We start from the raw sequence: 53,682 nt of genomic DNA, 5'->3' as shown, positions 1-53,682 counted from the left end.
CGGGCCGCAGGAACGACGGCCTCGGTCGTGATGATCGAGCCGTTGGTGACGACCGAACCGCCGGAGACCGTGATGTTCCCGGCGCCCAGGACGGTCAGGACCGACGCGCCCTTGATGGTCGCGTTGGTGAGGCCGGTCGCCGAGCTGGTCAGGCCGGCCGTATTGATGACCTGGGACGAGTTCTCGATGTGGGAGTTGTTCAGCGTGATCCGGCCGTTGACCGTCGAGCCGCCAGTGATGTCGGAGTTGGTCCAGCTCGCGAACGCGCCCGTGATGGCGTGCGTGCCGGTGCCCTCGACCTTGGTCCGCGTGATGGCGCCAGAGACCCAGCCCGTGAAGTCCATCGTCGTGTCGCGGAGCGTGTTGCCGACGAACTGGTTCGCCAGGACCACCGTGTCGGCGGCCGTGAGGGTGGTGTCCTCGATGTAGTTGTCCCGCCAGCCGCCGACGCCGAGCGCGGCGCCAAGGTGCCACGGCACCTGCGTGGCCACCGTGTCGAACGTCAGGTCAGTGTCGACCGCCACGTTGCCGGACGAGTCTGCCAGCTTGGTGAGCTTCTGCGCGGCGAAGTCGTACGTGCCCTGCCAGGCGCCCAGCTCGAAGGCGGTGTTGACGAGCGCCTCGTCGGCGAACTCCGTCGCCGACACCGGCTGGAGGGTAATGAAGGTCGCCGACGTGTTCCCGGCCGTCCCGATGACGGGGCCGGGAACGGTGACGACACAGTTCTCCTTGAGGGCCCCGCCCGCCCGTAGCGCCTCGGCCGAAGCCCAGGTCTGCGTGACGACGTACGGGCACTCTGGGACGGCGGCCGGCGTGTAGCCCGCGGAGGTTCCCATTACGGCTCCCAGAAGTCGATGCGGAATCGGTACGGCGTGAAGGCCGCGAGCGCTGCCGGGCCGATGCGGATGTTGGGCCCGCCATCCTGGCTCGGCGCGCCGGTCGCAGGGGCGCCCGCCGGGGCGAGGTAGGTGATCGTCGCGTACCCGCCACCGATGAGCGGGTTGGACCTGCGGACCTCGCCGGCGACCATCTTCACGCCGTTAGCCGGCCAGGTAACCGTCCCGATCGACGGAGCGGAGAACGCGACCAAGGCGGCGCCAGCCGAGGCGCTGCCGTTCGACTCATAGCTCATCGACACCGACGACAGCGGCCCGGCCCAGTTCAAGGTGTCGCCGTTGGCCGGTGATCCGTCGTAGCAAGTGCCGGGCTGGAGCGTGTAGCCGGTGAAGCTCGTCACCGCGGGTACGACGTTGCAGATCCGCTCGCCGAGGCCCGCGTCGTCTCCGAGGGCGCTCTCCGTCATGGTGACCAGCGGGACCATGAGTGGCACGGCCGGTGTGCAGCTGCCGACCTCGGCGGCGGGGACCAGGTTGCCAGCCTCGTTGTACCACTCCAGCGTGCCGCCCCTGCGCCGGCAGGGGAACACCGGCCCGGACACGAAGGCTTCGACCTGCCGCAGTAGAGGAGAGCCCGCGCCCATGACCGCCGTGTTCTGCTTGTGGAACCCGGAGAAGCGGACCCGCGCGACACCGTTGACGGCCGCGAAGTCCAGTTGCCGGGCCGGGCCGTTGTTCCCGAGGGGTGCGGTGACGTCCCAGGGCATCGTGGTGAGCGGGATCAGCCCGGCGTTCAGAAGCGTCACGGTCATGAGCCCGAACCCGTCCTGATCCGTCAGGACGCCGCCACCGCCGTTGGCCCAGCGCAGCCGGACCAGGTTGTCTACCGGGCTCGGGAACACGTAGTCGATGGCGGTCGTCGGGTTGGCGACGAGGACGGCCTCCGTGACCGGGGGGACGAAGCCGGACAGGTCCGCGCCCACGGTCCCGTCGATCGTGCTGGCGAGGTTGACGATGGTCAAGCCTGCGGGGTTCGCGGACACGACCGCCGAGGCGAACGGCACCTCCCCGATGGCGCACCGGGGAGGAGCCGCGACGGGACAGCAGTCACAGGGGACGCTCACGGGCGCCTCACCTCTGTGTCCAGTTCGCTACGACGCTCGCTCCGGCCTGAGGCGTGACCGACTGGGGGCCGGTCAGCGTGTTGTCGTCGGAGGCCGACCACGTCAGCGTCAGCCCGGCTGGGAGGCCGGTGAGGGCGGTGCCGTTGGAGTCGACCAGGTCCCACAGGCCGCCCACGCCCGTGACGGTCAGGCTCGTGAGGGTGCCGGCGACGTCGGCGCCCGGAGTCCACGGCGTCGCGTTCGTGAGGACGCGGCCCTGGGCGGTGAGCGTCCGGACGGTGTTGTCCGACGGGCACGGGATGATGTTCGCCGCAAGGACGGTCGCGCCGGTCACGGAGTCGATCAGGCTGATCGTGCCGTTCGTGGCACGGATCGCCGTGTAGAAGCCCGACCCGGTGTTGGTGCAGCCGTTGCCCATGACGACGGGGCAGCAGTTCGAGCACAGGGCTACCGCGCCGACCGGCACGAATGCCGCTCCGGTCAGGGTGGTGTTCGTCGTCGCGGTGACTGCACCCGAGGCCGAGTTGAACGTCAGCCGCTGGATGAACTGCGTCCCATTGCTGTCGCACAGGACCGTCGACAGGAAATCGAAGTCCGAAGCGATCGCTGTGGTGCACACGCCGACGGCACCGACCGGGACGAACGGCGTCGAGCCGTCGAGCGTGGTGTTGACGATCGAGACGAGCGCGCCGGTCGTGGAGTCGTAGTTGTACCGGCGCAGGAACCGCGTCGGGGTGGCGTCGCACAGGACCATCAGCTCTTCGTCGCGGCCAGCCGCGTCGGTGCCTCCGCACACCACGGCATTGCCGGACACCGTGTACGGCGAGCCGTCGAGGTCGGTGTCGACGGTGGAGGCGAGGACCCCGGCGTCGTCGAAGGTGAGGCGCCGCAGGAAGGGTGTAGCGGGGTCCGTGGCGTTGTCGCAGAGCGGTACGACCTCGGTGTCAGCGCCGGCGCTCGGATCCTGGACCACGGGCGTGCACTGCCCGACGTCGCCGGTGACGACGTACGGGGCACCGGCCAGGTCGGTGTCCGTGGTCGCCACGACGTCGCCGGTCTCGCAGTCCGTGACCAGCGTCCGAAGGAACTGCACCGCCGACGTCGCGTCGCAGCCGGCCAGCTCGACCGAGGCCGAGAACTGATCGGCCGTCCACGCCTTCGCGGTGCCGTGGAAGTTCTCCAGCACCACACCGACGCGAATGTCCCCGGCCGCGAGGTCCGCCGCGGTGACCGGCACGGACGCGGTGAGGGTCTGCACCCAGCCGGGAGGGGCGTAGGTGCGCACCGGGGAGTCCGCGATGAGCGTCGTGCCCCGGAAGACGCGCAGAGCGCCGTCCCAGGCCTGGCCCGTGCCGGGCCCGTTCTGCGTGACGCGCACGCTGACGTTCAGGGTGCCCGAGGCGTCGTCACATCCGAGGGGGCTGGCGGTGAGCCGGCCGACGGCCATGCGGTACTGCTGGCCGGGGCCCGCGGTGGCCGGGTAGGCGAGCGTCCCTCCCGTCCACAGCGTCGTGTACGCGCCGGGGAGGTTGGTGAACTGCGTCTGGTTGACGTCGGCGACGGTGCCGTCTGTGATCGCCGGGGTGACCGTCAGGGTGTCATCGGCGGGGGCGTCGCACAGCAGGACCGTGCTGGAGTCCCGGCAGGGGCCCGTGTCGCCGCAGACAGCGACCGGGCCGACGACGGCGTACGGGGTGGACCCGTCGAGCTCGAAATCCCACTGCTGGTCAGAGACGCCCAGGATCGGGCTGTCGATGTACCAGCGGAGGAACTGGTGCCCGGCGTTGCCCGAGTCGCACAGCACGTGGGACTGCTGAGTGAGCTGGGGGCAGACGACGATGGTGTACGCGCCGGCGGGGACGACCGCGCCGAGCGTGTCGTAGAGGACCGGGTCGCCGTTCTCGTCCAGCGTCATGAAGCCGCTCTGGCTGCTTCCGACGGGCGGGTTGGAGACCCAGCAGACGGGGCCGAGGGTCTGGCCTGCCTGCTGCGGGCACGGCCCGGGTGTCCAGCCGCCGTCGGGGGTGATCGGCAGCCCGTTGAAGCCGAGGAACGTGACCTCGATCCCGCCGTCCGGGGTGCGGACCTCGCGGCGGAACGCGGTCTGCGGGGTGCCGCCCACCGTGGCGCAAATGATCTGGTCTTCGAACGTGCTGGGGGTGTTGACGACCGTCGTGCCACCGCCGCCGCCTTCCCCGGTCCCGCCGCCCACGATCGTGACGGGGATCGGGCAGCGGGCGGAGATCTCCATCGTGCGCCGCGGGGTGGCCGGGCAGCCGGCGCCGGTGGCGTCGACGGTGAGGTTCTCCCACGTCGTGTCGTACTCGCCGACCTCGTCACGGGACTCGGCGCCGACGTACAGCCGTAGGTTCGGCACGTCCGCCGGGGGCACCGACGCGCTCACGGACAGCGTCTGTACCTGGCCGAGCTGGCTCGGGATGATGCTGTACTGGTCCCGGTCCAGGACGGTGTTCGTCGCCGTGTTGACCAGCCAGAAGTACAGCTCCGGGTTGCCGTTACCGGCGGTCTGGGAGCCGTCGTCGTTCGGGGTGACGTCGACCGACGCGTTGATGTTGACCAGGGTCACGCAGGCCGGGATCGGGTCCGTGGTGACCGGGAAGGCCCGCCAGTTGGACACGCCTGCCGGGCGGGCGACCGCGTCCCGCGCCTCCTTGATGGCCTGGTAGGCGCCGCCGCTGTTCATCGACAGGCCCATGCGCAGGGTCGGCGGGACCGTGATGCACGAGGTGATGTTGACGCGGTCGAAGTACTGGATCGGGCCGTTGCCGTCATTCCAGTCGACCGACGCCGACACGTAGGTCTGGCCGCCCTCGGAGATGACGGAGGTCAGCAGGCGCAACGGCTGGGAGCGCGTGGTCTGGTTGATCGCCTTCGGGGCGAGCGGGGCGGAGGCGATCGTGCAGCAGGAGCAGGAGGCGCCGACGCGGGACGCGCCCGCGCGCTGGATGCTGATCGTGTTGGGGCAGAATCCGCAGGGCCCGGCGTTCGGGTCGCTGGGGAGGGCCTGGCCGCAGGAGCAGGACTGGCCGTACTCGTCGAGGACGACGGCGAAGACGCCGCCGGTCCAGTTGTTCAGGCCGAGGTTGCCGAAGCCGCCGATCGGTGTGGCCTGGGTGCCGGCCGAGCCGTCGGTGAAAACGAAGTACTGGCCGTCGCCGCCGGGCGTGGTGCCGTCGTGGCTGGCGAGGGTGACGGCGGCGTTCATGCCCTGGCTGGTGCTGAAGGGCGCGGGCACCTGCCAGATGCCGTTTGAGGCGTAGGAGCCGTCCGAGAGGCGGATCCAGCCCGCTCCCGCGCCGTCGTTCGTCGGGGGGCCCGCGGTGAGGAACGGCGGGGCGGGCTGGCCCTGGATGACAGGGCCGGGCTGGTCGAAGGTCGTGTTCCGGAACGTCTCCGCGACGGGGAAGCCCGGCGGGAGTTCGTCCGCCGGGCGGTCCCAGGTGCCGCCGCACAGCGGGTCGGCGGTGTCGTCGTCGTTGAAGACGGCGTTCGACAGCGGCTTGCTGACGTCATCGAGCAGCACCTGTGTGACGACCGGCTCACCGGGGCCGCACTCGGCGTTCAGGTCCTGGTTCGACTCGGGGGTGCAGTTCGCCAGCGGGTCGCAGGTCTGGACCGAGTTCAGCGGCACGTACGGGGCGCCGTCCAGGCCGAAGTCCGAGACGGACAGGACGGTTCCGGCCGGGCCGATCGTCTTGACCCGCTCGAACTGCACGGAGGAGCCGTCGGCGTCGTTGACGTCGCAGAGGATCTCTACCGAGTGGCTGAGGGTGTCCCCGCACGGCTGGAGGACGCCCTGTGCGACGTACGGGAGTCCGGTGACCGGGTTGACGAAGACCGGGGCGCCGACCGGGGCGCCGCTGCTGTCGTACTCGTAGACAGCGAGCGCCGAGCCGACGACATCGCCGTTGGGCATCACATCGCAGAGCAGGGTCTGCTCGACGTCCACGGCGTCGGAGCCGGCTCCGGACCCGGCGCACGGCTGGGGCTCGATCGGCATGGGTCAGCTCTCCTCGGCGTGGGCGATGCGGAAGTGCGTGTCCCGGCCCCGGGCGGTGGTGAACGACCTGTCGCAGCCGGGGCACGGGTTGTCCGTGAACTCCTCGGCCGGGGCGGAGGCTTCGCCGGGCTCGGGCTCCGGGAGGACGCTCCCCCCTGCGGTAGTACCGGCATCCGAGTCGCTTGGGTCGCTGTCGGCGGGCGCGTCTTCGAGCGGGGCGAACTCCACGGTCAGCGGCACCGAGTCGGGGCCGTACGCGGACTCTGGGACCTCGGGGAGGGGCTGGCCGGGCTCGGCCCACTGCTCCCCCGTCACAGGCGCCACAGTGGGCTCCTGCTCGTCCGGGGAGACGTAGCGCTGGCCGTCGACCAGGGCGCCGATGAGGAGCGGCTCAGGGATCTCCGTGTACAGGCCGGCGGGCACGGCGAAGGTGTTCGGCGCCACGGTGTGGATCTTCGGGTGCTGGCTGGTCCCCCACAGGGCGAATTCCTGGCGCAGGCGCGCGGCGGGCTGGACGCGGATGGTCGTGCTCATGGGCGGGTCTCCTACTCGGCGCACAGCTTGACGCGGACCGCAGCGGCACGGCAGCAGGCGATCTCCACGACGAAAGTCCTCTCGACGAGGACACGGCGGTCGTTGGTGAGGGTGGCGACGCTCTCGCCGTCCTTGCCGGGGACGGTGGCCGGCGGCTCGCGGCGGATACGGACGGGGCTGGTGGCGTACAGCCAGGCCTCGCCCGGGTCTGCGGTGGTGCAGTCCGGGGGGCCGACGTTCGCGGCGTATCCGGCGCCCAGGACGACGCAGTTCCCGACGAGGGTGACGGGGTTCCCGCCGGTCAGGTGGACGATGTTGCAGCAGCCGAGGAGCGCGCCGACGCCGACGGGGACGTGCAGGACGCCGGTCCCGCCGTACTCGGTGCCGAGCCAGTCCTCCAGGATGCTGACGCCCTGCGACACGGACACCGCGCCGGCGACCGGCGTCTTGTCCTCGCCGATGGAGCACAGGACGTCCCGCTGGAGCCACTCCTCAAGGGCACGCTGCTCGCCCATGCGGAGCGTCTCCCGGGCATGCCGGGTGGCTTCCTCGTACGTGTAGCCGATGGTCGTGCACTCGGAGCCGGCGTAGATCGTGACGGGGGCCGCGGTACAGGTACCGGGCCGGTCGAACGTCTTCGGCGGGACGACCGCGTCAGGGTCGGGGCACCAGGTGGTGTCGTGTGCTTCGGAGCACGACAGGGGACGCCAGTCGGTGCCGAGAAGCTCGTGCGGGTCGGTGACGTCGATGATGTCCGCACAGCCGCCGAGGAGGCCGTGGGGCAGCGGGTCACCGGGGACGGCTTCGACGTACTTACGGAGTCCTGTCGAGGGCATCGCTGGCCTCCTGTCTGCTCATGGGTGGTGCCGGGCCTGTGTCAGGTCACAGGCCCGGCACGTCAGGGGTGGAGGTGGCTCACGCCGCCGGGCAGGTCAGGAGGGTCTGTGCGCCGGTCTCGCCGGACGGGCAGACGGGGACGGTGACCAGGCGGGTGTCGATCGACCGGTCGACGATCGTCACGCACTCCTCCGAGAAGGCCGCCGTGTAGTCGTTGGTGCTGAATTTGGCGCTGTCGTGGATCACGCCCAAGTTGACCTCGGCGCCGCGTCCGATCTGGATCTGGCCGGCCGGGTACATGAGGAACTGGATCTGGTCCGGCCACACCGTCGCGGGGGTCGCCCCGCCGATGCCCGCGTTCACGGGCGGGCTGCCCGCCGGGAGGTCGTAGGTCAGGCCGCGCGCCCACTGGACGCGCACCCCGAGCGGGGTGAACAGGGCCTGCACGTCGGCGACGGACACCTCGCTGAGGTCGACGCCGTTGCGGCGCGCCAGGTCGGCGAGGAACAGGTTCCGCGACCACCAGGGGAAGACCACTTCCAGGCTGATGGAGTCGCACAGGCTGTGCCGCTCGATGACGTCGGCGCTCTGGAGGGCGACGGCCGCGAAGACCGGAGCGATCGCGCCGAACGACGTTCCGATGGTGACCGGCGTCGCCGTGGCGGCGACCTCGTTCAGCAGCTCCTGCCGAATGCGGATCTCGTGCGCGACGAGGGCCTGCCGCAGGTAGAAGGAGACCAGCTCCGGGAAGTGGCGCTGCGTCAGGATGCCGGCCTCGATGCAGATGCCGATGGCGTCGCAGCGGGCCTCGATCGGCTCCTCACAGGGGATCTTGAAGCAGGGCTTGGCGTTCCCGGCGATGTCGTCCGCCTCGGTGTGGACCCACGTCATGGCGGCCACGTCCAGCGACGGCGTCCTGAAGTAGCGGATGCCGCCTCGGGCGAGCTGGATCTCGGGGGCGTCCCACAGCATGTCCGGGCACGCCGTCTGCAGGAACGTGTACTCGGTCTCCGACGGCGCGCACCAGCCGCCGGACGCGACCAGGTCGCCCTTCGGGAGGCGGGCCTGGCTGGAGGCGTACAGGGAGACGTTAGAGCCCTCCGGCGCGCTGCCCGGGTCGTTGACGATCAGGTCGTCCGGGAACGGGTGGTGGTAGCTCGCGACGAGGCCGACGCCACCGCCAGACGACTTGAGGGCGTTGGCCCGGTTGATGGTGCCCGGGGTGAGGTCGGCGAGGTCCATGCGCGCCCCGGACCGGAAGCCGGGGACGTCGACCGACGCCGTCAGGTACGGCTGGGCGGCCTGCGCGGCCGGAAGGACGCGCGGCTGCCGCTGGCGGACCTGGGCGAGGTTCATCGCCGGCCGGGCGGACGCCGTCGCCGACGGGGCGAGGTCAGCGGCGGGGTCGGTGGGCTCGTCGCCGGCCGGGTCGGCTGCCGCGACGGGCTCGGCGGCGGGCTCGGCCGGTGCGCCTTCCGGGGCCGGGTCCTGTCCCGGGGCGTCGAACTCGGCGGCGAGGGTGTCGATCTCGGCGGCGGCCTCGCGCGCGGAGTCCAGGCGGGTGGCCTGCTCGGCGTGGATGGCGCGGGCACCGGTGGCCAGGGCGCGCATGCGCTCCATATCGGTGCCGCTGACGGTGTCCTGTCCACGGAGAGCCTGGAACTCCGCGTTCGCCCGGGTGAGCAGGTCGGCCAGCTGCGTGTCGTCGAGAGCGCTGAAAGTCTCGGGAATTTCGATCGGGTCCATGGACGGGTCTCCAGTGTTGCGATGGAGGCCCGGCCCAGAACCAGCGGCTTCAGTGAGAGATGGTAGCCCGCCGCGTTGAGCTGCGGCGGGACGCTTCCAGGGGACAGGCTACTCGGCGACCTCGGACGGCTGCCCGCTGCTGGGCACCGAGGTGGAGACGGGAGCCACGTTCGTGTGGACGATCTTGTCGTCCTTGTCCATCACCACGCTGCCCTCGTACTTCTTGCTGATGGCGATGGTGGTCTCCTTCGACGAGTTCGAGAACACCGCGCGGCCGGCTCCGCCCCGGGTGACGACTCGGAACAGGTCCTTCTTCTTCTGGCAGCCACAAGCCATCAGTTGTCTCCCTCGGGGTGGCCGCCGACGGCTGCGGCGGCGAGTTCGGCGGTGGTCGGGTCCATCTGTGCGGCGAGCCGTTCGATCTCGGCGTCCATCTCGCCGCGTTCCGTGACCCGCGTCTCCAGGGCCGCGTTGAGGCGGTCGAGGAACTCCGGGCTGGTCAGCATCGTCGCGACGACGACCTCGGCGACTTCGGACGCGTCCGGGAACCATCCGGACTCATCGTCCGGACGCTGTCCGCCCAGGTCAGTAGCCTCCTCGTCCGAGCTCGCGGACGTCGTCTGGACATCGTCCGGATCCTGTCCGGACACGGTGTCCGCGGCGACGGCAGACGCCACCAGGGCGAGGTTCGCGCGCTCTACAGCGGCGGCCACGAGCGCCGACGAGTGGCCCGGCACCGGCACGGTCAGGACCGCCCTCAGCTCCCAGCCACGGCCGCGCGCCGCCTGCTTGAGGTGGTACGAGGGCTGGCAGGCGAGGAACACCCGCATGTCCCACTCGGACAGCCACGGGGCCGCCGCGCCGCTGAACCACATTCCGCCGTCGGACATGCCGCACGTCACCACGCCCGCGACGGTCCGCGAGTCGTCGAACTGGCAGGCCGCGTCCTCGCACTCGGCTCCGTCCCGCCGGTGCGGCACGTTCATCGTGAAGGTGCCGCACCGGACCGTGCTGCCGTCGTCGAGGACGAACTTCTGCCGCAGGAAGTGCGTCGTGTCCAGGCCGGCCTTCGCCAGCTTCTCGATCGTCAGGTCCTTCCCCGGGTAGCCCGCGTGCGGCACCCCGGCCTGCGCGACCCACCCGTACACCCGGCCGTCCTTGTAGTGGACTCCTCCGGAGCCCGGCGGGAGTTCCTCGGTGGTCGGCTCGGCGAACCAGGCTGCGGGCATCGGCGGCAGGTCGCGCATGGCCGTCCACGCCGACGCGGCGAGTTCCTCGAGGGCCTGGTCGACGGCGGCGGCCGTCTCCTCCCCTTCGGGCATGCTCGACGCGCCGGTGTACTGGCCGGGGGCGAGGCGTACCAGGGTGCCCGCCTTCGCCGCCCGGTTGAGGTGGCCGCGCGCCTGCTCCATGGTGATGCCGACGATGGAGGCGACCTCCCGTGCACCGACCGCGATCGGGCTGGAGCGGACGTACGCGATGACCGCCTCGTGGGTGTCGCTCGCCGCCGACAGATCCAGCGCCGGGGCCGCGGCGGCAGTCTCCTCGTCGACCGGGTCCAGGACGATACGGGCCCCCGCGAACGCCGGCATGGCGACGAGGGTCGCGCCACGCACCCGGGCGCGGGTGATCCGCATGAGGAGGTCGCCCGCGTTCTCCGTCCAGACGACCATGCCGCTGTCGTCGTCGGCGTCGCCGGCCGCCGCGGTGAGGACGCCCGTAGCGCCGAACGCGGCGCGCAGCGCCTCGGCGGGGACCACGCCGCCCGGGTTGGTGATGATCTGGACGTCATGGCGCTGCCGGGAGAGGCCTCCACCGTCGGCGGTCCACTCGGGGGCGGTCGCGGCCGACACGAAGTATGAGCCGTCCTCCATCCGCATCACGCTCATCGACGGGACGTGCGCCGACGCGAACAGCACATCCTCGCTGTCGTCCTCGGCGGTGATGGTGCGGTCGACGAACTCGACGTCGACCGAGTCCAGGTCGACCGAGACGCCGAGGGGCGAGCCCTCCTCGAGGAGCTGGACGGCGTCGGCCCCGGCGGGCCGGGTGATGTACAGGGGGCCCGCTCCGGTGAGGCGCTGCCCGTCGCGGCCCATCTCGCTGATGGCGCCGGCCAGCTCCGCGCCGTCGTGGCCCATGCCCATCTCGTCGGCGTACTGGAGCGGCCACGGCCCGTTCTCCCAGTAGAGGGCTCCGGAGGTGAACAGGCGGCCGTCGCCGGTCTCCTGGTCCTCGAAGGCGAGCGCCGTCTCGTCCGGGTTGGACCAGGTGCGGACTGTCGGTGCGGGGGCGGCCTCTGTGGCGGCCGCCGCATTGTTCTCGGCCATGTCGGTGTCCTCCTGGGGGGCGGCGAGAGGGATGTCCGTGTGGTCGCCGCCGAAGGCGACCCTGATGCGGTCGAAGGTGACGGGGCCGACCTTGGCGACCATCTCCTCCAGGGGCCAGGCCCGCTGGGTGTAGACCCCAGTCATGTGGGCGTGCCAGGGCGAGTGCTGCGCGGGCAGCTCGGGGCGTTCGTGGGTGTCCTCCAGGGCCACGGTGGCGGCCTTGCGGGCCAGGTCGAGGGTCGGGGCATGTTCGCCGCTGTCGGCGGCGTCGCCGACGGCCCACACCCAGCACGGGTCGTCGCCGCCGGGGTTCCAGTGGTTCACGCCGAACAGGTGGGCCTGGACCGGGCCGCCGAGGTCGGCGGCTGCCGTCTGGAGATTCCCGATCAGCTCGTTGCGCTGGTCGGCGGTCCAGGTGGACGCGTCGCCGCCGAGGAACCACAGCGTCAGGTGGAGCTCCTCGACGGCTTCCCCGTCGGGCAGGGCCAGGCGGGCGGCGTCGTCGTCGGTCGGTACCAGGGCGATCATCCCGCCCATGAGGTGGCTCCCATCATCAGCAGCGGCCAGACTGCCCGCTTCCGTGGATTCGAAGGCTGGCCCGCGCGCCTGCAGTTGCGGATCCAAGGCCGCCGCCCGTACTTCGGGATGGACTCGCAACACACAGCGGCAGTTGACTACCTGTCCGGCGGGGGCGGTCGGGTCGTGAGGGGCCGTCATCAGGACCCCGCCGACGGTGAAGCTCTCCGAGAGGAGGCGGAGCTGCCCGTCGGCCTGGTCGTGGTCGTGCCGTACCCGGCTGTCGCGGCGGGCGACCCACTGCTTCACCAGCGGCCGGTCAGGGCCCTCGACGGCCTGCGCCGCGCCGAGCACCGCGGTGTTCCAGGCCCGTCCGGCTTCGGTGCGGGCGATACGCTCCTCGCGGGCGTCGCCGAGCTGGGCGGCCTCGCGGGCGAACCTGGCGCGGAGGCGGGCGCGGAGCTGCTCCATGTCCTCGCCGGCGTCGACCCCGGCGGCCAGCTCCTCGCGGGCGGCCTCGGCGAGCCGGTCTCCCACGGCGTTCAGCAGGTGCTCGGTGACCGTCACGTAGGAGGCGACCGCGTCCGGCAGCTCCCGGCCCTCGTCGTGACGCTCTGGCAGGTCCGTCCACGTTTCGGGGAGTTCCGCGTCGACGTCGTCGGCCGTCTGCTGCGCGGCCTGCTCGGTGACGCCGAGGAGGCGCCGCACGATGCGCGGCACCCGCAGGCGGAACAGGCGGCTGATTGAGCTGACCGAGAAGCGGGCGGCGACGATCTCCGTCGCCGTGTCGAGGCCTTGGGCGAACTCGTCGGCGACCTCGGCGAGGACTTCCGCGACGACGGCCGCGACAGCCTCCTCCGCCGCGTCCAAGGCCTGCTGCGTCTCCTCATCCACGGGCGGCCTCCTTACTCGGCGCGGTGGCTCTGTCCGGGGCCTCCGACCTGTCGTCGGCCTGGTTCTGCCGGGTCCGCCAGGCGAGGAGCTCCTCCCACACCTCGCGGCCGGTACAGCGTGAGCACCAGCCGAAGACGCGGTGCCCGGCCCGGGAGTGGCCGGGTGGTGCCGTGTGCAGTGGCGGCGGCGACGGCTTGGGCTGTTCCTCGGTGTCACACATCGCTGCCTCCTTGGTCGGTGGGGTCGTCGCAGATCTCGCACGCCGAGAGCGTGCCGAGGAGCATCAGGCCGGTGGGGAACAGGGCGTGCACGTCGACCTCGGCGGCCGTGTACGCCTTGCAGGCCGGGCACCAGGCCTCGCGCGGCTCGCTGGTCGCCGTGTTGAGGACGCCCGCAGCTGGGGCACTCATGCCGCCACCGCCATGTCGCATGTGTTCAGCAGCTTGGGCACCAGGTCGAAGTCGTGGCCGATCCCGGCGATCAGGAGATCCCGGCAGTACTCGTCGAGGGTGGAGGTCAGGCAGTCCGGGTTCCCGCCGTAGCGGGTGACGACCTCCGGGAGGCGCTCCCACGCGCCCTCGAACAGCCGGTACTGGTCGATCTGCTCTCGGTCGACCCGCACCAGCGTGTGGATCGCCGATGGTGCTGAGCGGTGGACCCGGCCGCGTTCGGAGCGGGGGCAGGCCGGGGTGCCGGCCAGCTTCTTCCCCGCGACGGACAGCGCCGTCCAGATCAGGCCGTCGACGGCGGCGACCAGCGCCGTCCGGTCCGGGCGGGCGGAGGCGGGCAGGCTGTCGGGGTCGTCCTGCGTCTCGTCAACCGGGAGGTCCGTGGCGGACTCCGGCGCCGTCTGGTCGTCCTGTCCGTTCGGCGGGTTCTCCTCCGCGTTCCGCTCGGCGATTTCCTCGGCTTCGGGGGCGTCGTCGTCGTCGAAGCCGGTTTCCCGGCGCAGGGCCTCGGCGGAGATGGCCTTGCGGTCGAAGACCTGCAGCGCGGTCTCCGACCGGTTGGCGCGTACCCGGAGCGGGCTGGAGTCGTACCAGACGAGCCAGCGGTCCCAGTCCTCGGCGCCCTCGGCTTCCAGGATGGGCCGTACCCACTGCTGGGTGAGGGCCCGGCACACGGTCGCCAGTCGCGGCTCGATCGCCAGCCGGATCGCCTCGGCTGTCAATCCCCACAATCCCCAATGGTTGATGTCGCCGAGGCCGAGGAGGATCTCGGCGGGCATCTCCAGGCCGATCGCGAACCGCTTGATGGCCTCTTCCCGGAGGCGGATGGCCAGCTCGTCGAAGTTCGACTCGAAGGTGATCAGCTTGAAGTCCGAGATGGACTCCGCGGGGACTTCCAGGACGATCGGGACGGTGGCGGCCGCCGACTCGGGGTCGCGGATGGCGGTCTCCGCGACCGTCATCAGCGTTTCGATCAGGTCCTCGTCGGCGCCGTTCTGCTGAGGGAGCGTCGGGAAGCGGGTGCCCTTGGGCACGAGGAGGATCCCGCGCCCGGTGAGCCGGCTGCGGGCGATGGCCTTGACGGCCGCGTTGAGGAGGAGGAGTTCCTCGAGGAGATCCATCGACGAGCGGACCGGGCTGTCGGCGTGGATGGCGCGTTCCGGGTCGGGCTCCCATACGCGGATGCCGACCGGGCCGTCCGGGTCGAGGGTATCCGGGTCGCCGGCCGGGATCTCGATGTCCTCGCCGTCGACCTCGGCCTGGAGTTTGCCGTTCTGCTGGCGGACCTCCCGCACGGACAGGACGCGCCAGTCGTGGCCGTCCTCGGCGATCTCCGGGTTCTGGACGTCCGCGTTGGGGCGAACGATGATCCAGCCCTCTCCGGGGACGGTGAGGTGCTTCCCGAACGCCTTGAGCATCTCGGCCTGGCCGTCGGGTCCGCCCGCGATGCCGGAGACGATCTCGGTGACGCGGTGGCCGTCGGGGGCGGCCTCGATCGTGCCGTCGTCGGCGCGGCGGCCTGCGAAGAGGAGTGCGCCGGCCATGGCGTTGGCGACGTACGTGGCCGCGAACCGGACTTCGGGGACGAGGTGGTACAGCTCCCAGGCGCGGAGCTGCCATCCCTGGTCGGTGCTGGTCTTCTGCCGGGTCAGGCGGCGCTCGACGTACCGGGAGGCCGCTGCGGTGACGGCGGGGCGCGTCATGCGGCTTCCTTGCGGGAGTCGTCCCAGCGGTTGAGGAGGGACTGCCCGCCCGCGACGGCGAACCACTCGACGACGTGGGCGGTCAGGGGGCCGTCATGCCATTGGCCGGTGGTGTAGAGCCAGACGGCGAGGAATGCGCCGGACACCCACCAGCCCGCGCAGTAGACGCAGCCGATGAGAGTGACCAGGGCGAGCCGGGCTGTCGACTCGGGTTTCCTTGCGAGCCAGGCATCGAGGCGATCCCGGGGGTTGTCCAGGAGCGAGTCATGGACGACCAGCTGTGTGCCGCGGTATCCCGCGACGGCGAGGATGGCTAGCTCGTAGACGGGGATCATGACCGGCCCCTCGTGAGGATCGTGCAGGTTGCGGCGGGCACTATAGGTCATTCGTGACAAACCGTGCGCTGCAAGTGATCAACCCTGTACGGCTTTCGATCTCCCCGGGGTGTGGGTGCACCCGCCGGTCCCGGATGCCGGGTTCGATGCAAACGCCGCGAATGCCGCTTCTGCTACAGTCCGCGATCGCGCGTCCTGAGCAGCGCGCGTTCCGGGAAGGACGTCGGCGGTGATGCCGCACGCAGCGTTCCGGACGGCAGGGGTGGCGCATCCCCGGCTGTCGGCGTCGAGCGGTCCCCGGGATCGCTGGCCGGGCCCCGTACCCGAGCGGGGCCTGGCCAGCAGATGCACCCCCCGTCTCATTTCCCGATGCGGCGCCCGTACGCCGCGGCCGAACTCCCCGACGGCGGCGTCACGCTGCCGGGCTGCGGGGCCGTGGGGAGCGGGGCGTGAACGATGGCCCCCTTGTTCGCCTCGGGGATCAGGCCGTACGCCAGAACGCACGACGAGTCGATCCGGCCGGGCGAGCTGGGGTCGGTGGGCTGCCACGTCGCCCACTCGCGTTCCAGGTCGGTGAACAGGCCGCGGAACCGCACCTTGTCCTGCACCATCAGCTGCGCCACCGGCTCCGCCCTCAGCAGCTTCCCCTGCTTGGCGCGGACCGGGAGGATCGCGGGCATCAGTACCCCCGGGGGGATCTCCCCGTCCCGCTGGAGCTTCTCCCACGACGTCTGGATGGCCAGGACGCACATGTCCCTGCCGAAGTTCCACTCGACGTAGATGATCGCCGCATGCGTCCGGTAGGCGAGCAGCGAGGCCGCGGTGGACCACTCCGCTGACGACATGGGCGCCGAGACATCGTCGGTGACCCACACGCGGCCGTCGTCGCCGAGGAACCCGCCGATGACGCCGGCCACGTCGCGGCCCCCGCCCGAGGGGTCGATGCTGACGGCGATCTTCTGCGGCTCCACCTTCGTCGTCGTGTCCCGGATGAGGCGCAGCAGCTCCTCGGAGACGAGCGCGCCCACAGCCGGCTGCGGGTCGCCCTGGCACAGCGAGTGCCAGTCCCTGGGGATCGAGGTGACCTTCATGTCCGCCCACCAGGCCCGCAGCTTGGCCTTGTTCCGGGTGGGGATCTTCGGGTGCGTCAGCGGTTCGCCCGGGGCGCGGCCGAGGGGGTCGGGGCCGAACTTCGGGTCGGCGTGCGCGGGCAGGTGGACGACCTTCCATCGCCCCCCGTCTTCCAGGCGGCCCTCCTCCTCCAGGCGGCGCCCGGCGAAGTCGTCGGGATGCCACCTGGTCTGAATTCCGACCACGGCGTTGCGGTCCGGCTGGAGCCGCTTGAGCGCGGTCGACGAGTACCAGTCGTGCAGCGCCCGCCGTGATGCCTCGGACTCGGCGTCCGCGCGGTCCTTGTGCGGGTCGTCCACGATCAGCAGGTTCACGTCGAAGCCGGTCAGGCCCTTACCGACGGACACCGACCGCACGCCCCCGCCGCGCGTCACCAACCAGTCCTGTTTCGCCCCCGAGCCGGGCTGCATGCGCAGGTCGTACTCGTCGCCGTGCTCCTCGACGTAGCCGCGGATCGTCCCGCCCCGCCGCAGTGCGAGGTCATCGCCGTACGAGGTGACCGCGACCTTGTCCATGGGGAACAGGCACAGCCACCAGAACGGAAACCACTCCGCCACGACGGTCGATTTCCCAACCTGCGGTGGCGTGAAAATGAGCAGCCGGTCGTAGTCGCCCCGCGTCACCTCGACCAGGGCATCGCTGATGACCTTCAGGTGCGGGCGCATCCGGAAGCGGGGGTCCAGACCGCGCGCGAGCGTCGTCGGGTCCCGGAGCAGTTCCCGGCTCATGGACCGCTCAGCGGCACGCAGCTCCCCCCAGACCTCCGTGTCGTCGAGGTGCTCCAGCTCGCGCGCGACGGTCGTCATGGCTACTCCTCGTCGTCGTCAGTGCCGTCGACCGCCTTCAGGCGTCGGTTCACCGATGCGGACAGCGCAGCCAGCCGCTGATGCCTGGCCTCGGGGGTGAGCTGGGCGAACTCGGCGAACTGCTGCGCCAGCGGGTTCGCGCCGTCGCCGGCCAGGACGATCGTCTCCGTGGGATCACCGAACAGGACGCGCCGATGCCGCATCGCGACGTCCATCAGGCGGATGAAGTCCCCGGTGGACAGCTCCTCCGGGCGCAGCGTCCGTAGCCGCTGCACCAGGACGCCGATCGACGCGCCCAGCACCTTGGCGTCGTTCTCGGCGGCCTTGCGCCGCTCCTCCAGCCACATCGCCTGGTACTGGACGTCCAGGTGCCGGTCGTAGGCGTCGACCCGCTCGCGCCAGCGTCCGTCAGCCGCGAGGTTCCTCACGTGCCCGTACGCGAGTGTCAGCCTTTGCGCGGCTTCCGTCAGGGTTCTGGTGCGTCCGATGTCACGGTAGGTGACGAACTGGCCGTGTTTCTTGGGGGTCTCGCCGGGCTGTCGTTCCCATGGGTCGAGGTCGGGGGCGAGGGTGATCGGGGTGCGGGTCACGGGGTGCCGTCCTGGGTGCCGGTGAGGTACTCCTGGGCCAGGCGCTCAAGGAGGCGCCATCCCTCGCCGGCGGGGATCTCCTCCCTGCCTACTGCTGCCGCGATGGCCTTGTTCAGGGTGATGGCTGCGGGGGCGGGGAGTGTGCGCATGCCGGTGACGGTCTCCAGGCCGACGTGTCCTGTGTGCCGTGGCTCGCTGTCCGGGAACGTGTAGGCGGCCTGGAGGTCGGTGAGGTGGTTCTCGGCGATCCGGACGATGGCGTGCCAGGCCAGGGTGACGTTGATGATTTTGTGCGCTGCGTGAGATGACGCGAGGGTGTCGAGGGTCTGTTCGTAGTCGGCGCGTGCCGCTAGCCAGGTCTCGGACTGTCCGGAGCGGGCGGCCTGGATGGCTTCGCGGGCGGCTTCCAGCTCGTTGGGCAGGAAGATGAGTTGGATCGTCGACCAGTCCAGGTTGGCCTCGGAGAGGCCTTCGGGGCTGACGTCGGCGAGGAGGTCGAGGGCGTCGTCGTCCAGGCCGCTGTAGGCCCGCCAGTCGACGTCCTCGATCTGGTCGTAGAGGACCTGGAGGGTGGCCGGGTCGTCCTTTCCGTTGATGGCGTTGTGGGAGAGCTGGCGGGCGATCAGCTGGTCCCGGGACTGCGGGTCCAAGATGAGCATGACCGTGATCTCGTCGAGGCCGGCCTCTACGGCGGCGTCGCACCGGTGGTTCCCGGACAGGATGAGCTCCTGGCCCTCGTCGTACTCGCCGCCTCCGTAGACCAGGGGCACGCTGGTGAGACAGCCGTCGGCCTTGACGTTGGCTACGAGCCGGTCGAACTCCTCCTTGGGCTGGTAGTGCGCGTTCACCTGGAGCCGGGTCAGGGCGCGCGGGTCCCGGGTGACCAGGGTGGGGCGGAGGTGGGGGGCGGGCGTCGTGCTCATGGCGTGGTGTCCTTCAGGTCGTGGCCGTGCTTGCGCTTCCACAGGTCGAGGGTCTCGGCGAGGGTGTGCCGGCCGAAGACGCCGTCGTACTGGAGCTGGTAGCGGTGGATGCCGTCGGAGCCGGGTTCCTGCCGCTTGGTGAGCTTGCAGCCGGGGATGCCGCGCCCGTACTTCGCAGAGTTGGGGCGGTCGGAGAATGCCGTGGTCGCCCACGTGTTGATCTTCCGGGAGAGGCGGCGCTGCATGAGGTGCTGGACTTCCTTGGAGCAGGCCACCATGACGATCAGCTTGGACAGCCGCCGGTAGCGGGTCCACGACACCGGGAAGTCCGAGAGGAGGTACGCGCCGTGGGTGTCGTACTTGTCCTCGTTGAACGCGAACGCGCCGATCAGCCGGCCGTCGACGGCGACGGCGCACGCCTCCAGGGGGCTGCCGGGCAGGATCGTCTTGGACATGAACTCCGACCGCACCATGCAGAACTGGGCCATGTTGATGGGGTGGACGGTGATCTTGTCGCCCAAGTCCTCCGTGGGGCCGAGCTTCCGCATGGGAAGGGGTTCGAGGATCTGCCGGGGCTGCACGATGCGGGACGGCCCGCCGCCCGCGTACACGAAGATCGGCAGGCCGCGGTTCGCGGTCTGGACGACGCCCACGAGCCGGTCGCGCAGCGCCTCCCGCTCGATGTGCAGGCCGAGCATCCAGTTGGGCCGGTCCTGCACCTGGGCGATGATCTCTTCCTTGCCGTCCTCGTCGAGGTTTCGGAAGTCCGGTACCGGCCAGTCGAACGCCTCGTCGATGCTGGCGAACTGGGACTGATAGTCCTTGGCGTAGAACGGGGGGAACATGACGACCGGCGCCTCAGTCGGGACGGCGTCCCGCAGGTAGTCGCGGACATCGCCGGCGTAGAACGACCCGATGCGCGTCTCGAGCCCCTGGAGCTTCGCGACGGTCTTGGAGTGCATCCGCTCCCACTGGAGCTCCGTCGCGACCATGACTCGGCGGTGGTAGTCGCCGTGCTTGCCGACGTACCCCAGGAAGCGGGTGCCCAGCATGATCGTGGCGAGGAGGTCGGTGCGCTCCTGGGTGTACGGCTCCAGCCAGGGGACCTGTTCCAGGTACTCGGGCTTGAGCCGGTAGTCCAACTCCTGGTCGGCCAGCCACCAGCCGAGGGCGCACGAGTAGCCCTGGATGTCATTGCCGTGGACTCGGCGGTCCTTCCCGAAGCGGGAGTACAGGACGCGTTCGATCGTGAAGTTCCCGGAGCACCCCACGTAGACGTCGTCGCCGGGCCAGGTACCTGCGTGCTCGTAGATGATCGAGCGGAGGGGGGTGGGGATAGAGCCGTGGAACATGGGTCACCTCGCGGCGTCGGCTGCCGAATTGGGGCGGCGAGGATAGCTGAGCTGGGACAATCCGGGCTTTCCGCCCGGCGCCGGGTGCGACGAAGGCCCCCACCGGATGGATGGGGGCCTTCGGGGTGGAGCGCCGGCCAGGGTTCGCACCTGGACCACCCGACTGGAAGTCAGGGTGTGCTGCTGTTACACCACCAGCGCCCGGCCGGTCACGTCTCGCATGACGGCCAGGACGGCATCGTACAACACCGTCCGTATCCGGCGGTCTACCTACTGTGCTGGTGGGCGGCACCCCGGGCGGCCGTGGGGCCGCCTGTCACCTCCTCGGAGCCCCAGTGCGGGGTGGGGGTTGCGGCCGGGGGCGAGGGGCTCAGACGTGCGTGTGGGGCCGCACCCCGGGGAGGGTTGCGGCCCCACACTGGGCGGGCGAGGTCAGCCGGCCGACCCGGGGCACGGCCACCAGGTCGTCAGCAGCTCTTCGGCGTAGTCGCGGGCGGAGTCCTCGTTCTCGAACCAGGCCGCGGAGGGCTCGCAGCCGCACCGCTCGTGGATGAAGCCGGTCGACGTGGTGCGGCTGTCGGTGTCGGCGGCCGGGATGGTCGCCTTGGTGCCGGTCCGGGGGTCGGTCACCAGGTAGGTGGTCGGGGTGGTGTTCAGGACCTTGTCGAGGACGGCGATCCCGGTCCGGGTGGACACGAGAGTGACCGTGTTGGTGACCTCGACCGCGAACGGGGGCACGTCTTCCAGGCCGCAGAGTCGACGGTGCTCGGCGATGTCGGCGGCCCGCTGGATGCGGACGCGGTACAGCTCGGCGTACGCCGTGGCGACGGCGGCGGCGCGGGTGGCTCCGGTTCCCCACGCCTTCCGGGGGCCGTCGACGTCGCGGACTTCCCATTCGCCGAACGCCCGGTAGACCGCGAGCTGCATGCTCAGGAGGTTGGTGTGCACGTGGGTGTCGCTCGGGAAGTCGCCCGGGACGGTCAGGAGGTAGCCGGTCCGGCCGAACGGGAGGCCGGGCCGGAAGTGGTCGGGGCCGTAGGCCTTGTAGCGGATGCTGGGCATGCTGAACGCCGTCGTGCCGGTCATGGTGTTCCTCTCGGAGGGTCCTGCTTGGATGGGTGGTGGGGCCGGGGAGCGCTGCATGCTCCCCGGCCCTGTCTGCCGGGTGGTCAGGGGTTGATGGGCTGCGCGAGGAAGGCGAGGGCCTGGCTCAGGTCGGTCGCCGCGTGGACCGAGCCCCCGGGGATCACCGGGTATGCCGCGTAGGCCGGGGCGGACGGGGCGGCCACGATCAGTCGCCGGTACGGGCCGCAGACGTCGGCGAAGCGCACCGTGACGCGGGGGTCGCGGAGCCGGCCGTCGAGACCGAGTTCGCCGACCAGGACGGTCCGCTTGAGGGCGCGCGGGTTGATGTGCCCGGCGGCCGCGAGGATCGCGCAGGCGATGGCCAGGTCTGCGGACGGGCCGGGAGTCCCGGAGCCGTGGCATTCGATGTCCATCGCGCCGTGGGGCAGGTCGTAGCCGCTGTTCACGATGGCGGCGCGGACCCGGTCCCTGGTCTCGCGCATCTCGGCGCCGTCCGGGTCGACCAGGGTGATCGACGAGACGTCGGCGGGGGCGAGGTCGACGTGCACGTGGCAGACCATGCCCTCGTGCAGGACGTACGCGCGCGCGTGACGCGACGGCGGGGGGAGCTGCACAGCGCGGAACATGCAGCCGTCCAGCGTGCGCTCCCAGCCCGCTGCCCGCAGGCCGCCCATGGTGATCGCGTCGCCGAGGAGGCGCTCGATGGTGGCGAGGTGCTCGTCGAGGTCGTGCCTCCCGCTCGCGGGCGCGTACCAGAGGACGTTGCCCGTCTCGTCGCGGACCTCGTGAAGCGTCCGGGTCGAGGTGTCTACGGTCATGGCGGACGCCGCGGGCAGAACCTCCCGGATGATGCGGCCGACATTCAAGGCCGTGTTCCGCAGGAAGGCGGTCCGGTTGGCCTCGGTGGTCTGGGTGGCGGTCATGGCGTTCCTCTCGGTGGGGGTGGGGTGGGGCCGGGGAGCGCTGCATGCTCCCCGGCTGGGCGGACGGCGGTCAGTCGTCCTGCTGGGCGAGCTTGTTGACCGCGTCGACGGCCTGGGTGAAGTGGCGGGCTCCGATGACGGTGAGGCCGTCGAAGCCCATGCGCCGGACGTCCATGACCTGCACGGCGGGGACCAGGACGGTGCGGTGGCCTCCGTCGTAGGCGGCCTGGACGACTGCGCGGAGGTTGAAGACGTTGCACACGAAGCCGTCCCAGCACAGCTCGCCGAGGCAGACGACCGAGTCGAGGGCGTGGCGGTCGATCTGTCCGGCTGCGCCGAGGATGGCGCAGGCCACCGCGAGGTCGAGGGTTCCGCTCACGTCGCGGTGGTCGTCGATGCGGACGGCGACCTCGCCGGCCGGGAAGTCGATGCCCGCGCGGGTGATGCCGCCGTGCATGCGGCCGTGGACGCCCGTGTCGTACGGGTGGGTGCCGGTGATGGTGAGACGGTCCGGTCCGGGCGTGACGGTCGCGGTGATCTCCACTCGGCCTCGGGGCGAGGCTCCGTGCGCGCGGACTGCGTCGACCTCGGCGATACGGTCCGTGCGGCTGTCGGCGGTGAGGTCGTAGTCGTCCAGGCCGGACTGCTCCCTCATCTCCTCCAGGAAGTTGTCGAGGGCCTCGCGGGCGGTCGCGCCGCACTCGGTGTTGACGTCCCCGAAGGCGTCCATCGCGTCGACGCCCAGCTCTTCGAGGACGGCGGCGCGGCGGGCGGGGTCGACGGGGGCGGGGGCGATGTCCCAGAGGGCGTAGCCGGTGCCCTGGCACTGGCCGACGATGATGAACTCGCGGACCTCGGCGGTGGTGGCGGTGGTGGTCATGTCGGGCTCCTTCGAAGTAGGTTCGTAGTGGGTAGTCACTATGTCCAACGCCTGACTACCCTTGGGGTTCCGGCTGGATCGGAGGTTTTCTCGTGAGACTCAGACGCCGAACTCGCACGCCTCGCAGAACATCGCCCGCACCTCGCCCGGCTTGTCCCCGATCAGCGGGACCAGGTCCGCGCCGCAGTCCTCGCAGACCTCCTCGACCGGCGCCGGCGAGACCGGCGTGGGCGCCGGGAGGGAGATCGTGCCGATCTCCATGAACGTCGGGCCGGGCAGGTAGATCGCGCGGGGGGTGATGACGACCTTCATGGGGGGCTCCTTCAGGGTTACCGTCGTAGTGCGTACTCACTATGACTAACGCGGAACCAGCCTGGGGGTTCCGGGTGGGAACGGAGGTTTTTCGACAAAAGCCCAGGTCAGGAGGCCAGCGCGTACCGGTCGATCGACTCGCCCGTGATGCACTCGACGAGGGCGCACAGCAGCACCTCGGCCGCATTCGGCGTGACCGCGTTGCCCAGCTGCCTCACCTGGTCCCGCTTCGAGCCCAGGATCTTGTACCGGTCTCCGAATGCCATCGCCCTCTTGATCTCCTTCGGCTGGAGCATCCGGAACAGGATCTTGCTGACGTCGTACTCCCCGTTGGCGTCGAGGAGGGCGTACCGGTCGCGGGTCGGGAGCGCCCCGACCGGCTCGGCCGTGGGCCGGGCCTGGCCGTTGCCGTAGTACGGGACGAGGAGCGACTGCGCGCTCGTGGCCGTCATGGTCCGCAGCGGCTCCTCGACCGGCGTGACCATCTGGGCGGGGTCGCCCTTCGGGGTGTTGTTCCGCATGACCAGCGGCCGGGGCGCCATCGCCAGGCCGTGGTGATTGCCGCCGGCCGACACGGTGTGCAGGGGCTCGCTGATGTACCGGGCCTTCTCCTTGTCGCCCCCGCCCCGCATCGGCACCACGAACGGGACGTAGGCGACGGCGGTCTCGGCCCGCGCCGTCTGGGTCCGCAGCGGCTCGTCGAGGGGCATCGGCTGCTTGCCCTCGCGGCCCTCGCAGGGGACGAGGAAGCCCTGCGGCGCCACGAGGGCGTCGCTCTCGACCGTCGTCCGCGTGGCCATCGGGGCGTCGACCGGGGCCGCGCCCTTGCGCCAGGTGCCCCCGGTGGGCACGAGCATCGGCGCGACCTGGCTGCCGTCGGCCTCGTCGAACAGCGCTCCCTGCTCCTCGCCGGCCGGGGCGCCGGGCTGCGGCCAGTACTTCCGGATGCCCGCGCGGATGCGGTCCATGGTCGCCGGGGCGAGGCCCTCGGGGCAGTCGTCGGTCGCCGGGCGCGAGCCGATCGGCGTGCCCTTGATCGACCAGTCGATGGCCGCCGCGGCGGGCAGGACGTCGGGGTGCACGATGGCCCGGCAGCTGGTGCGCGGGCAGCGGTAGTCGTAGCTCGACCCATAGCGGCCCATGTCCTTGCCGGGCTTCCGGAAGACCTGGAGCGCCGACACCATCTCGTCGCAGCCCGTGCAGTACGCGCGGGGGCGAAGCCACTTGTCCCAGTCGGGGGTACGGCCCAGCGACTTGTGCCAGTACGCCACGTACAGCCGGTCCCGGCTCTGGGGGGCGGCGTGGACGCTGCGCGGGTCGGCGTGCATGGAGTTGAGGGCGATCACCCGCGTCCGGTAGCCCAGCTTGTGGAACTCGCCCAGCCAGGCATCCCACTCGCCCCAGGCCCTGACATCGACGACGTTCTCGACGACGCCCGCCTTGACCAGGCCGCCGCGCTCGATCACGCCGCGCAGGTACAGGGGCACCTCCTCCATCAGCGCCCGGCTGGCCTCCTCCTCCTCGGTGGGCCCGTTGTCCTTCTGGTCGGCCGTCTTGAACCGCTCCTCTTCCATGTCTGCGTAGAGGTTGAGGAGGTCGCCCTGTGCCGCCTTGGCCCAGGACCGCTTCTTACCCTGGGCGATGCTCCACTGAGTGCATTCCGGGCTCGCCCAGAAGATTTCGGTCACCGGCCACGCCCAGACCGGCGCCTTGCGGATGTCCCCGATGTAGTGGGCCACGTCCGGGAAGTTGAGTTCGTGAGTCTTGATCGCCTGCTTCCAGTGGTTGGCCGCGTACGCCACCCGGAGACCGGGGACGGCGTCGGCGCCTTGGCCGGAGCCCCCGCAACCGGCGAACCAATCCATCACGGCTAGGTCGCCGCTGTCGTGCTTGTAGGCGCGGATCCGGCGGGGGGCGTCGGCCGCCTTGCTGGCGGCGGCCCACTGACGGGAAGTGGAGTCGATGTACGGCACTGAGGGCCTCCTCGGGAGATGGGTCCGGCCGGGACCCTGTTGGGTCCCGGCCGGTGGGGCTGGATCGAGTGACGTCGTCGTAGTGGGTAGTCACTATGAACAACGCGCGAGGGGCGCGGGCGGTTCCGGGTTCACCCGGGGTTTTTCAGAGAATCCCCAGGTCAGAGCCGCTTCAGTGCACGCCGTTCCCTGTTCCGCTGTCGCGTGCACTCCTTGCACATCCGGCCGCCCCGCTTGGTCCTGTAGGTGTTCTCCTCGTCGTACGGGTGGCCCTGTGGGCAGTGCGTTCGGTCGGCCTGTGCGCCCCGGTAGGGGACGCCGGTCTTCTCGGTGTGCCGTCGGCGCTGCGCCTCCCGTTCGCACGCGTAGCAGTACCGGGAGCCGTTCGGCCGGGTGCGGACGTTGGCGGGGTCGGTCCAGTCATGCCCCTGCCGCTTGCATGCCGTCTGGCGCTCGGCGATCCGCCGCTGGTTCTCGGCGTGCGTCACGGGCTCCAGGTCGGCCGGGTTGATGCATGGCGGGTTCACGCAGAGGTGGTCGATCTCCAGGCCGTCAGGGATCGGCCCGACCAGAGCCTCGTACGAGCTACGGTGCGCATACGTGTGCCGGCCGCGCTCCGAGTAGTAGCCGTACCCCTTGTTGTTCACCTTGCCCTGCCACTCCCAGCAGCCGGCGTCCGTCACCCGGACCTGGCTGCGGAGGTGCTCGGGGAGCTGGTCAACCTGGTAAGTCGGCTGAGTGGTCATGTGACGTCCTCGTTCCATGTGGGTGGGGTGCTGGAGGTCGGGGCGGGCGCCGGATGCGCCCGCCCGGGTCGGGCTACTGGGGGGCGGGGGCGAAGGTGATCCGGTACAGGTGCTGTGACTTCGGGTCCGGGACCAGCTCCCAGCCGGCCGCCTTCTCGTCCGCGCCGGGCTCGTCGTAGGCGGCCCGCAGCGCCGTGTCGGCGGCGCCGAGGGTCTCGCTGTCGAAGGGGCCGGTGTCGTCGGCCGTGTCGATCTCGACGTCGCCCGCGAACACCGCGCAGATGTACGGCGGGCCAGTGAGGTCGACCAGGGCGGACGTCACGCCGGGGACCAGGGTCCGCAGCTCCTCGCCGGCCTTGTGGCTGGCGGCGGCGAGGGGCGTTGCTGGCTGCCCGTCGCGGGTGAGGCCGCAGGAACAGCCCTCGTCCCAGTCCTGGGTGTATCCGCATGCGCAGGCCCAGGTGACGACGCACCACGGCCATTCCCTGCCCCCGATGGGGTAGTGGCCGTCGACCGGCTTGATGATGTCGGCCGCGGTCGAGCCCTCCTCGTCGACCCACTGCCAGCGGACGCACACGACGACCGCGCGGGCAGCGCCACGGCCGCCGGCCTTGCCCTGCGTCTTGCGGGCGGCGCGGCGGGCCTGCGGGGTGACCGGGACGAGCGTCGCGTTCGGCGTCGTGCCGCGCCAGCGGACGCGGACGGCGACGGCGCGGGCGGCGCGGTCGCCGTCCTCGTTGACCTCGTACGTCTCGCCGCTGTCGATGATGTGGACCGTGTCCGGGCTGCCCTGGCGGCCGTCGATGACGTGGATGGTCTCCATGCTGGTGAAGCCGTAGCTGTCGGCCATCTCCAGCGTCCCGGTCGATACCTGCCGGGTGGCGTCGAGGGTGAAGCGGTAGGACCAGCCAGTCCCGATGGCGTCGTACGGGCCGACGATGTTGTCCAGGGTGACGCGGGTGGCGATCATGGCGGAGCCCTTCATTCCTTGTGTGAGCGGTGCTGGACGGCGGGGCGGGCGTCGTGCGCCCGCCCCGGGGGTGGCTACTGGCGGCAGGCGACCGGCGCCCACTGCCAGTCGGTCCCGAGCGGGTACAGGCCGTTCCCGTTCGGCGTGACGATGCGTGCCGCGTCGGCGTCGCCGTCGGTCTGGGCGCACCAGTCGACGTGCACGACGATCGCGGCCCGCTGGCCGGCCGCGGCGGGGGCGGCCTCGAGGACATGGATGGTCTCGGCGCTGCGCGGGTCCCGCGATGCGGCGGCGACCTTCTGCGTCTCGGCCGCGATCTTCCGGGTGGTGTCGAGGGTGAACAGCGGGCTGCAGTCGCGGCCGGGGGCGACGTACGCCTCGTAGGACCCTTCGAGGCCGGGGAGGGTGACGCGGGTCGAGGTGAGGTGCTGCATGTGGTTCTCCGTCCGGGTGTGGGTCCGGCCGGGACCTTGTGGGGTCCCGGCCGGGTTGGCGTGCTGGGGGTGGTTAGAAGAGGCCGCCCTGAGCGGGGGCCTGCTTGGGCAGTGCGCCGAGCTCGGGTACGTCGACGCCGGTCTGCTCCGCGTACCACTTGCCGAAGTGGGTGCGGTGGCACCAGGCGTCCCGGGCGGGCAGCTGGTTGAGCTTGTCGAAGCAGAGGAGGACGAGGGGGCTGTCCAGGTCGTATGCGCCCGCGATGCGCAGCAGCTCGGCCTGGATCTGCTCGAGGCCGGTCTCGTTGAGGGCCCGCCGGTACTGAAACTCGTAGGCGTCTTGGGGGAGGCCGGCCCTGACGAGGTCCCAGGACGGGGTGATGAGTCGGGCGTGCGCGGTCATGGGGTACGGGAGGGCGAAGCGGGGGCGGCCGGCCGTGGTGCGGACGGGGGTGCCCATGTCGGGGGTGAACTCCTGGTAGGTGCAGGTGGCGAGTTTGATCGGGCTGGTCATGCTGTCCCTTTCCTGGGTGATTGTGGCGGTTGGTCGTTCTACCTTGATCCTTTCCGCAACTCACTTTGCCTAATCCACTTTCCCAAAAATCATTTGGGAAAGTGGTGGCGGGATGAGCCCGGTCAGGCGGCCATGTCGAACAGGTCGAGCTGCTTCGGCTGCCGCATCAGCCAGTCGTGGGTACGCAGCGGGCCTCCCGCATAGCCGGGGAGGAAGACGAGGCAGGTGCGGACGCTCGTCCCGGAGACCGCGAACGAGTCGTCGGGCAGGGCCTCGATCTCCCCGCCGACCTCCTCGACGACCTCACGGAAGGCGGTCGACTTCTTGTCGCTCCACCACATCAGGCCCTGGCTCATGACGGAGACCAGGATGCCGTCGTCCTTCATGAACTGGATCGCGTGAAGGATGTGGTCGAGCCCGTTGTTGAACGGCGGGTTCATCACCACCTTGTCGAAGCCCTCCGCGTACTCCATCGGGTCCTGGGCGAGGAAGTCGGCGGCGAAGACCCTGCGGCAGTCGCCCTGCGCCCGCAGGACGTCGGCGCGGCGCTCGTCGATCTCGTACGCGTCGACCAGGCCGCCGCGGCGGGCGATCTCGGACGTCATCGCGCCCGCGCCGGCCGATGGCTCCAGCACGATGTCCCCGGCGCGGATCCCGGCGAGGTCGACGATCTGCGTGACCAGCGCGGGCGGGGTGGCGTACCAGCCCTGCTCGTTCTTCCCCGGGTACTCCCCGGCCGTGAGGCACTGGCGCATGAACTCCTCGATCCGCTGCGGGAAGACGTGCGCGCGGACCCGCATGCGACCGTCCCACCGGCCGCCCATGTCCTTCAGGACGCGGTCGACCTGCTCGTAGACCGGCCGGTCGAGGTCGAAGGGGATGCGCACGCGGTCGTCGCGGATCTCCGTGCGCTGGTCGGTGAGGACGGCGAGAGCTTCGGCGGTGAACTGCATGGGGGCCTCCGTGTGGGTTGAGGGGGCGGGAGCGTCGCGCTGTGCGGCGCTCCCGCGAGGGGGGTGGGGGGGGCCGCTCCGAAGGGCGGCCCTAGTGGGTAGGCACTACGCGGCGGCCTCGGGGTTGATGACGATGCCGCTGGCGCGGACCTCGGCGATGGCCTGCGCCTTCCGCAGGTTGCTCGACGCCTTCCCGATCAGCTTCTTCAGGTGCTCGATGCGCAGCTCGTGACCGGCGACGCCACCCGGGGTGCCGCCCAGGAGGAGCGCCAGCTCCTCCGGGTCCGCGGTGGCCAACTCGGACAGGATCTCGCCGGCCGTCGACAGCCGGTCGATCTTCTTCGTCAGCGTGGAGCGCTCCATGCCGATCCGCTCGCGCTCCTCCTCGGAGACGTCGTGCGCCCCCGGGATCTCCTCCTGGGTGCCACCGTCGGCCTGTGCCGTCTCGTCGGCGAGGACGAAGAAGGAGCCCTGCTCGGAGCGCCGCTTCTCCTCCGCGCGGCAGGCCTTGACGAACTCCTCGGCGGCGCGGTCGTTGGGGAACGCGCCCCGGGCGTACTTGGCCAGGAACCGCATCTGGTTGTCGCAGCTCAGCAGCGAGACGTACCAGGCCATTCCGACGGGCAGGTGGCCCTTGCCGAGCGCTTCCTGCGCCGCGTCGCACAGGCGCAGGAGGTCGACCCTCCACCCGATGTAGGAGGTGGACTTGCCGCACATCTCCGCGACCTCGTCGAGGGTGTACTCGGCGTCGAGGAGCCGCTTGAAGGACTTAGCCTCCTCGATGGGGGTCATGTCCGCGCGGCCGACGTTCTCAGCGACCTGCTTGGCGAGGGTCTCGCGGTCGCCCTCCTGGACGCCGTGGACGACAACGGCGTCCAGCTCGGTCAGGCCCGCCATCTGCGCCGCGCGCCAGCGCCGCTCGCCCATGATGAGCGTGAACCGCTTGGTGCCAGGGTTGTAGCGAAGGCTGACGGGCTGGAGCTGGCCCAGCTTGCGCATGGAGCCGGCCAGCTCCTCCAGCTTGGCCTGGTCGAACTCTTCGCGCGGCTGGGAGGCGTCCCGGTCGATGCGGTCGACGGCGACCCGCCGCTGGACCGTCTTGACCTCGGCGGCGGCCGGGGCCTTCGGCTCCGTGGCCTTCTTGGCGGCCTTCTTGGTGGTGGTGGCCTTCGCGGTGGCGGTGGTGGCGGTCATGTCGTCCTCCTCGGTCGAGGCGCTTAGTGCGTAGTCACTATGTACAACACCTGCGGGGTCCTCGTGGTTCCGGGTGTTCTCCACGTTTTCCCTGGTCAGAGGGGTTTTTTCTGCCTCCTCCGGGGCCTCCTCGACGATCGGCTCGACAGCGGCGGCCTCCTCCGGCGTCTCCTCGACGATCGGCTCGGCGACCGGCTCGACAGCGGCGGCCTCCGCCTCGGCCTGCTCGGCCGCGGTGCGCTGGCCGGTGATCATCGCCCACTGGATGAGGTACGGCGCGTCCTCGATCGAGACGCTGCGGGGGTTGACCCGCTTCACCTCGAACCAGCGGTCCAGCGCCTGGACGAAGTCGCCCCTGCGGAAGTCGCCCGGCCCCCAGACCTTCGGCTGCTCGGCGACCGGCGCCGCTTCCTCCTCCATCGCGGGGACGGTGGCCCCCATCTCCGCCAGGGCGGCCAGGCCGACCGCGCGGGTGTCGATGACGGGGTACTCGACCTTGACGCCGCCCAGGGTGGTGGCCCATGCCTGGAAGTCGAGCGGCGCGTACCAGCCGTCGGTGGAGGCGATCCCGTCGTCGACGTACGTCCGGTAGGCGTCGTCCAGCTCGGCCGTGCGCTCCACCTCGGGCTGCACCGCGGACTTGGCGCGCAGCACGGCGACGTGGACCGCCTTGCGCTCCTTGCGGGTGAGGGGGCGGCCGTACGTCTCGGTCTCGGTCGGCATGGGGTCCTCCTGGGGGGTCTCGACGCGTAGTGCGTACTCACTATGTACAACGCCTGCGGGGTCCTCGTGGTTCCGGGTGTTTTCCACGTTTTCCCTGGTCAGAGGGGTTTTTTCTGCCCCCTCGGTCTCCCCTTCCGCCGTGGCGGCGGGCTCGTCGACCGGCGCCTCGGCCTCGACCGGCGCGGCCTCCTCGGCGGCGGGCTCCTCGGCCGGCCGCTCGGGCTGGGCGGGCAGCGGCTCGATGGCGCGCACGAACCCGCTGCGGTCGCGGGACACCGTCCAGTCGTCGCCCCCGTACGTCCAGCCGTGTTCGGCGAGGAGCTTGCCGATCTCCTCCTGGAGCAGCTTCGACCACACCGCCCGGTGGAACCTCTCCCCCTCGGGCGGGGTGATCGTGACCGGCGGGTGGTCCTTGTGCGGTCGGCTGTTCCCGTTCTGCCATGTCAGGGTGGCTTCGGTGCCTCCCAGGTCGCAGGTGACGTGCACCCGGGCGGGCACCTTGGGGTCCCTCCGCTTGGCCGTGCCCTTGGCCTTGGTCTTCGGCTTGGCGGCCAGTGCCTCGCGCACGGCGCTGGCGGGCTGCTCCTCGGAGGCGGCGCGAGCAGTCTTTGCGCCGGGGACCTTGCCGTCGGCGAGGAAGGCGGTCATGGCCGCTTCGGGGCAGCGGCCCCGCACCTGCGTGTAGTCGGCCGAGTGGGTCGACGTGCGCCCATTGAAGTCGGCGTCCTCCAAGGTCATGACCTGCTTCGGGGCCAGCCTCAAGTTCCAGGCGACGCTGAGCGTCTTCGCGTTGACTCGCTTCACCTGGTACCAGGAGCCGAGGTACAGGACGTAGTCGCCGGCCGCGAAGTCCTCCGGGCCCCACATCTTCACGCCGTCGGCCTTGGCCTGCTCGACGATCTTCTGCCAGCAGGCGATCTCCTCGCGCAGATCCTCGGCCAGGCGCTCGTGACGTTCGGCGTCCCAGCCTTCCTCTTGGGCGCGGGCGACGTAGCGTTCCTGCTGCCGGAGGTCGGCCCCGAGACGGTCGAGGCGTCGCAGGGTGCGGTGCGGGTCGTTCCGGAACGCCTCGTAGCGCTCGGCCGTCTTCGCCCGATCCGCGTAGTACGACGCCTTCTTCCCTGCGTCGATCGAGGCCGCCATGTGACCGTGCATCCGGTCGACGTCGCGGCGGGCGCGCCGCTCCGAGTGGTGGCCGACGAGGATCGGCTGGCCCATGGGGATGCCGTCCGAGATCCGGTGGGCGGCCTCCCATCGGGCGTCGCTGGTCGCGGCGGCGCGGCCGGCCCGGTCGGCGTAGCGCTCGGCGCGCTCGGCGGCGCGCTCCATGCGCTCGGCCTCGGCCTCTTCGAAGCTGCGTCGCTCCTCCTCGCGGATGTCGACGGTGACCGTGTGTCCGGCCTCGCGCAGCGCGTCGGCGGCCGCGTTGATCCGCCAGTGCTGGGCTTCCTTGTCGCGGGACCGCTTGATGTACAGGCCCTCGACGTTGCGGGAGAACCAGAAGCCGTGCGGCCTGACCAGTTCGAAGACGCCGTCTCCCTTGCTGGATCCGGTGAGGATCGTGCCTTCTGCCCGCGTATGCGTGATCTCGATGTCGGCCATGCCGGGGTTCCCTTCTGGGTGTGCGGACGGCCCGGCGGAGTGCCGGGCCGTGGGTGGTCGAGCTGGTCGGGCCTGGGGCCCTAGGGGGGTGGGCGCAGCTTGTGCTGCGCCCTCAGGCGGGGGCCCTCAGCATCCGCAGGTCCCGTTGGCTGCCCTGACTTCGAAGCAGGACATGCAGGTCTTGGAGCGCACGGCCTCGGCCCTGGCCTTGTTTCGCTTCAGAGCGGCTTCCTTGTCGAGGATCGCCTGGGCGGCGGCATACAGGGCCCAGGCCCTCGTGTACTCGTCGCTCAGACGGTCGTTGAGCTGACGCCACAGAAGGTTCTGTCGCTCCTGCTCCTCCTGCGGAAGCGCGCGGTAGTCGGCCCAGACCTGGAGGTGGTGGTGGTAGATCTTCATGGCTGCGTCTTCGAGGGCGCGAACTTCGGCGGGGGTGGGGATGGCGGTGGCGGTCTGAGCGGTCATGGCGGGCTCCTTCGGGACTGTCGTCGTAGTGGCTACTCACTATGAATAACGCTGGAGGGGGCGGAGGGGTTCCGGGTGACGCGGAAGTTTTTCGGGAAAACCCCAGGTCAGAGCGTGTACGCCCTCCGCCCGGATGATCCAGTCAGCCGGCCAGGACGGCCTCGCCGATCGCGGTCAGCGTCACGGCCTGGCCGCTGTAGAGGCTGGTCGAGTGGTCCCGCGTCGCCCAACCCTGCTCGATGACCCAGAGGACCATGTCCAGTCGCGGGCGGTCGCCGTCGTTGGCGACCGTCACCCGCATCCGTCCTACTCGCAGCTCGGTGAGACCCACGCCCCTGTCCCGGATGGCGGCGAGCGTGCGCTTCTGGGCGGGGGTGGCCTTGTGTACGCCCACCGGGGCGGACGCCGGGGCGGACGCCGGGGCGGACGCCAGGGCGGACGCCAGGGCCGCCTGTGGCTCGGCCGCGGGGGCTGCCTCCTCGACCGAGGCCTTGCCTTCATCGATCCGCAGGCCCTCGGTGGCGTTGACGAAGCGCCGCAGGCCGTCGAGTTCCGCGAGGCGGGCCGCGTTCGACACGAGGCTGGTACTCATGGCGAGCCCGTACCCCATGACCCGCTCGGTGGCCACTTCGCGCTGCTTGGCGAGGCCCTCGAGGACGCCGTGACGGTCGATGCGCAGCATCAGCTCGCGCCACGGGGCGGCCTCGCCCTCCTCCTTGAGGACCTCGGTCATCAGGTAGTCGAGGTGCGCGCCGCCCTCGGCGGCCAGGGCGACGGTCAGACGCTCGCGCGCCTCGCGGGCGGTCTTGATGTGGTTGTCGGCGCGGGTGGCGAGGAGGGCGAGGGCCTGTGTGGCGTCCATGGGGGGCTCCTTCAGAACTGTCGTCGTAGTGGCTACTCACTATGGATAACGCCACAGAGGGCGGGAGGGTTCCGGGTCGCGCGGAAGTTTTTCGAGAAAAGCCCAGGTCAGGAGCCTGCCCGGGTTCCCCGTGGTCGCGAGCCGTAGTGTCTACCCACTAAGCTGACGTCATGGACCGCACCGAACTCCCCGAGCCCTTCGCTGCCCTCGCCGACCTGGCTGGCGACCCGACCATCGACCGGGCCGTTCTGCTGGGGAAGGCCCTCAAGGCCGTACCCGACCTGCAGCGCTGGCTGCGCGAGGAGCGGCAGCTGACCGTCCGCGCTCTCCTGGACGGCCCGTACGACCGGAACGACCTGGCCCCGCACCTGGAGGTCACCCCGCAGCGCGTCGCGGACATCGCAGCCGGCCATCGCAATGCGGCGTCCCTCGCCAAGGCCCGCAAGAACGGCTGACGGCCCGAGCAGCCCGGCGCCCGCCCGCATACCTCCCGGATGCTGGCGGGCGTTCGTCGTCGGTCCGCTCACCGCGTGGTCCGGGCCCGCAGGCGCGCCTTGTGCTGTTCTGCAGTCGGCGCGGTCCAGGCATGCCACCCCGCTTCCGGCGTCCACTGCCGGGCGTGCCCCCGCCTCTCGATCCCGCACCAACGGCACCCTCCGGGGGCGACTGCGCTGTCCGTGCTCATCCGTGCTTCCTTCTCTCATCGTGTGGACGGCGTCCGGATCATGCGGCGAACGCGGCGCGCAGGACGACCGGGTTCCGGGCGGCCGGGTCGTCCGTCCAGAGGTACAGCCAGGGTCGGCCGTCGAAGGACAGGCCGCGTGGCGTCGGCTGGTCGGCGACCGTGCGCCGCGACGAGTACGCGCCGTGGAACCAGATGCCGGCCGCGACGGCGGCGTGCCGCTTCCCGGGCATGTCGGCGAGGTCGAGCCCTTCGCGGGCACCCTCGCGGAGGCGGGCGGAGAGGTCGTCGATGGTCTCCGCGCTCCTCCAGTCGCCGAGTCCATCGAGCGCCAGGTGCCGCAGCGCCTTCCTGTCCCGGCTGTCAGCTCCCGCGTGCCGACGGTGGATCGCCGTGTCGAGAGCCCGCATCAGGTGTCGCGGCTCGGCGGGGCCCTGGCCGTCGGCGAGGTACTGGAGGGCGGTCGCGTAGATGCCCCGCGCGTGGGCCTTGGTGGTTCGCATGGTCGATCCTTCCGGGGTGGATGCGGCGGACGCCGTCCGGGCGCGTCCGTGGACGCGTCCGGACGGCGTCCGGGGGTGGGTCAGCGGGTGGTCGAGATGGCTGCCGCGTACGCGGCCGTGATCGAGTCGACGAAGCGGGCGGTGACCGTCTGCCGGTGGTTCCGCAGGATCTCGTCGGCGGCCTCGCCGGTCGGGCCGTGGACGGTGAAGCCGCAGGAGCACATCGCGAAGCCGTCGGTGCCTCCCCCGGCCTGGCGGTGGTCGTGGGCGAGGAGGCCGAGGCGGGCGGCCATGGTGAGGCGGACGCGGCCCCGGTCGTCGACCGCGACGAGGCGGCGGGCGCGCAGCCGGGCTGCGGCGAGTGCGCCGATCTCGCCGTCCGCGGTGGTGATGGCGCGGCCGTCGGCCCGCACGAGGTAGCGGGCGTCGCCGAGGTCGATGAGGGCGAGGTGGGCCCGGGTGGTGTCGTCCAGGTCTCCGACCGGCGTCTCCGGGTCGAGGGCGATGGCCCGCGCGACGAGCGTGCGGGTGGAGTGGTCGACCCGGGTCCAGCGGATGGAGGCGCCGCCCGTGATGGTGGCTTCCATGGCGTACCCGCTGTTACGGGCCCGGCGCAGGAGCATCAGGGCGTGGGACTCGCGGGCAGTGCCCTTGCTGTCGCCACCGGCGTGCGTCACGGTCTCGCGGAACATGTGCGCTTCTCTTTCATGCAGGGGTGGGGTGGGGGCCCGGCTGGTGCACCGGGCCCCCGGTCTGGGTGGGTCAGAACTGGTTCAGGACGTCCTCGGCGGCGTCCAGGTGGCGGCCGAAGGCCCAGGGGTCGTTGTCCTCGGGGGCGACTCCGTCGACCAGGACGGCGAGGGCGGGGGCGAGCTGGAACAGGTCGCGCGGGAGGTTCCGGGAGACCAGGTCAGCGGCGATGGCGCGGTACCGGCCGGCCATCTGCGGGTGGAGGTCGACCAGGGGGAGGCAGCCCTCCTCGTACTCCTCGGCGAGGAGGTTGGCGAGGGCCTCGATGTCCGCGGTGAAGGGGGTGAGGTCGTGCATTGCGGGCTCCCTGTGGTCGGTGGGTTCTGCTGTCACTTCCATCCTTTCCGCAATCCATTTTGCCTAACCGTTTTGACCAAATGGATTGAGTAAAGGAACCGCTAAGAAACCCCTGGTCAGGCGGCGTGGTGGTCGGGGGCCGTCCGCGCTCCGGGGATCGGCCGGAAGGCCTCGCGGCCCCGGTTGTCGGGCGTGGCGTTGTCGACCGCGATCCGGTCGGCGAGGACCTCGTGCTGGTAGTGGACGGTCGCCAGGGACCGCAGGGCCCAGCTGACGGTCTCGTCGTCGAGGGAGTCGAGCGCGCCGCCGTTGGCCAGGACGCGCTGTCGGCACCGGAGCTCGAAGTCCTCCCAGGCCAGTTCCGCGTTCACCGCGCCGAGGGCCCGCAGGCGGGGGGTCTCCTCGGCGGCGGGCGCGACCGCGTACTCGACGAGCGCGGGCGACAGGCCGAAGTCGTGGGCCTGGAACACCGCCGTGAGCGCGTCGATCGCGTCGGTCAGCGCCTCGGGCAGGTCGTACGGCGCACCCGGCGCGATGTCCTCGAAAGCGCTGGCCGCAGAGCGGAAGCCGGCCGTGACCAGGTCAAGGACGGCCCGGGTGCAGTGGTGGGCGCGGGCCTCGAAGATGTCGGCGGCCAGGCGCAGGCGGCGGGCGGTGGCGGTGTAGGCGTCCATGGGGTTCCTCCTGGCGGGGTGGGGTTCAGTGGCTGGCGAGGTCGAAGATGTGCGCGGCGACGCGGTGCCAACAAACGTGCTTGGCCTTGAGGCCGGCCGGGCAGGTGCAGGCCTGCCGGGCGGTGCGGTAGGTGTTCAGGCCGTCGTTGCCGACGATCATGTAGACCCGGTTCTTGCTGGTCTTGCGGAGCAGGGCGACGCCGCCCTGGCGGATGTGCTCGACGGCCTTCTCGACCTGGCTCGGCTTGTAGCCGTCGATGATCTGCGGGGCCTTGCCCGCGCGGCGGATCATGCGGCGGCACTTCGGGCCGAGGCCGTCCTCCGAGTGGTTCCGCAACCGGCGGCCGCACTTGGTGCACTTCTGGGGGGCGGCGGCCGTGGTGCTCATCGGGGGCTCCTGGGGGGGGGGGCTGGTCGGCGAGTGCTTACACAACCATTGTTTCCAAAACAGACTTTACCTAACCGTCTTTCGAAACATTGCTGTGTAAAGAGTTCGCAAAGACCTCCAGGTCAGAAGCCTCCGCCTGGACCGCACTCCCCAAACCGGTTTTCCAAAGCCGCCTTGTGGAAGACTCCCGGCATGCCCAGGAAGCCAGGACCCACACCGCTGCCCCACTACGAACCGAGCGACCGAGCGCTCGAGGCCCTCCGCGCATGGCAGGAGGCTGTCGCCGAGGAGGAGCGCCTGCGCCACGCCGCCCGTGCCGCCCTCGCCGCCGACCTCAAGTCGGACCCCGACCTGCCCTATGCGTCGGTCGCCAAGCACGACCGCGTGCCGTGGACCGAGATGACCCTGCGGGGAATCGGCAAGGAATACGGCGTCCAGCCCCGCCAGCCCAACAAGGCGAAGTCGACCGCCGACTGATCACCCGCATGACAGGGGAATGCCGGAAGGGCCGCGCAGTGGGGGAGCGCGGCCCTTCCGGTGTTTAGGGGGCAGTCTGCCGGGCGTCGGCCCGGACGGTTACAGCATCTTCGAGATGAGCCCGGCCAGCATCAAGGCGGCGACGATAGCGAAGACCTTCCACTCGCCGGCCTGCGGCATACGGCCGCTGGCGGACAGGATCGCCTCGTTCAGCGGGTGCATTCCGTCATGCTTTTCGTCCCGGTGCCGCTGCCCCCGCCGCTCGGCGCCATTCCGGAGGACGTAGGGCTCCGAGCGGAGATTGCAGTTGCCGCACTCGTAGCTGAACATCCTTGACCCCCTGAAGTCTTGCGAGCCTTCCGCTCCGCGACCTCGACGCGGTGCGTGACGAGGTTAGCGCGCTCCGTGACCCCGACGGAAGTGGCGTCCGCTTTGTCCGCCTCTCTCCCCCGGTAGGCCGGTAGTAGGCGGGCTCTACCCAGTAGGTAGTAGGCGACCGGTACCCCTCTCAGGCGGGGGAGGGGAGGGCCTCTTGGCCACTCCCCTGCGGCGCCCCCGAGCCGGCCGGGACGGCGGGCTCTGTGCGGCCTATTCTCCGGCTGCCCTGGCGGCCGGAATCTGGGGCAATTCCTGGGCCGGAATCGGGGCCGATTTCACTGCTGGAGTGGGGGTCAGGTCGGGCACCAAATGGGGGGGCAGCTGGGGGGTCCGACCGAGGTCTTTCGCGAGGTCCTCGACGTGCACTCCGGGCATGTTTCGCTTCCGCTTCACCTCGCCCGTTTCGGTCTCTTCCATGACCGTGAAACTCATCTGTTCCCGGACGGTGATTCCGGCCTCTTCCAGCAGCTCGATCATGTCCTTTCGCTCCATGCCGGGGAGGCCTCCGTTGGCCTGCTGTTCGGCGAGGAGATCGTCCACCCTCGCGCCTCTTCCCCTGACGCCTTCCGTGTGGCCTGCGGCACCGGCCGCGACCCGCTGTTCCACATACCGGGTGAGGCGGTCGCGGACGACTTCCCACGACTCCCCTGCCGGTTTTTCCTGCGTCTTTTCGGCGGCCTCTTCCTCGTCCTCTTCGGGCTGCTCCCCCGCCGATTCGTCATGATCGTTTCCGGGCTGGGCGGCGAGGTCGGCGGTCAGTGCGGCCGCGATCCAGCCGAGCACGAGGACCGCTGCGATGACGTTCACGTAGGGGCGGAGCAGGAGCAGCGCCATGCCGCCGAGGCCGCTGAGGGTGCCGGCCGCGACGAAGACGACCAGGAGGCCCATGCCGAGCCGTTCGGCGGCCTCGCCGGTGGAGCGGACCGCGGCGGCCGCCTTCTCCTTGGAGGGTGGCCGCCCGGCGTTCTCGCCGCCGTCCTGGGCGGTCTCGCCGTCCGCGGCTTTCGGGTCCGTCTTGGCGGCCCCCTGCGTGCTGGAGACGGCGCGCTTGAGCCCGGTCACGAGGGCGCGGCCGATCAGCCTGAGCAGGATCCAGGAGCCGCGTCCCAGGCTGCGCAGGAAGCTCCGGGGCTGGAGGACGTCGAGGACCTGGCGGACGGCGCCCATCAGTGCCCCAGGCCGGTGACGATGCCGATGACCATGTTGATGACGTTGACGAGGATGCCCCAGATGCCGCCGGCCTTGGCGTAGACGACCGCGGCCATGATGCCGATCAGGGCGGGCGGAGTCGTCTTGCTGCCCCACTTCGCCCCGAAGGCGATCATGGTCAGGACGATGGCGACCGCGCCGAGTCCGGGGTCGCCGAAGCCGTTGTTCCCGGAGAGCAGGGCTGGCGGGACGGAGCCGAGGCCTTGGGCGAGGTCGGCCCAGGTGCCCCCGGCGGCCATCCAGGCGGTGCCGGTGAAGATGCCCCACCAGGCGGCCTTCTTCTTATTGTTGATGACGAGGGGGCCCCAGTCGCTCCCCTTCAGTCCGAGGATGAGGCCGACCCCGGCGGCGAGGGCGACGCCGGACGTCAGCACGGTGCCGAAGATCTGCCCGCCGGTGATGCCGGGAGCCTGGGCGGGAGCGGCAAGGTACTCGATCACGGTGGTGCCTTTCACGGGGTGACGCCGGGGGCGTACAGGCCGGTTGCGAGGACAGCGGACGCGAGGGGAATCCGGACGAGCCATCGGGCCGTCCAGTGCCAGTGGCGGACGCGGCGGTCGATGAACCACCACAGGCCGCCGCACATGGCGCCGGCCGTGATGAGGAGGCTCACGGCGCTGGGGCCGAGGCCCCACTGCTGGCCGTGGACGTTGAGCCATGCGACGGGGACCGGCGCCATACGGCGGCCGATCTCGGCGGCCCCGGCGATGATGACGACGCGGGACACCGGGGGGACGGGGAGGATCTGCCGGACTGCGGGGAACCGGGTGGCGTGCCAGGCCGCGTATCCCCCGGCGACGGCGGTGGTGAGGCCGAGCATGCCGACCGCGCCGTGCTCGGCGGCGGGCAGGAACTTGCCGAGGAAGGGGACGATGCCGAGGGCGTATCCGGCTCCCCCGGCGCTCAGGTTGAAGGCGATGAACCGTGTGCTGCGGTCCTCGGCCGCCAGGTCCGCCGCTTTCCGGACCCCGGTCCGCTTAGGGGCGTCGGCCGGGATCTTCTCGACCGGGCCGCTGGGCGCGGGCGCGGTCTTCGGGGGCTCCTCGACCGTGGGAGGTTCCTCGACGTCGGGCTCCTCGGCCTGCTCCTCGGCGGGCTGGTCCTCGAGGGCCTGCTCCTCGGCGGGCTCCTCGTCCGGGGCGAGGCTGGTGGGCTTGTCCTCCCACCAGTGCGGGAGCCGCGGGGCCGGCCGCCGGATCGGCGTCGGCTGCGGAGGCTGGGGGGACTGCACGGGGACCTGCGGGCCGTCGGCGTCGACTGCCTCGCCGTGGCCGATGGGGCGGGCACTGAGGCCGCCCAGGACGCGCTGTGTCCAGCGCTCGCTCGCCGAGGTCACTGGACACCCAGCACGAGGAGCGGGGCGAAGTAGACGACGCCCAGGCAGCCCAGGGCGAGCCGGGCCAGGGCGTAGTCCACCGGGTTCTTCGTCGTCCGCAGCTGGAGGAGGACGAGCGCGAGGATGCCGACGGCAGCGAAGTTGAGCGACAGCCCGTAGATCCGGGTGGGTGTCATCGACAGGCCCAGGAGCAGGAGGGCCACGTACACGGCGCTGCGGGCGATGCGGTTCACGGGGCGATTCACCTTCCGGTGTAGGGCGGCAGGAGTCGGGCCGCGACGTCGAGGAAGTTGGCGGGCCGCTGGCGCGGGACCCGGGCGGCGTCCATGCGGCGCAGCGCGTCGCAGACGTCGGCGGCCGCCACGATGCGGGCGCCACTGACCCGGTGGTCCCGTCCGGCGGGCAGCCGGCCGACGATGATCGCGACCGGTACCGGCTGGGTGCTGAGGAGGCTGTGCACGGCGCGGGCGCCGCGCATGAGGCCTTCCAGGCGGCCGGTGACGTCGCGGGTTCCGTGGAGGAGCCGGCCGTTCTGGACGGTCACCGGGAACCGCGGGGACATCACCTTGGGGTCCAGGACGTAGACGTGCCCGCGGGGGCTGAGGGCGAGGCCGTCGATGTTGGTCGAGCCGCTGGGCAGTCGCCGGTCGTACAGGAACGCCCAGCCTTCGTCGGTCAGCTCGGCGAGGAGGGCGGCGACGTGCTGCTCTCCCCTGCCGCCTGCCTCGTAGCGGGCGGCCAGGGTTCCAGCTTTGGTCGGGATGCTCAGCGCCGTGGCGACGCGGACGAGCGGGGTGCGGAGTTCGTGTGCCCGGTCGAGGGCGGAAGCGCCCGGGTCCCCCGGCCGGGGGCGGGCTCCGGGCCGCGCCAGGTGCCGCCATGCGGCGACGGCGACGGCGGCCAGGAGCCCGGCTTTGCCGAGCGGCGGGAGGAGGAGCAGGACGAGGAGGACGGCGATCAGGACCAGGGTCATGGGTTTCCCTGCGCGATGGGGCCGCTGCCCCGGCGGGCCTTGGCTTCCTTGCGGCGGTAGGTGGCGACGGTGTCGGCGAGCTTCGGCCGGTCGCCGTGGATCCGGCGGACCTCGTCGACCAGGTCCTCGTCGCTCACGTTCCAGTCCCGGTCGAGGATGGCGACGACGGTCTGCCGGATCGACGGGCCGAGCTGGGTGACCGGCGGGCCCACCGGCGCGGACGCCGTCGGTACGGCGGCCGGGGCGGGCGGCTGGACGGGGGCGGCCGGGGCCTGGACCGGCGCGGCCGGGATCGGGGCGGCCTGCGGCGCGGGCGCAGCCTGGACGGGGCGTCCGGACGGGTCCGGACGCGGTCCGGACGGGTCCAGACCGAGCCGGTTCGCGGCCTCGACGGTCGCGCGGGCGGCGAGGACAGCGTCGCGGCCGTAGACCAGCTCGGCGTACGCCTGGCGGCCGCCCATCTGCGACTTGAAGCCGAGGAGCGCCTCCGCCGCGGCGGTCTCCTCCTGGTTGCGCTGCAGCCAGGCCGCGATCGGGCGTCGCAGCTCGACCTGCCGCACCCGGTAGACCACCCACCACGAACCCTTCGCCATCAGGGAGACGGCGCCGCCGACGATGCCCGCCGCGATCTGCTTCTCGTGGACGCCTTCGACGATCACCCCGGCGACGACAAACCACACCGTGATCCAGCCGGCCACCTGCATGGGCTTGGCCCGGTTAGGCCGTCCGCGCAGCAGCCACTCGGCCGCGAGGCACATGATCCACAGCAGCTCGAACAGGGAGGCCGCCGCTACGGCGATCGCCGCCGACGAGACGACCAGGGCGAGGAGGCGGCTGATGCTGGCCGTCGACCACACCACCGCGACGACCGTCGAGGCGAACGCCACGGTCATCACGAACCGCATCAGGGCGCGGTCCCAGTCCCGGGGCGGGACCGGAACGTCGACCTGGTACGGCTCGTAGTCCGTCTGCTCCTCGCCGAACACGTACGTCGTGACCGGCCGGTAGCGGGTCTCCGTCCGGTACCGGACCCCGGGGACGCGCGGCTGGTCGTGGTTGTCGGTCATGTGGCGTCCGTCCTTCGTGCTGAGCATCACGGGGTCGGCCCGGCCTCCGCCGAGGGACGGAGGAGGCCGGGCCGGTCAGGGGGTCAGTCGTAGTAGCGGGTCATCGGCATGGGATCCGGGCCTTTTCGGGCAACGCGGACCTTATGGGCTCGAGCCCGTTCCTTGCTCGCGGCCTGTTCCTTCGCCTTCTGCTTGGCCGCCTTCTCCATGTCCTTCGTGGACGGGGGCCAGTACTTGGGGCTCATCCGGTCACCGCCGCGTACAGGCGGGCCGCGAACCGGCTGGCGTACACGCCCGCGTCGATCCAGGCCTTGCACTTGCGGCACACGAGCTGGCGGCCGTCACGCACCATCGGTCGTCCGCAGCACTTCACCGGGCCACCGCCATCTGCGACGGCTTGCGCGGGCCCGGGATCGGCAGCTTCGGCTCGCCGTCCGCGCCCCACTCGCAGCCCAGCCGTAGTGCGGCGGCCTCGAGCTGGTCGGCAAGCGTTCCGCGTGCCACGCCGTCCGGGACGTCGCCGGCCGCCGCGCGAGCCATTCGCGCGATCCCCCGGGCGTCGCCCGAGCCGTCGTCACCGACGAGGTCGTACGCCGCGGTGGCCATGCGGACCGTGAAGTCGAGCATGTCGACCGGGTCACCGGACCGCCCGTCGCGGTACTTCACCGCGATCGTCCCGAGCACCCACGCCGCACACGCCGCGTGTTCCTTGCTGATGCCCCCGAGACTCGGCGGACATTGATCAGTACTCTTCTGTGCCATGCGTCAGCTCCTGTGCAGTCAGGTCTGGCGCGGCCCCCGGTCGGCGTTTCTCAGGCCCCGACCGGGGGCCGACTTGTAGGTGCGAGACCGAGAGGCGGCCCCGCGAGACAAACGTAAACCCTATGGTTGATGTAGCGCAACCGTAGGGTTTACCGTGTCTTCGTCGGCGCCCCTCTCAGCGACGGAGGGAGCCACGTTGGAAGAGGCAGATCCGGAGGAGGTGAGGAGGGTGAAGGAGGCCATCGATGCACTCGCCGCCATCGAAGACGACGAGACCTGCGCGAAGGCGATCAGCGTCATCCTGGAGGACTGGCCGGGCCTTCACGCCCAACTGCGCAGCATGCGGCAGGACCGCGTGAAGCGGCTGAAGGATTCGGGCCTGACGTGGAAACGGATCGGCTCGCTCCTCGGCCGCAAGGGCGTCACCGCCGCGCGGGCGCAGCAGATCGCAACAGGGCAGCGAGGAGAGATCAACAGGCCGGTGCGAAAGACGTCGGAGGTGAGCCCCCCCGGCGACTAACTCGCCCAGGACTGACCAGGAACGGACGCACGAGAGCCCCCATGCCGCCTGTGGCGTGGGGGCTCTCGTGGTGTGGGTTCCGCCGGGGTTCTACTGCTCGGCGGGCTGGTCGGCGGTGACGCGGGCGTCCGTGACACGCGTGAGCCCCGCTTCCCGGACGGACCTCGCAAGCCCTGGGAAGTGGGGCTCCCGCTATCCCCTCGCTGCGATGCGAGGGCACAGAGGTTACACGATCCGTGCATAGATGACCACCTGAAGTCACGAGTCAGCAAGCCTGCGCGGTCCGGTGGCGGCCCTGGGATGCCCTGACGCCGCTGGCGTTCGATCACGCCGACATCCTCGCGATGGTTGTGGAACCGACGCCCTGAGAGCCCCCGGTCTGAACGGCGTGAGCCCCCATGCCGCCTGTGGCGTGGGGGCTCTCGTGGTGTGGGTTCCGCCGGGGTTCTACTGCTCGGCGTGCTGGTCGGCGGTGGCGCGGGCGTCGGCGAGTTGGTCGCGTTCGTCGACTGTGAGGCCGCCCCAGATGCCGTCCCGGCAGCCGTTGGCGATGGCGTAGTCCGCGCAGGCTTCCCGGACGGGGCAGCCTGCGCAGAGCATCTTGGCCTGGTCGACGCGGTCCCTGGTGGGGGTGGTCCGGCTGCTGTCGATGAAGTAGTCGGGGCGTTCCTTGCAGGGGGTTTCCGGCCAGGGGCCGGGTACCTCGTCGAGGAAGTGCGGGAGGGAGGTCATGGGGCCTCGTCGGTGGAGCGGGTGGCGAGCTTGAGGGGGCCGGGGTCGCCGGTCCATGCGCCGAGGGCTTGGAGGATGCGCCCGCGGTTGTCTCCGGTGAACGGAAAGCGGGCGTGCCGCTGCTGGGCGATGTACTTGCCCGCCGTGATGGTGTGACTCCGGACGACTTCGTACGCGGCTGACGCCACGGCCAGGTCGTTGAGGGCGGCTGTGCATGCGGTCCGCCTGCATGCGAAGCCGGGGTTCGGGGGGTCGCCGAGGAGGCTGCTGGCGGCGGTCTTGTCCGGGCATTCCAGGCGGGTGCACTGGACGTGTCCGCCGTCGCCGAGGACGAGGGTTTCGCTGCCGCAGGCCGGACAGTGTCCCTGGACGTCGGGGTACTGGGCGTGCCGGGTGCGGCGGACGTAGCCGAGGGTGGCGCGCCAGCGGCCGACCTGTTCCGCGTTGACGTAGCCGGTCCGTAGGGCGGGCTCGTGGTTGATGGTGGCGGGGACGGTGAACTCGGCGAGTGCCTCGGTGAGTGCGCCGGCCAGTTCGCGGATGCGGGCCCGGTGGACGTTGACCCATTCCAGGAGGCGGGGGGCGAGGTCGTCGCCGATCTGGTCGTCGGCGAAGAAGCCGTCGTCGATGAGGACCTGGCGGGCGAGGCCGAGGCGGATCCGGTAGCCCTCGGCGCGGTCCCAGCACTGGCTCCAGGCGGCGGTGGCCGGGTGGATGTCGTCCCGGCCGCGCTCCAGCTTCTCGTACTCGGCGGGGTCCAGGTGCCAGTGCCCGCCGTCGGGCGCGACGTGGACCAGGGGGCTGGTCTGGCCGCAGGAGCAGGGTGCCGGGGCGAGGAGATCCGGTGGGAGGGCGAACGCCGTGGCGACCGAGTCGGTGAGCTTCTCCCGGAGCGACGGGGTTCCGTCCGGACGTCCGGACGTGTCCGCGTCCGGATGCGTCCGGACGGTGTCCGTGCAGGTCGGGGGGCATCCGTCGTGGTTGGCGAGGAGTAGCGTCCGGACGTGTCCGCCCGTCTGGACGTCGGCGTCCGGATGGCCGTCCGGACACGTCCGGACGTCGTCCGCTGGTGTCCGGGCGCACGGCACCTGGTCGCAGGAGCAGTTCGCGCACCCGGCGCAGAACGGCTGCTCCTGGTAGTTCTCGTACACCACGGGGCCGCCTCCGCACACGCAGCAGCGGGCCGTCGGCGCCATCCTGGCGTCGCCTCCGCCGAGATAGTGCTCGATGGTGGCCTCGGCGCGGACATAGCCGTCGTTGTCGGTGGCCGGGTCGAACTGCCATGGCTCGCCGTCGAGGTTGCTGACGAGGCTCCAGCCGTGCGCCTTGCCGTCGCCGTCGAGGTAGAGGGCGAGGGCCAGGCCGCGGGGGTGGAACGCGACCCGGTTGATCAGCCAGAGCAGGCCGGTCTCCCGCAGTTCCTCGAAGGGCCTGCCGGGGCTGTCGGGGTCGGGGTGCGGGCCGCCAGCCGCCGGGGCGGCCCCGGTGACGTCGAAGGCCTGCGGGAGGACCTTCGTGCCGCCCTCGGGCATGTGCAGCACGAGGGACGGCGCGTCCATGAGGTTGCCGAGCTGGCCGTGCCAGACGTGGTGGTCCTGCGGGTCGGTGACGGTGACCCACTGGCCGAGGAGCTGGAGGAGGGTGCCGTGGTTGGTCACTTCAGCCACCAGGCGGGGGCCTGCTTCACGAGGAGTTCGGTCAGCCACTCGGGCCGCTGCGGCACCGGGAGCGCCCAGCAGTCCTCGCCGGTCGGCACGGTCACCAGGACGCTGGGCACGCGGTCGCTGACGCGCTGCCAGGTCACCGTGACCTCCTCGTCGGCCAGGTCGACACCGAGGGCGGTCTGCAGCTCCGTCGCCTGGCTGGTGGTGATCCGGAACCGCTTCGCGGTGGTGTCCAGCTCGCCGATCAGTTCGTTGAGAATCGTCATCGGTCCGTCTCCTTCGGCTCGGGGTGGGTGCGCCGTTGCTCGCAGGCCTCTTCGTCTTCAGCGGTCGGGTGCAGGGCCTCGCACATCTCCGTGGGGGCGACGACCGGCGGGGGCCGGCCGTTGCTGTACTGCCACACGGGGTGTTCGGGGCGGGCGGTGATCCGCAGCATGCGGAGGAGTTCGCGCGCCATCCAGGCCAGCACCTGGCCGTCGAGTTCGACCGGGTACGGGGTGCTGTTGTCGAGGGCGTGCGCCAGGGCCGCGACGGTCATGCCCGGCTCGTCCATGGCGAGGGCCTCGTCCCACTGGAAGTCGCAGCGGGTGCACTGGCGCTCGAGCCGCTCCGGGAGCGCGACGCGGCGCAGGGCGCCGTTGAACTCGTCCGGCGGCATGGATGCCTTGGCCGGCCGGTACCACGTGTACGTATCCGAGCTCAGGCACTTGGAGCAGACCGTTTCCACGCCTGAGAAGGGCGGCAGGAGGCCGCCGTCGGCCGCGGGAGGAGCGTCGGCTTCGGTCATCGGGTTCCTTCCAAGGTGGTGCGGGCGGCGTCCCGGCGGGCCAGGGCCTCCTCGCAGTTGAGGGTGCGGCAGCCGTCGTCGAGGTAGCAGCCGTGGGCGCAGCGCGGCCGGTTCCCGCCGGGGTTCGTGTCGCGGCGGGGTGCGCGGCGGACAGGCCAGGTGGCCCGCTTATGCCAGCCGTCCGGTTCGTCCTGCGTGTCCGGGTCCCAGGCGGCGACCGCGGCGGCCACCAGCTCGGGGTCGCGGGGGTAGCACCAGCCGTGGTCATAGCCGGTGATGTCGCCGATCGGGACGGCGACCAGGCGGAGGTTGCAGCCCAGCCAGATCCACAGGTAGCGGTGGGTGTCGTCTGCGGCCAGCTCGAAGCCCTGCCAGTGCTCGTCGAGGATCGGCGTGGGGTGGTGCTGCATGGTCGTGCCTTCCGTGCGGGTGTGCCTGGGTGGGCTGGTCAGTGGCGGCGGTGGCGGCCGCGTGGGGGCGGCCCGTACGGGCTGACGTGCGCCGGCCGGTCCGGGGCGCGCCGGACCGTGGTCTGGTCGGCGAGGGCCCTGGTAGCGCGCACGGTCCGGGTGACGATCCGGGCCACGGTCCGGGCCACGGTCCGGGCGAACTCCCGGAACGCGTCGCCGAGCTGCTGGACGAGGTCGGCGAGGCGGGCCCGGTGGTGGGCGCCGTGTGCGCGGGCCCGGTCGGCGGTGGTGCTGGGCATAGGGGTCCTTCCCGAGGGGGGCGGCCGGAAGGCCCGGCCGCCCTGGGGTGGTCAGTCGCGCCAGCCGAACGGCGATTCGCCGTCGTCCTGGTCGACGGTCAGCTCGGCGACGGTGCGGACGGTGCAGGTGACCCGTCCGGGGTCGCGGGTGAAGCAGTCGAGGGTGGGCAGCTCGGCGGGCACGGTCAGGCAGCAGCCGGTGACCGTGCCGCCCGCGCGCGGCATCTCGTGCACGAGGCCCTCGCCGTTCACGCCATGCTCCGGAAGTGCAGGCACCAGGTGTCGTGCTCCCGGCCCGCGGTCTCCCAGTAGCGGGGGCAACTGCACGTCGTCTCCCGGGCGAGGCGGCGGGCCTCGCGGGCGGCGTGGAGCCGGCCGAGTGGCTTGCCCTTCGCCGGGGTCTCGTCGATGTCGTCGGTGTAGTCGCCAGTCAGGGCCGCGCGCCCGGCCTCGCGGGCCGCGCCGAGGACGCACAGCCCGGCGAAGACGTACGCGGCGAACGCGTGCCCCCAGCGGCCCGCGGTGACGTCTCCTCCGCCGACGGAGACGCAGAACACGAAACCGAGACCGAAGACGATTCCGACGGTCATGCTGGTGCGGGTCACCTACTCCACCTCTCCTTCGTGCGCGGCGACGTAGTGTGCACGGCGTCCCGGCTGGGACGTCGTGGCGTTCGGCCATCTGTGGCGATCACCCGATCACCGCCGGGTCCCGGCGCCGCAGCAGCGCGTCGGCGAGATCGACGGCGGCCTGCGCCAGCGAGTCCTCGACCAGTCCGTGTTCCTGACTGACGGACTCGCGCGCCTCGTGCAGGACCGCCGTGATGGCGCGGCCGACGTCCGGGTCGAGGGTGGCGATGTACGCGGCGTCGGCGGCGGCCTGCTCGTTGCCGGCCTGACCGGTGCGTGCGACGCATTCCGAGCCGTGGTGGCCGCCGGTGACGAACTCCACCCCGGGCAGGTGCGGCAGGGGCTCCGGGGTGCGGCCGGTGCGCCAAGTGCCGCCGGTGGCCGCGTTGAGGCGGGCGGACAGCAGAGCCTCGGCTTCCTGCAGCCGATGGTCTGGGCGGCCCTCGAGGGTCTTCGCCTCCGGGACTGCGACGATCACCCGGGGCCGCATACGGCTCCCGGAGCATCCGGGGCAGTAGTCCTTGCCTCCGGAGTGCCGCCAGCCGTGGGCGGCGCCGATCTGGCGTGCCTCGGCGGCGTCGAAGCCGTCGGTGATGAGGGAGGCCGCGCACGCCGAGTAGCCGTGGACGGTCTCGCAGTGGAGCGTGGTTCTGGCGCTCAAGGGTGGCTCCTGGTTTGCTGAGGGCCAGCCGCCCCTGTGTCCCTCAGGGGCGGCTGTTGTCGTACGGGTCACGGCAGGTCGGCGTACGCGGTATCCGGGTAGCCGCCCGCCTCGAGGTCGAGGGGCAGAGAGTCGAGGAACTCCTTCCGGCAGCCGCCGCACAGGGCGAGCCGGGCCGCGTCCTCGGCGCTCATCGGCCGGGAGGCGACGTCCCTGCACAGGGTGAGCAGGTGATTCGTCGGGCTCGGGATGTGCTTCGTGGTCCGGTTCACCGACCGTTCCTTGAACACGAAGGTGCGGGCCGTCGGGGTTTCGACGTCCTCGATCGAGCCGTGAAGAACTTCCAGGGCCAGGGCGGTGAACCGGGTCCCGACGAACGGCGACTCGTACAGGGCCGCGCCGCGCTCGTCGTCCTCGGCGGCCCGCATCCACTCCCGGCCGTCGGGGGTGCGGTATCCGCGGGCCGGCTCGTCGCCCCACCCTTCGGGCACGCCGCAGAACACGCACCGCAGCACCCCGGCGCCGTCGCGCCGGTAGTGGTGGTACTGCGGTTCCGCCTTGTCGCCGAGCCGGTTCTGCTCACACAGCGTGGGCGGAAGGGCATCGTCCTCGCGGGCGGGCTCGTCCTCGATCCATGCCGCGAGGGCGGCGCCGTACGCCCGGCGGGCCGCGCGCGCCGCCTTCTCCTGCTCCTCGACCTGGTCGTGCAGGACGCGCAGGTGCGGCGCGAACCGCACCAGCGCCTCGAACAGCGGGCCGGGCATGATCTCGGCGAGCCTGGCCGGGGTCCGCGTCAGGCCGGGACGGGGCTCCAGGCACAGGCGGAGGAAGTCACGGACCTCGGCCTCAGTGTCGAACTTCATCGGATTCCCTTCGGGTTGAGGACGGTCAGGAGGTGCGGGCCGAAGCCCACCCAGCGCGGCACGCCGGCCGGGATGGTCGTGCCGGTCTGCTCGGCGGCGCAGTCGAGGATTCGGCGGATGCCTGCGCGCCGGTCTTCCGGGCTGCGCTCGCCGGCCTGGACGTCGGCGAGGACCGGCCGCAGCCGGTAGGCCTCGATCCGGATGCGGCCGCGGTGGCTGGTGGTGCAGTGGCGGTCACCGATGTGGAGCCAGTCCGCCGAGTCCATGCCTGCGGCGAGGGCGAGCTGGTCAACCTGGTCGCCGAGGACGTCGCCGCCCCGGGTCCAGCTGTGCCAGACGCGGGCTCCGCCGTCGGGCCGGTAGAAGCAGAACCCGAGGTACATCTCCGGTTCGTGGCCGGCGAGCACGCTGCCCATGACGGCCCGCTCGACCGGGCTGCGGTCATCCGAAACGGTCAGGCTGGTCGCGGGGATCTCCAGAGTGGTCAAGGGTCAGTCCTCTTCCTGGTTGTGGTGGCTGCGCTGCGCGGCGACCAGAGCGTGGGTCGTGGCGACGGCCATCTGGTACAGGGCCAGGACGCCGTCCACGACACGGTCCATGCCGTCCTCGGTGTCCGCGTCGGCAGCAAGGGCGTCGAACAGGGCGCGGGCCATGCCGGTGTCGCCGTTGGCGTACGCCACAGCGAACTGACCCGCGAACCTCAGGTCCGGCGGCATGTCCTCGGGCTGGCCCGGCTGACCGGTGAACGTGTCCGCGACCTCGAACACGTACATGCCGTTCTCAGGCTTCGGGCCCGTGCCGCTCGTCGCCGCGGCGGCGAGCGCCGCGCACAGCGCGTAGCACTCGCGCTGCCCGGCCTCGATCAGCGGGCCGAGGAGCATCCCCCCGCCGACCGGGTCCCCCGCGACGGCCATCCGCATGGCCTCCTCGACCATCAGCGGCGGCATCGGGGACAGTTCAGAACCCACAGGCTTCTCCACACTCTTCGGCGTTGCAGTCGTCCGACGGCCAGGTGTGGCCGTCGAGGTCTTCGTGGTCGTCGCCCAGATGCCCCGGCGTCAGGACGCATTCCGTCTCGCCGCTGCCGTACGGCACGAAGTCCATGTGCGGGCAGTGCACCGTCGGCACCCGCGCGTCCCGCTCGTCCTCGGCGGCCTGCGCGGCCCGCTCGGCGGCCTTCTTCGCCGCCCGGGTCGCAGCGGCCTTCTTCGCAGCGGCGGAGCGGGCGGCCTTGGCCTCGGGCCGGTTACGCCACGCGGTCCGCGCCGCCCGGCGCTCCTGATCCTGCTGGGCGGCTGCCGCGCCAAGCGCCTGGAACAGTGCGCCCATCGCGTCGGCGGCGCGGCCCGGCTCACTCAGCGCCCGGTCGAAGTCGGCGACCGCACGCTCGACGACCTCAGGCGCGAACAGGTCCTCGCTCACGCGGACTCCTCCAGGAACTCGGGGTTGTTGCGGCAGGTCAAGATCGCCCGAGTCACAGCGCGGGCTCCGTAGCGGGCGACAGCGGCCTCGTGGCCCTGCTCGACGACCGCCCGGCAGATCACCGACGTCGGCGCTTCCTCGACCACCGCGGCGGCGGCCAGGCCGCGACGCCGGTTCGTCGCGCAGAACAGGCAGCCGCCCCCGGCGGCCGGGTCGACCGGCGCCGTCGGGTGCAGTCGGCAGCCGGACGGGCCGAGCTCAGCGCGGGCGTCGGTCAGCAGCCGGCGAGCCCGGTCGAGGCCCTCGCCGATCTCGTCGAGCTGCTCCGGGGCCGCAGCGAAGGCCAGCAGCCGCTCGCCGTGCTCCCCCAGGGCGCGCAGCGCGCTCCCCAGCTCGGTGGACAGGTACGTCATGCGGTCCGTGCCTCCTGGTGCGCAGCGTGCTTGCAGTCCTGGCAGGTCTTGCCGTCGCGGGATCGGAACGTGCGGCCACAGGCACACACCCGCTCCGGGTCCAACGGGTTCTCGGGCTCCCAGTGGAACGGCTCTGACGAGGCCTCAGCGGGGCTGTCCGCGACCGGGGGGACCACGGTCATCAGCGGGGCCTGAACGGGCCTCCTGCGGCCCACGGCGCGACGCTGGCCGGGCATTCCCTCGAGGTGGCCAGCGCACCGATTACGTCCCGGCCGAGTCAGCGGAACCCGGCAAACCTCGCACCGGCCGAACGGCGGTTCGTCGCCGTCTCCGTCCTCAGCCGAAGATCGATCGCTTTCGAGGACCTCGCGCGCGACGGGCTGAGGTTGAGTAACTACATCAGCCATCTCGTGGGGTAGTTCATGGTTACTACCTGGGTTATTCGTGCCTCTGTGGACCGAACCATTCGTGCCACTGTGGTCCGAACCCGGTCGTGCCTCTGTGGCACGAACTTCTTCCGCGTCCGGCGAGCCGAGTTCGTGCCTCTGTGGACCGAACTGGTTCGTGCCACTGTGGACCGAACCCCCGTCGCTGGAGTTCGTGCCACTGTGGCTCGAACCCTTGGCGGGCGTCTCCTCCTCCTTGGGACGGCGAGCCGTCGCCTTCAGGTAGTCCTCGGCGGCCTTCCAGTCCGGGTGACGGATCAGCGCGTTCAGCACGTAGACCGTCGCGATGCCCCGCCGACGCTCCCCGTCGACCAGGATCACGCCGGCCCGGATCGCAGCGTCCAGGTAGCGGCGGGCGTCCTGCTCGCGGCATCCGAAGGCCTTCGCCATGTCCTGAATGCGGATCGCCTTGCCGTCCTTGAAGCACATTCGGCCCGAGGCCGACGCCAGCGCACGGCAGGCGTACAGCGCGGTCAGGAACGGGCCCTTGAGATAGCGGGGCATCTCGCGCGACCAGTTCCAGGCCAGCGTGTTGCCGAACGAGTGCGCCGGGCTCCCCGAAGTCCGGTCGTCCTGCTGCTCTGTGCTCACGGGCGTCTCTCTGCGGTAGTGGGCGGATGGCGGTCGGGGGCCCTACCTAGGTCGGTACAGCGCCACGAAGCTCGGGAAGGCCACGTCGATGTCGTAGCGGCCGTGCTGTGCCATGACGCGGGCGAGCAGCCTGAACTGACGCGGCTCAAGCGAGCCGCGGCGGGCCTCTGCGATCAACCGGCCATGGAACGCACGACCTTCGTCCAAGGTCGGCTGACGGTGGCCGAACTGGTCGAGCCAGGCACACCAGTCGTCCGCGAGGTCCCTGGCCCACAGGACCCGGCCTCTCTCGGCTTCCGCCCAGTCGATGGCGTCCCAGTCAGCAGCCGGTGGAGCGGCTGCGAGGAGAGCCCTGTCCGGCAGTCCCAGGAGTCGAACTAGTTCGGCGAGGAATTCGGGGTCCGCCTGATCCAGCAGGACGACAGCGGCAGCCTCAGCAGGCCCGTGCAGGTTCAGCTTCACGCGGTCCCGACCGCGCCGGTCGACCTTGTTGAACCGGGGCTGCTCGTGGCGGATCGCAGCCCGCTCGGCCCGAAGCAGAAGCGCGTGGCTCGGGTACAGCGACAGGGCGACGTACTCGACCAGGCCGTACCACTCCGCGTGCCTGCGGTGCTGTTCGAGACGGGCGGTCGTCACCGTCGTCTTGCCGATGTAGAGCGGGAGCCTGTCGCCGTCGTAGAAGCGGTAGAGGAGGTTCCCGGTATCGACGCCTCCGGGCATGTCGTACTCGTCCCACGAAGCGTCTCGGTCGAGAGGGCGGGCAGGAAAGTGCCGTGCTTGATCGTTGATCATGAGACTCACCCTACCACTTTGTGTACACAAAGCTTGGGACTTGTGTACACATGTTACGGTGGCGGCATGGCGGAGATCGGAAACACAGAGATGGGCATCCGGGAGCTGCGCGAGAAGCTCAGCAAGCGGCTTGGCGCGGCGGTGAAGGGTGAGATCACGTACGTCACCAGCCATGGCGTCCGCATCGCCGCGA

The 53,682-nt window shown here is 71.2% G+C and carries 63 protein-coding genes and 1 tRNA gene (2 of these 64 only partly in view); 4 read left to right on the top strand and 60 right to left on the bottom strand.

Translation table 11 applies throughout. The features are described 5' to 3' along the window. The 30 genes from OHS82_RS25230 to OHS82_RS25085 all read right to left on the bottom strand — a co-directional run. On the bottom strand, nt 1-836 hold the 5' end (the start) of the coding sequence (locus OHS82_RS25230; RefSeq protein WP_328434579.1) for a hypothetical protein. It extends 1,282 nt beyond the left edge of the window; only the first 836 of its 2,118 coding nucleotides appear in the window; the start codon lies at nt 834-836; the stop codon falls past the left edge of the window. Then, on the bottom strand, nt 836-1,858 hold the full coding sequence (locus tag OHS82_RS25225; protein WP_328434578.1) for a hypothetical protein: 1,023 nt from the start codon (nt 1,856-1,858) through the stop codon (nt 836-838). Before OHS82_RS25225 ends, OHS82_RS25230 begins: the two co-directional genes overlap by 1 nt. Before the next feature lie 109 nt (nt 1,859-1,967). Beyond that, the gene (locus OHS82_RS25220) at nt 1,968-5,981 is read right to left on the bottom strand and encodes a hypothetical protein (RefSeq protein ID WP_328434577.1); all 4,014 of its coding nucleotides are present in this window, start codon (nt 5,979-5,981) and stop codon (nt 1,968-1,970) included. A 3-nt stretch (nt 5,982-5,984) separates the two neighbouring features. After that, on the bottom strand, nt 5,985-6,515 hold the full coding sequence (locus OHS82_RS25215; RefSeq protein WP_328434576.1) for a hypothetical protein: 531 nt from the start codon (nt 6,513-6,515) through the stop codon (nt 5,985-5,987). Between the two features lie 11 nt (nt 6,516-6,526). Continuing rightward, on the bottom strand, nt 6,527-7,351 hold the full coding sequence (locus OHS82_RS25210) for a cupin (RefSeq protein WP_328434575.1): 825 nt from the start codon (nt 7,349-7,351) through the stop codon (nt 6,527-6,529). A 79-nt stretch (nt 7,352-7,430) separates the two neighbouring features. Then, nucleotides 7,431-9,098: a major capsid protein gene (locus tag OHS82_RS25205; protein ID WP_328434574.1), complete on the bottom strand. Its 1,668-nt coding sequence runs from the start codon at nt 9,096-9,098 to the stop codon at nt 7,431-7,433. Nucleotides 9,099-9,206: 108 nt separating this feature from the next. Then, entirely contained in the window at nt 9,207-9,434 is a 228-nt protein-coding gene (locus tag OHS82_RS25200) for a hypothetical protein (RefSeq protein WP_328434573.1), read from the bottom strand. Then, entirely contained in the window at nt 9,434-12,838 is a 3,405-nt protein-coding gene (locus OHS82_RS25195; RefSeq protein WP_328434572.1) for a phage minor head protein, read from the bottom strand. The genes OHS82_RS25200 and OHS82_RS25195 overlap by 1 nt, the downstream gene beginning before the upstream one ends. Beyond that, on the bottom strand, nt 12,831-13,058 hold the full coding sequence (locus OHS82_RS25190) for a hypothetical protein (protein ID WP_328434571.1): 228 nt from the start codon (nt 13,056-13,058) through the stop codon (nt 12,831-12,833). Before OHS82_RS25190 ends, OHS82_RS25195 begins: the two co-directional genes overlap by 8 nt. Continuing rightward, on the bottom strand, nt 13,051-13,248 hold the full coding sequence (locus OHS82_RS25185) for a hypothetical protein (RefSeq protein ID WP_328434570.1): 198 nt from the start codon (nt 13,246-13,248) through the stop codon (nt 13,051-13,053). Before OHS82_RS25185 ends, OHS82_RS25190 begins: the two co-directional genes overlap by 8 nt. Then, on the bottom strand, nt 13,245-14,990 hold the full coding sequence (locus tag OHS82_RS25180) for a hypothetical protein (protein ID WP_328434569.1): 1,746 nt from the start codon (nt 14,988-14,990) through the stop codon (nt 13,245-13,247). Before OHS82_RS25180 ends, OHS82_RS25185 begins: the two co-directional genes overlap by 4 nt. After that, nucleotides 14,987-15,376 (bottom strand): hypothetical protein, encoded by a 390-nt coding sequence (locus OHS82_RS25175; RefSeq protein ID WP_328434568.1) that lies wholly within the window; start codon nt 15,374-15,376, stop codon nt 14,987-14,989. The genes OHS82_RS25180 and OHS82_RS25175 overlap by 4 nt, the downstream gene beginning before the upstream one ends. Nucleotides 15,377-15,684: 308 nt before the next feature. Beyond that, on the bottom strand, nt 15,685-17,262 hold the full coding sequence (locus OHS82_RS25170; protein ID WP_328434567.1) for a hypothetical protein: 1,578 nt from the start codon (nt 17,260-17,262) through the stop codon (nt 15,685-15,687). Between the two features lie 2 nt (nt 17,263-17,264). Further along, nucleotides 17,265-17,852 carry a hypothetical protein gene (locus tag OHS82_RS25165; protein ID WP_328434566.1) on the bottom strand — a complete coding sequence of 196 codons (588 nt, stop codon included), beginning with the start codon at nt 17,850-17,852 and terminating at the stop codon, nt 17,265-17,267. Beyond that, a complete protein-coding gene (locus OHS82_RS25160) occupies nt 17,849-18,775 on the bottom strand; it encodes a ParB N-terminal domain-containing protein (protein ID WP_328434565.1) in 927 nt (308 codons plus the stop codon). The genes OHS82_RS25165 and OHS82_RS25160 overlap by 4 nt, the downstream gene beginning before the upstream one ends. After that, entirely contained in the window at nt 18,772-20,127 is a 1,356-nt protein-coding gene (locus OHS82_RS25155; protein WP_328434564.1) for a putative antirestriction adenine methyltransferase, read from the bottom strand. The genes OHS82_RS25160 and OHS82_RS25155 overlap by 4 nt, the downstream gene beginning before the upstream one ends. Before the next feature lie 126 nt (nt 20,128-20,253). Continuing rightward, a tRNA-Gly gene (locus tag OHS82_RS25150) sits at nt 20,254-20,328 on the bottom strand. A gap of 231 nt (nt 20,329-20,559) precedes the next feature. Continuing rightward, nucleotides 20,560-21,213 (bottom strand): hypothetical protein, encoded by a 654-nt coding sequence (locus tag OHS82_RS25145; protein WP_328434563.1) that lies wholly within the window; start codon nt 21,211-21,213, stop codon nt 20,560-20,562. 83 nt (nt 21,214-21,296) lie between these two features. Beyond that, entirely contained in the window at nt 21,297-22,136 is an 840-nt protein-coding gene (locus tag OHS82_RS25140; RefSeq protein ID WP_328434562.1) for a magnesium chelatase domain-containing protein, read from the bottom strand. 70 nt (nt 22,137-22,206) lie between these two features. Beyond that, nucleotides 22,207-23,016, bottom strand: a complete 810-nt coding sequence (locus tag OHS82_RS25135; RefSeq protein WP_328434561.1) for a magnesium chelatase domain-containing protein — start codon at nt 23,014-23,016, stop codon at nt 22,207-22,209. Nucleotides 23,017-23,115: 99 nt separating this feature from the next. After that, on the bottom strand, nt 23,116-23,328 hold the full coding sequence (locus tag OHS82_RS25130) for a hypothetical protein (protein ID WP_328434560.1): 213 nt from the start codon (nt 23,326-23,328) through the stop codon (nt 23,116-23,118). Nucleotides 23,329-23,435: 107 nt separating this feature from the next. After that, nucleotides 23,436-25,301 carry a DNA cytosine methyltransferase gene (locus OHS82_RS25125; RefSeq protein WP_328434559.1) on the bottom strand — a complete coding sequence of 622 codons (1,866 nt, stop codon included), beginning with the start codon at nt 25,299-25,301 and terminating at the stop codon, nt 23,436-23,438. 161 nt (nt 25,302-25,462) lie between these two features. After that, nucleotides 25,463-26,047, bottom strand: a complete 585-nt coding sequence (locus tag OHS82_RS25120) for an HNH endonuclease signature motif containing protein (RefSeq protein ID WP_328434558.1) — start codon at nt 26,045-26,047, stop codon at nt 25,463-25,465. Between the two features lie 73 nt (nt 26,048-26,120). Beyond that, a complete protein-coding gene (locus tag OHS82_RS25115; RefSeq protein ID WP_328434557.1) occupies nt 26,121-27,017 on the bottom strand; it encodes a hypothetical protein in 897 nt (298 codons plus the stop codon). Nucleotides 27,018-27,091: 74 nt separating this feature from the next. Further along, nucleotides 27,092-27,451 carry a hypothetical protein gene (locus OHS82_RS25110; RefSeq protein ID WP_328434556.1) on the bottom strand — a complete coding sequence of 120 codons (360 nt, stop codon included), beginning with the start codon at nt 27,449-27,451 and terminating at the stop codon, nt 27,092-27,094. A 73-nt stretch (nt 27,452-27,524) separates the two neighbouring features. Beyond that, entirely contained in the window at nt 27,525-27,965 is a 441-nt protein-coding gene (locus OHS82_RS25105; RefSeq protein ID WP_328434555.1) for a hypothetical protein, read from the bottom strand. A 122-nt stretch (nt 27,966-28,087) separates the two neighbouring features. Then, on the bottom strand, nt 28,088-28,918 hold the full coding sequence (locus OHS82_RS25100) for a methyltransferase (protein WP_328434554.1): 831 nt from the start codon (nt 28,916-28,918) through the stop codon (nt 28,088-28,090). Between the two features lie 105 nt (nt 28,919-29,023). Continuing rightward, nucleotides 29,024-32,437 carry a DUF3560 domain-containing protein gene (locus tag OHS82_RS25095; protein WP_328434553.1) on the bottom strand — a complete coding sequence of 1,138 codons (3,414 nt, stop codon included), beginning with the start codon at nt 32,435-32,437 and terminating at the stop codon, nt 29,024-29,026. A 126-nt stretch (nt 32,438-32,563) separates the two neighbouring features. Further along, entirely contained in the window at nt 32,564-32,902 is a 339-nt protein-coding gene (locus OHS82_RS25090; protein ID WP_328434552.1) for a hypothetical protein, read from the bottom strand. 142 nt (nt 32,903-33,044) lie between these two features. Continuing rightward, a complete protein-coding gene (locus OHS82_RS25085) occupies nt 33,045-33,764 on the bottom strand; it encodes a hypothetical protein (protein ID WP_328434551.1) in 720 nt (239 codons plus the stop codon). A 170-nt stretch (nt 33,765-33,934) separates the two neighbouring features. Here OHS82_RS25085 and OHS82_RS25080 point away from each other — a divergent pair, with 170 nt between their 5' ends. Continuing rightward, entirely contained in the window at nt 33,935-34,219 is a 285-nt protein-coding gene (locus OHS82_RS25080; RefSeq protein WP_328434550.1) for a sigma-70 family RNA polymerase sigma factor, read from the top strand. A gap of 268 nt (nt 34,220-34,487) precedes the next feature. Here OHS82_RS25080 and OHS82_RS25075 read toward each other — a convergent pair whose 3' ends face one another. From OHS82_RS25075 to OHS82_RS25055, 5 genes are all read right to left on the bottom strand, one after another. Next, nucleotides 34,488-34,949 (bottom strand): hypothetical protein, encoded by a 462-nt coding sequence (locus OHS82_RS25075; protein ID WP_328434549.1) that lies wholly within the window; start codon nt 34,947-34,949, stop codon nt 34,488-34,490. A gap of 80 nt (nt 34,950-35,029) precedes the next feature. Then, on the bottom strand, nt 35,030-35,641 hold the full coding sequence (locus tag OHS82_RS25070) for a hypothetical protein (RefSeq protein WP_328434548.1): 612 nt from the start codon (nt 35,639-35,641) through the stop codon (nt 35,030-35,032). Between the two features lie 70 nt (nt 35,642-35,711). After that, nucleotides 35,712-35,996 (bottom strand): hypothetical protein, encoded by a 285-nt coding sequence (locus tag OHS82_RS25065; protein ID WP_328434547.1) that lies wholly within the window; start codon nt 35,994-35,996, stop codon nt 35,712-35,714. A gap of 116 nt (nt 35,997-36,112) precedes the next feature. Next, on the bottom strand, nt 36,113-36,670 hold the full coding sequence (locus OHS82_RS25060) for a hypothetical protein (RefSeq protein WP_328434546.1): 558 nt from the start codon (nt 36,668-36,670) through the stop codon (nt 36,113-36,115). A gap of 25 nt (nt 36,671-36,695) precedes the next feature. Then, the gene (locus OHS82_RS25055; RefSeq protein ID WP_328434545.1) at nt 36,696-37,058 is read right to left on the bottom strand and encodes a hypothetical protein; all 363 of its coding nucleotides are present in this window, start codon (nt 37,056-37,058) and stop codon (nt 36,696-36,698) included. 192 nt (nt 37,059-37,250) lie between these two features. Between OHS82_RS25055 and OHS82_RS25050 the strand changes: the two genes are divergently transcribed. Further along, the gene (locus tag OHS82_RS25050) at nt 37,251-37,535 is read left to right on the top strand and encodes a hypothetical protein (RefSeq protein WP_328434544.1); all 285 of its coding nucleotides are present in this window, start codon (nt 37,251-37,253) and stop codon (nt 37,533-37,535) included. A gap of 99 nt (nt 37,536-37,634) precedes the next feature. On the opposite strand, the gene OHS82_RS25045 is transcribed toward OHS82_RS25050, so the two are convergent. The 9 genes from OHS82_RS25045 to OHS82_RS25005 form a co-directional block, all read right to left on the bottom strand. After that, nucleotides 37,635-37,865, bottom strand: a complete 231-nt coding sequence (locus tag OHS82_RS25045) for a hypothetical protein (protein ID WP_328434543.1) — start codon at nt 37,863-37,865, stop codon at nt 37,635-37,637. A gap of 258 nt (nt 37,866-38,123) precedes the next feature. Next, nucleotides 38,124-39,080 (bottom strand): hypothetical protein, encoded by a 957-nt coding sequence (locus OHS82_RS25040; RefSeq protein WP_328434542.1) that lies wholly within the window; start codon nt 39,078-39,080, stop codon nt 38,124-38,126. Beyond that, nucleotides 39,080-39,562, bottom strand: a complete 483-nt coding sequence (locus OHS82_RS25035) for a hypothetical protein (protein ID WP_328434541.1) — start codon at nt 39,560-39,562, stop codon at nt 39,080-39,082. Before OHS82_RS25035 ends, OHS82_RS25040 begins: the two co-directional genes overlap by 1 nt. 11 nt (nt 39,563-39,573) lie before the next feature. Continuing rightward, entirely contained in the window at nt 39,574-40,458 is an 885-nt protein-coding gene (locus OHS82_RS25030) for a hypothetical protein (protein ID WP_328434540.1), read from the bottom strand. After that, nucleotides 40,455-40,691 (bottom strand): hypothetical protein, encoded by a 237-nt coding sequence (locus OHS82_RS25025; protein WP_328434539.1) that lies wholly within the window; start codon nt 40,689-40,691, stop codon nt 40,455-40,457. The genes OHS82_RS25030 and OHS82_RS25025 overlap by 4 nt, the downstream gene beginning before the upstream one ends. Nucleotides 40,692-40,699: 8 nt before the next feature. Next, nucleotides 40,700-41,431: a nuclease-related domain-containing protein gene (locus tag OHS82_RS25020; protein ID WP_328434538.1), complete on the bottom strand. Its 732-nt coding sequence runs from the start codon at nt 41,429-41,431 to the stop codon at nt 40,700-40,702. After that, on the bottom strand, nt 41,428-42,498 hold the full coding sequence (locus OHS82_RS25015) for a hypothetical protein (RefSeq protein WP_328434537.1): 1,071 nt from the start codon (nt 42,496-42,498) through the stop codon (nt 41,428-41,430). Before OHS82_RS25015 ends, OHS82_RS25020 begins: the two co-directional genes overlap by 4 nt. Before the next feature lie 83 nt (nt 42,499-42,581). After that, the gene (locus tag OHS82_RS25010) at nt 42,582-42,743 is read right to left on the bottom strand and encodes a hypothetical protein (protein ID WP_328434536.1); all 162 of its coding nucleotides are present in this window, start codon (nt 42,741-42,743) and stop codon (nt 42,582-42,584) included. Between the two features lie 124 nt (nt 42,744-42,867). Further along, a complete protein-coding gene (locus OHS82_RS25005) occupies nt 42,868-43,260 on the bottom strand; it encodes a hypothetical protein (RefSeq protein ID WP_328434535.1) in 393 nt (130 codons plus the stop codon). A gap of 229 nt (nt 43,261-43,489) precedes the next feature. On the opposite strand from OHS82_RS25005, the gene OHS82_RS25000 reads away from it, so the two are divergent. Beyond that, on the top strand, nt 43,490-43,780 hold the full coding sequence (locus tag OHS82_RS25000; protein WP_328434534.1) for a hypothetical protein: 291 nt from the start codon (nt 43,490-43,492) through the stop codon (nt 43,778-43,780). Between the two features lie 447 nt (nt 43,781-44,227). Here the strand turns inward: OHS82_RS25000 and OHS82_RS24995 are convergent, their stop codons facing one another. The 16 genes from OHS82_RS24995 to OHS82_RS24920 form a co-directional block, all read right to left on the bottom strand. After that, the gene (locus OHS82_RS24995; RefSeq protein WP_328434533.1) at nt 44,228-44,512 is read right to left on the bottom strand and encodes a WhiB family transcriptional regulator; all 285 of its coding nucleotides are present in this window, start codon (nt 44,510-44,512) and stop codon (nt 44,228-44,230) included. Next, complete coding sequence (locus tag OHS82_RS24990) at nt 44,509-46,179, bottom strand: hypothetical protein (RefSeq protein WP_328434532.1); 1,671 nt, start codon at nt 46,177-46,179, stop codon at nt 44,509-44,511. Before OHS82_RS24990 ends, OHS82_RS24995 begins: the two co-directional genes overlap by 4 nt. Then, nucleotides 46,167-46,442 (bottom strand): hypothetical protein, encoded by a 276-nt coding sequence (locus OHS82_RS24985; protein ID WP_328434531.1) that lies wholly within the window; start codon nt 46,440-46,442, stop codon nt 46,167-46,169. Before OHS82_RS24985 ends, OHS82_RS24990 begins: the two co-directional genes overlap by 13 nt. Then, complete coding sequence (locus OHS82_RS24980) at nt 46,439-46,963, bottom strand: hypothetical protein (protein WP_328434530.1); 525 nt, start codon at nt 46,961-46,963, stop codon at nt 46,439-46,441. The genes OHS82_RS24985 and OHS82_RS24980 overlap by 4 nt, the downstream gene beginning before the upstream one ends. After that, nucleotides 46,960-47,373, bottom strand: a complete 414-nt coding sequence (locus OHS82_RS24975) for a hypothetical protein (RefSeq protein WP_328434529.1) — start codon at nt 47,371-47,373, stop codon at nt 46,960-46,962. The genes OHS82_RS24980 and OHS82_RS24975 overlap by 4 nt, the downstream gene beginning before the upstream one ends. A gap of 38 nt (nt 47,374-47,411) precedes the next feature. Then, the gene (locus OHS82_RS24970; RefSeq protein WP_328434528.1) at nt 47,412-47,672 is read right to left on the bottom strand and encodes a hypothetical protein; all 261 of its coding nucleotides are present in this window, start codon (nt 47,670-47,672) and stop codon (nt 47,412-47,414) included. A gap of 51 nt (nt 47,673-47,723) precedes the next feature. Beyond that, nucleotides 47,724-47,924 (bottom strand): hypothetical protein, encoded by a 201-nt coding sequence (locus OHS82_RS24965; RefSeq protein WP_328434527.1) that lies wholly within the window; start codon nt 47,922-47,924, stop codon nt 47,724-47,726. Further along, entirely contained in the window at nt 47,921-48,277 is a 357-nt protein-coding gene (locus OHS82_RS24960) for a hypothetical protein (RefSeq protein ID WP_328434526.1), read from the bottom strand. Before OHS82_RS24960 ends, OHS82_RS24965 begins: the two co-directional genes overlap by 4 nt. A gap of 85 nt (nt 48,278-48,362) precedes the next feature. Continuing rightward, entirely contained in the window at nt 48,363-48,962 is a 600-nt protein-coding gene (locus tag OHS82_RS24955) for a hypothetical protein (protein ID WP_328434525.1), read from the bottom strand. A 68-nt stretch (nt 48,963-49,030) separates the two neighbouring features. Next, the gene (locus OHS82_RS24950) at nt 49,031-49,825 is read right to left on the bottom strand and encodes a hypothetical protein (RefSeq protein WP_328434524.1); all 795 of its coding nucleotides are present in this window, start codon (nt 49,823-49,825) and stop codon (nt 49,031-49,033) included. Next, nucleotides 49,822-50,313, bottom strand: a complete 492-nt coding sequence (locus OHS82_RS24945) for a hypothetical protein (RefSeq protein ID WP_328434523.1) — start codon at nt 50,311-50,313, stop codon at nt 49,822-49,824. The genes OHS82_RS24950 and OHS82_RS24945 overlap by 4 nt, the downstream gene beginning before the upstream one ends. A gap of 3 nt (nt 50,314-50,316) precedes the next feature. After that, complete coding sequence (locus OHS82_RS24940) at nt 50,317-50,793, bottom strand: hypothetical protein (RefSeq protein ID WP_328434522.1); 477 nt, start codon at nt 50,791-50,793, stop codon at nt 50,317-50,319. Next, entirely contained in the window at nt 50,783-51,247 is a 465-nt protein-coding gene (locus OHS82_RS24935; protein WP_328434521.1) for a hypothetical protein, read from the bottom strand. Before OHS82_RS24935 ends, OHS82_RS24940 begins: the two co-directional genes overlap by 11 nt. After that, nucleotides 51,244-51,660 (bottom strand): hypothetical protein, encoded by a 417-nt coding sequence (locus tag OHS82_RS24930; protein WP_328434520.1) that lies wholly within the window; start codon nt 51,658-51,660, stop codon nt 51,244-51,246. The genes OHS82_RS24935 and OHS82_RS24930 overlap by 4 nt, the downstream gene beginning before the upstream one ends. Continuing rightward, the gene (locus OHS82_RS24925; RefSeq protein WP_328434519.1) at nt 51,657-52,697 is read right to left on the bottom strand and encodes a hypothetical protein; all 1,041 of its coding nucleotides are present in this window, start codon (nt 52,695-52,697) and stop codon (nt 51,657-51,659) included. The genes OHS82_RS24930 and OHS82_RS24925 overlap by 4 nt, the downstream gene beginning before the upstream one ends. A 42-nt stretch (nt 52,698-52,739) precedes the next feature. After that, the gene (locus OHS82_RS24920; protein WP_328434518.1) at nt 52,740-53,489 is read right to left on the bottom strand and encodes a GIY-YIG nuclease family protein; all 750 of its coding nucleotides are present in this window, start codon (nt 53,487-53,489) and stop codon (nt 52,740-52,742) included. A gap of 66 nt (nt 53,490-53,555) precedes the next feature. Here OHS82_RS24920 and OHS82_RS24915 point away from each other — a divergent pair, with 66 nt between their 5' ends. Next, a protein-coding gene (locus OHS82_RS24915) for a type II toxin-antitoxin system prevent-host-death family antitoxin (protein ID WP_328434517.1) crosses the window boundary here: on the top strand, nt 53,556-53,682 show its 5' portion. 80 nt of this gene lie beyond the right edge of the window; the window shows 127 of its 207 coding nt (coding positions 1-127); the start codon lies at nt 53,556-53,558; the stop codon falls past the right edge of the window.

The sequence above is a fragment of the Streptomyces sp. NBC_00425 genome, assembly GCF_036030735.1.
Taxonomy (GTDB): Bacteria; Actinomycetota; Actinomycetes; order Streptomycetales; family Streptomycetaceae; genus Streptomyces.
Note: the sequence above shows the minus strand (reverse complement) of the source record. Positions and strands in the feature narration are given on the sequence as shown.

What these genes read in the sequence shown, in the direction of transcription:
- OHS82_RS25220 (WP_328434577.1), bottom strand. Translation starts at nt 5,981, where the DNA reads ATGCCGATCGAGCCCCAGCCGTGCGCCGGGTCCGGAGCCGGCTCCGAC.
- OHS82_RS25215 (WP_328434576.1), bottom strand. Translation starts at nt 6,515, where the DNA reads ATGAGCACGACCATCCGCGTCCAGCCCGCCGCGCGCCTGCGCCAGGAA.
- OHS82_RS25210 (WP_328434575.1), bottom strand. Translation starts at nt 7,351, where the DNA reads ATGCCCTCGACAGGACTCCGTAAGTACGTCGAAGCCGTCCCCGGTGAC.
- OHS82_RS25205 (WP_328434574.1), bottom strand. Translation starts at nt 9,098, where the DNA reads ATGGACCCGATCGAAATTCCCGAGACTTTCAGCGCTCTCGACGACACG.
- OHS82_RS25200 (WP_328434573.1), bottom strand. Translation starts at nt 9,434, where the DNA reads ATGGCTTGTGGCTGCCAGAAGAAGAAGGACCTGTTCCGAGTCGTCACC.
- OHS82_RS25190 (WP_328434571.1), bottom strand. Translation starts at nt 13,058, where the DNA reads ATGTGTGACACCGAGGAACAGCCCAAGCCGTCGCCGCCGCCACTGCAC.
- OHS82_RS25185 (WP_328434570.1), bottom strand. Translation starts at nt 13,248, where the DNA reads ATGAGTGCCCCAGCTGCGGGCGTCCTCAACACGGCGACCAGCGAGCCG.
- OHS82_RS25180 (WP_328434569.1), bottom strand. Translation starts at nt 14,990, where the DNA reads ATGACGCGCCCCGCCGTCACCGCAGCGGCCTCCCGGTACGTCGAGCGC.
- OHS82_RS25175 (WP_328434568.1), bottom strand. Translation starts at nt 15,376, where the DNA reads ATGACCTATAGTGCCCGCCGCAACCTGCACGATCCTCACGAGGGGCCG.
- OHS82_RS25170 (WP_328434567.1), bottom strand. Translation starts at nt 17,262, where the DNA reads ATGACGACCGTCGCGCGCGAGCTGGAGCACCTCGACGACACGGAGGTC.
- OHS82_RS25160 (WP_328434565.1), bottom strand. Translation starts at nt 18,775, where the DNA reads ATGAGCACGACGCCCGCCCCCCACCTCCGCCCCACCCTGGTCACCCGG.
- OHS82_RS25155 (WP_328434564.1), bottom strand. Translation starts at nt 20,127, where the DNA reads ATGTTCCACGGCTCTATCCCCACCCCCCTCCGCTCGATCATCTACGAG.
- OHS82_RS25145 (WP_328434563.1), bottom strand. Translation starts at nt 21,213, where the DNA reads ATGACCGGCACGACGGCGTTCAGCATGCCCAGCATCCGCTACAAGGCC.
- OHS82_RS25140 (WP_328434562.1), bottom strand. Translation starts at nt 22,136, where the DNA reads ATGACCGCCACCCAGACCACCGAGGCCAACCGGACCGCCTTCCTGCGG.
- OHS82_RS25135 (WP_328434561.1), bottom strand. Translation starts at nt 23,016, where the DNA reads ATGACCACCACCGCCACCACCGCCGAGGTCCGCGAGTTCATCATCGTC.
- OHS82_RS25130 (WP_328434560.1), bottom strand. Translation starts at nt 23,328, where the DNA reads ATGAAGGTCGTCATCACCCCCCGCGCGATCTACCTGCCCGGCCCGACG.
- OHS82_RS25120 (WP_328434558.1), bottom strand. Translation starts at nt 26,047, where the DNA reads ATGACCACTCAGCCGACTTACCAGGTTGACCAGCTCCCCGAGCACCTC.
- OHS82_RS25115 (WP_328434557.1), bottom strand. Translation starts at nt 27,017, where the DNA reads ATGATCGCCACCCGCGTCACCCTGGACAACATCGTCGGCCCGTACGAC.
- OHS82_RS25110 (WP_328434556.1), bottom strand. Translation starts at nt 27,451, where the DNA reads ATGCAGCACCTCACCTCGACCCGCGTCACCCTCCCCGGCCTCGAAGGG.
- OHS82_RS25105 (WP_328434555.1), bottom strand. Translation starts at nt 27,965, where the DNA reads ATGACCAGCCCGATCAAACTCGCCACCTGCACCTACCAGGAGTTCACC.
- OHS82_RS25100 (WP_328434554.1), bottom strand. Translation starts at nt 28,918, where the DNA reads ATGCAGTTCACCGCCGAAGCTCTCGCCGTCCTCACCGACCAGCGCACG.
- OHS82_RS25095 (WP_328434553.1), bottom strand. Translation starts at nt 32,437, where the DNA reads ATGGCCGACATCGAGATCACGCATACGCGGGCAGAAGGCACGATCCTC.
- OHS82_RS25090 (WP_328434552.1), bottom strand. Translation starts at nt 32,902, where the DNA reads ATGACCGCTCAGACCGCCACCGCCATCCCCACCCCCGCCGAAGTTCGC.
- OHS82_RS25085 (WP_328434551.1), bottom strand. Translation starts at nt 33,764, where the DNA reads ATGGACGCCACACAGGCCCTCGCCCTCCTCGCCACCCGCGCCGACAAC.
- OHS82_RS25080 (WP_328434550.1), top strand. Translation starts at nt 33,935, where the DNA reads ATGGACCGCACCGAACTCCCCGAGCCCTTCGCTGCCCTCGCCGACCTG.
- OHS82_RS25075 (WP_328434549.1), bottom strand. Translation starts at nt 34,949, where the DNA reads ATGCGAACCACCAAGGCCCACGCGCGGGGCATCTACGCGACCGCCCTC.
- OHS82_RS25070 (WP_328434548.1), bottom strand. Translation starts at nt 35,641, where the DNA reads ATGTTCCGCGAGACCGTGACGCACGCCGGTGGCGACAGCAAGGGCACT.
- OHS82_RS25065 (WP_328434547.1), bottom strand. Translation starts at nt 35,996, where the DNA reads ATGCACGACCTCACCCCCTTCACCGCGGACATCGAGGCCCTCGCCAAC.
- OHS82_RS25060 (WP_328434546.1), bottom strand. Translation starts at nt 36,670, where the DNA reads ATGGACGCCTACACCGCCACCGCCCGCCGCCTGCGCCTGGCCGCCGAC.
- OHS82_RS25055 (WP_328434545.1), bottom strand. Translation starts at nt 37,058, where the DNA reads ATGAGCACCACGGCCGCCGCCCCCCAGAAGTGCACCAAGTGCGGCCGC.
- OHS82_RS25050 (WP_328434544.1), top strand. Translation starts at nt 37,251, where the DNA reads ATGCCCAGGAAGCCAGGACCCACACCGCTGCCCCACTACGAACCGAGC.
- OHS82_RS25045 (WP_328434543.1), bottom strand. Translation starts at nt 37,865, where the DNA reads ATGTTCAGCTACGAGTGCGGCAACTGCAATCTCCGCTCGGAGCCCTAC.
- OHS82_RS25040 (WP_328434542.1), bottom strand. Translation starts at nt 39,080, where the DNA reads ATGGGCGCCGTCCGCCAGGTCCTCGACGTCCTCCAGCCCCGGAGCTTC.
- OHS82_RS25020 (WP_328434538.1), bottom strand. Translation starts at nt 41,431, where the DNA reads ATGACCCTGGTCCTGATCGCCGTCCTCCTCGTCCTGCTCCTCCTCCCG.
- OHS82_RS25015 (WP_328434537.1), bottom strand. Translation starts at nt 42,498, where the DNA reads ATGACCGACAACCACGACCAGCCGCGCGTCCCCGGGGTCCGGTACCGG.
- OHS82_RS25010 (WP_328434536.1), bottom strand. Translation starts at nt 42,743, where the DNA reads ATGAGCCCCAAGTACTGGCCCCCGTCCACGAAGGACATGGAGAAGGCG.
- OHS82_RS25005 (WP_328434535.1), bottom strand. Translation starts at nt 43,260, where the DNA reads ATGGCACAGAAGAGTACTGATCAATGTCCGCCGAGTCTCGGGGGCATC.
- OHS82_RS24995 (WP_328434533.1), bottom strand. Translation starts at nt 44,512, where the DNA reads ATGACCTCCCTCCCGCACTTCCTCGACGAGGTACCCGGCCCCTGGCCG.
- OHS82_RS24985 (WP_328434531.1), bottom strand. Translation starts at nt 46,442, where the DNA reads ATGACGATTCTCAACGAACTGATCGGCGAGCTGGACACCACCGCGAAG.
- OHS82_RS24980 (WP_328434530.1), bottom strand. Translation starts at nt 46,963, where the DNA reads ATGACCGAAGCCGACGCTCCTCCCGCGGCCGACGGCGGCCTCCTGCCG.
- OHS82_RS24975 (WP_328434529.1), bottom strand. Translation starts at nt 47,373, where the DNA reads ATGCAGCACCACCCCACGCCGATCCTCGACGAGCACTGGCAGGGCTTC.
- OHS82_RS24970 (WP_328434528.1), bottom strand. Translation starts at nt 47,672, where the DNA reads ATGCCCAGCACCACCGCCGACCGGGCCCGCGCACACGGCGCCCACCAC.
- OHS82_RS24950 (WP_328434524.1), bottom strand. Translation starts at nt 49,825, where the DNA reads ATGAAGTTCGACACTGAGGCCGAGGTCCGTGACTTCCTCCGCCTGTGC.
- OHS82_RS24930 (WP_328434520.1), bottom strand. Translation starts at nt 51,660, where the DNA reads ATGACGTACCTGTCCACCGAGCTGGGGAGCGCGCTGCGCGCCCTGGGG.
- OHS82_RS24920 (WP_328434518.1), bottom strand. Translation starts at nt 53,489, where the DNA reads ATGATCAACGATCAAGCACGGCACTTTCCTGCCCGCCCTCTCGACCGA.